General features: G+C 39.1%; 63 protein-coding genes, 2 tRNA genes, 2 pseudogenes and 1 riboswitch (2 of these 68 running past the window's edge). Of the genes and pseudogenes, 26 read left to right on the top strand and 41 right to left on the bottom strand.

Annotation, left to right across the window (positions count from 1 at the left end; all coding sequences use genetic code 11):
• The 4 genes from fsa to zwf form a co-directional block, all read right to left on the bottom strand.
• Positions 1-257 carry the beginning of a fructose-6-phosphate aldolase gene (gene fsa / locus ACOT8F_RS04815; protein ID WP_421650414.1) on the bottom strand. Its footprint begins 412 nt before the window's first position, so the window shows 257 of its 669 coding nt (coding positions 1-257); its start codon is at positions 255-257; its stop codon lies off the left edge, out of view.
• A 228-nt stretch (positions 258-485) separates the two neighbouring features.
• The gene (gnd, locus tag ACOT8F_RS04810; protein WP_421650413.1) at positions 486-1,379 is read right to left on the bottom strand and encodes a phosphogluconate dehydrogenase (NAD(+)-dependent, decarboxylating); all 894 of its coding nucleotides are present in this window, start codon (positions 1,377-1,379) and stop codon (positions 486-488) included.
• Positions 1,380-1,474: 95 nt separating this feature from the next.
• A complete protein-coding gene (gene tkt / locus ACOT8F_RS04805; RefSeq protein ID WP_421650412.1) occupies positions 1,475-3,484 on the bottom strand; it encodes a transketolase in 2,010 nt (669 codons plus the stop codon).
• Between the two features lie 32 nt (positions 3,485-3,516).
• Positions 3,517-5,019, bottom strand: coding sequence for a glucose-6-phosphate dehydrogenase (gene zwf / locus ACOT8F_RS04800; protein ID WP_421650411.1), 1,503 nt, complete (start codon positions 5,017-5,019; stop codon positions 3,517-3,519).
• Between the two features lie 492 nt (positions 5,020-5,511).
• Here zwf and ACOT8F_RS04795 point away from each other — a divergent pair, with 492 nt between their 5' ends.
• Positions 5,512-5,832, top strand: coding sequence for a winged helix-turn-helix transcriptional regulator (locus ACOT8F_RS04795; RefSeq protein ID WP_421650410.1), 321 nt, complete (start codon positions 5,512-5,514; stop codon positions 5,830-5,832).
• 140 nt (positions 5,833-5,972) lie between these two features.
• Here the strand turns inward: ACOT8F_RS04795 and rpiA are convergent, their stop codons facing one another.
• The 5 genes from rpiA to ACOT8F_RS04770 all read right to left on the bottom strand — a co-directional run bounded on the left by rpiA (position 5,973) and on the right by ACOT8F_RS04770 (position 9,580).
• Complete coding sequence (gene rpiA / locus ACOT8F_RS04790) at positions 5,973-6,641, bottom strand: ribose-5-phosphate isomerase RpiA (protein ID WP_421650409.1); 669 nt, start codon at positions 6,639-6,641, stop codon at positions 5,973-5,975.
• A gap of 60 nt (positions 6,642-6,701) precedes the next feature.
• Positions 6,702-7,211, bottom strand: a complete 510-nt coding sequence (locus tag ACOT8F_RS04785) for a hypothetical protein (protein ID WP_421650408.1) — start codon at positions 7,209-7,211, stop codon at positions 6,702-6,704.
• Between the two features lie 40 nt (positions 7,212-7,251).
• Positions 7,252-7,905, bottom strand: coding sequence for a ribulose-phosphate 3-epimerase (rpe, locus tag ACOT8F_RS04780; protein WP_421650407.1), 654 nt, complete (start codon positions 7,903-7,905; stop codon positions 7,252-7,254).
• Positions 7,906-8,304: 399 nt separating this feature from the next.
• On the bottom strand, positions 8,305-8,772 hold the full coding sequence (locus ACOT8F_RS04775) for a hypothetical protein (RefSeq protein ID WP_421650406.1): 468 nt from the start codon (positions 8,770-8,772) through the stop codon (positions 8,305-8,307).
• Positions 8,773-8,893: 121 nt separating this feature from the next.
• Positions 8,894-9,580 carry a hypothetical protein gene (locus ACOT8F_RS04770; protein WP_421650405.1) on the bottom strand — a complete coding sequence of 229 codons (687 nt, stop codon included), beginning with the start codon at positions 9,578-9,580 and terminating at the stop codon, positions 8,894-8,896.
• Positions 9,581-9,789: 209 nt separating this feature from the next.
• Between ACOT8F_RS04770 and ACOT8F_RS04765 the strand changes: the two genes are divergently transcribed.
• Positions 9,790-9,863 (top strand) — tRNA-Arg (locus ACOT8F_RS04765).
• A 419-nt stretch (positions 9,864-10,282) separates the two neighbouring features.
• Here ACOT8F_RS04765 and ACOT8F_RS04760 read toward each other — a convergent pair.
• Together ACOT8F_RS04760 and ACOT8F_RS04755 are read right to left on the bottom strand one after the other, a co-directional pair.
• A complete protein-coding gene (locus ACOT8F_RS04760) occupies positions 10,283-10,516 on the bottom strand; it encodes a hypothetical protein (RefSeq protein WP_421650404.1) in 234 nt (77 codons plus the stop codon).
• Positions 10,517-10,597: 81 nt separating this feature from the next.
• Positions 10,598-11,578: pseudogene (locus ACOT8F_RS04755) on the bottom strand (quinone oxidoreductase family protein).
• Positions 11,579-11,770: 192 nt separating this feature from the next.
• Between ACOT8F_RS04755 and ACOT8F_RS04750 the strand changes: the two are divergent.
• Both ACOT8F_RS04750 and ACOT8F_RS04745 read left to right on the top strand, forming a co-directional pair.
• Positions 11,771-13,228, top strand: a complete 1,458-nt coding sequence (locus ACOT8F_RS04750; RefSeq protein WP_421650403.1) for an MFS transporter — start codon at positions 11,771-11,773, stop codon at positions 13,226-13,228.
• A 312-nt stretch (positions 13,229-13,540) separates the two neighbouring features.
• Entirely contained in the window at positions 13,541-13,978 is a 438-nt protein-coding gene (locus ACOT8F_RS04745) for a C40 family peptidase (protein ID WP_421650402.1), read from the top strand.
• A 456-nt stretch (positions 13,979-14,434) separates the two neighbouring features.
• Here ACOT8F_RS04745 and ACOT8F_RS04740 read toward each other — a convergent pair whose 3' ends face one another.
• From ACOT8F_RS04740 to ACOT8F_RS04730, 3 genes are all read right to left on the bottom strand, one after another.
• A complete protein-coding gene (locus ACOT8F_RS04740) occupies positions 14,435-15,553 on the bottom strand; it encodes a histidine kinase N-terminal domain-containing protein (RefSeq protein ID WP_421650401.1) in 1,119 nt (372 codons plus the stop codon).
• 268 nt (positions 15,554-15,821) lie between these two features.
• Entirely contained in the window at positions 15,822-15,953 is a 132-nt protein-coding gene (locus ACOT8F_RS04735; RefSeq protein WP_421650492.1) for a hypothetical protein, read from the bottom strand.
• A gap of 7 nt (positions 15,954-15,960) precedes the next feature.
• Positions 15,961-16,722, bottom strand: a complete 762-nt coding sequence (locus tag ACOT8F_RS04730; RefSeq protein WP_421650400.1) for a diguanylate cyclase — start codon at positions 16,720-16,722, stop codon at positions 15,961-15,963.
• A 322-nt stretch (positions 16,723-17,044) separates the two neighbouring features.
• On the opposite strand from ACOT8F_RS04730, the gene ACOT8F_RS04725 reads away from it, so the two are divergent.
• From ACOT8F_RS04725 to ACOT8F_RS04695, 7 genes and pseudogenes are all read left to right on the top strand, one after another.
• On the top strand, positions 17,045-17,197 hold the full coding sequence (locus ACOT8F_RS04725; RefSeq protein ID WP_421650399.1) for a teichoic acid D-Ala incorporation-associated protein DltX: 153 nt from the start codon (positions 17,045-17,047) through the stop codon (positions 17,195-17,197).
• 11 nt (positions 17,198-17,208) lie between these two features.
• On the top strand, positions 17,209-18,723 hold the full coding sequence (dltA, locus tag ACOT8F_RS04720) for a D-alanine--poly(phosphoribitol) ligase subunit DltA (RefSeq protein ID WP_421650398.1): 1,515 nt from the start codon (positions 17,209-17,211) through the stop codon (positions 18,721-18,723).
• Positions 18,720-19,871, top strand: coding sequence for a D-alanyl-lipoteichoic acid biosynthesis protein DltB (dltB, locus tag ACOT8F_RS04715; RefSeq protein ID WP_421650397.1), 1,152 nt, complete (start codon positions 18,720-18,722; stop codon positions 19,869-19,871). Before dltA ends, dltB begins: the two co-directional genes overlap by 4 nt.
• Positions 19,872-19,889: 18 nt before the next feature.
• Positions 19,890-20,126 carry a D-alanine--poly(phosphoribitol) ligase subunit DltC gene (dltC, locus tag ACOT8F_RS04710; protein WP_421650396.1) on the top strand — a complete coding sequence of 79 codons (237 nt, stop codon included), beginning with the start codon at positions 19,890-19,892 and terminating at the stop codon, positions 20,124-20,126.
• Complete coding sequence (dltD, locus tag ACOT8F_RS04705) at positions 20,123-21,316, top strand: D-alanyl-lipoteichoic acid biosynthesis protein DltD (protein ID WP_421650395.1); 1,194 nt, start codon at positions 20,123-20,125, stop codon at positions 21,314-21,316. The genes dltC and dltD overlap by 4 nt, the downstream gene beginning before the upstream one ends.
• A gap of 272 nt (positions 21,317-21,588) precedes the next feature.
• Positions 21,589-21,984 carry a hypothetical protein gene (locus tag ACOT8F_RS04700; RefSeq protein ID WP_421650394.1) on the top strand — a complete coding sequence of 132 codons (396 nt, stop codon included), beginning with the start codon at positions 21,589-21,591 and terminating at the stop codon, positions 21,982-21,984.
• 223 nt (positions 21,985-22,207) lie between these two features.
• Positions 22,208-23,304: pseudogene (locus ACOT8F_RS04695) on the top strand (L-dopachrome tautomerase-related protein).
• Positions 23,305-23,518: 214 nt separating this feature from the next.
• Here the strand turns inward: ACOT8F_RS04695 and ACOT8F_RS04690 are convergent.
• The 5 genes from ACOT8F_RS04690 to ACOT8F_RS04670 are packed head-to-tail and all read right to left on the bottom strand — an operon-like array spanning position 23,519 to position 25,835.
• Complete coding sequence (locus tag ACOT8F_RS04690; RefSeq protein ID WP_421650393.1) at positions 23,519-23,818, bottom strand: spore coat protein; 300 nt, start codon at positions 23,816-23,818, stop codon at positions 23,519-23,521.
• 17 nt (positions 23,819-23,835) lie between these two features.
• Entirely contained in the window at positions 23,836-24,030 is a 195-nt protein-coding gene (locus tag ACOT8F_RS04685) for a hypothetical protein (protein WP_421650392.1), read from the bottom strand.
• 19 nt (positions 24,031-24,049) lie between these two features.
• A complete protein-coding gene (locus tag ACOT8F_RS04680; protein WP_421650391.1) occupies positions 24,050-25,186 on the bottom strand; it encodes a zinc-dependent alcohol dehydrogenase in 1,137 nt (378 codons plus the stop codon).
• 18 nt (positions 25,187-25,204) lie between these two features.
• Positions 25,205-25,573, bottom strand: a complete 369-nt coding sequence (locus tag ACOT8F_RS04675) for a spore coat protein (RefSeq protein WP_421650390.1) — start codon at positions 25,571-25,573, stop codon at positions 25,205-25,207.
• Positions 25,574-25,589: 16 nt separating this feature from the next.
• Entirely contained in the window at positions 25,590-25,835 is a 246-nt protein-coding gene (locus ACOT8F_RS04670) for a spore gernimation protein GerQ (protein WP_421650389.1), read from the bottom strand.
• A gap of 165 nt (positions 25,836-26,000) precedes the next feature.
• On the opposite strand from ACOT8F_RS04670, the gene ACOT8F_RS04665 reads away from it, so the two are divergent.
• Positions 26,001-26,420 carry an aldo/keto reductase gene (locus ACOT8F_RS04665; RefSeq protein WP_421650388.1) on the top strand — a complete coding sequence of 140 codons (420 nt, stop codon included), beginning with the start codon at positions 26,001-26,003 and terminating at the stop codon, positions 26,418-26,420.
• Between the two features lie 382 nt (positions 26,421-26,802).
• Entirely contained in the window at positions 26,803-26,925 is a 123-nt protein-coding gene (locus ACOT8F_RS04660; RefSeq protein WP_421650387.1) for an integrase, read from the top strand.
• Between the two features lie 130 nt (positions 26,926-27,055).
• Here ACOT8F_RS04660 and ACOT8F_RS04655 read toward each other — a convergent pair.
• Positions 27,056-27,127, bottom strand: a tRNA-Val gene (locus tag ACOT8F_RS04655).
• 203 nt (positions 27,128-27,330) lie between these two features.
• Between ACOT8F_RS04655 and ACOT8F_RS04650 the strand changes: the two genes are divergently transcribed.
• Both ACOT8F_RS04650 and ACOT8F_RS04645 read left to right on the top strand, forming a co-directional pair.
• The gene (locus ACOT8F_RS04650) at positions 27,331-27,966 is read left to right on the top strand and encodes a DsbA family oxidoreductase (RefSeq protein WP_421650386.1); all 636 of its coding nucleotides are present in this window, start codon (positions 27,331-27,333) and stop codon (positions 27,964-27,966) included.
• Between the two features lie 1,121 nt (positions 27,967-29,087).
• Positions 29,088-29,504: a hypothetical protein gene (locus ACOT8F_RS04645; RefSeq protein WP_421650385.1), complete on the top strand. Its 417-nt coding sequence runs from the start codon at positions 29,088-29,090 to the stop codon at positions 29,502-29,504.
• On the opposite strand, the gene ACOT8F_RS04640 is transcribed toward ACOT8F_RS04645, so the two are convergent.
• The 5 genes from ACOT8F_RS04640 to ACOT8F_RS04620 all read right to left on the bottom strand — a co-directional run bounded on the left by ACOT8F_RS04640 (position 29,434) and on the right by ACOT8F_RS04620 (position 34,511).
• Positions 29,434-29,754, bottom strand: a complete 321-nt coding sequence (locus tag ACOT8F_RS04640; protein ID WP_421650384.1) for a transposase — start codon at positions 29,752-29,754, stop codon at positions 29,434-29,436. The two genes, ACOT8F_RS04645 and ACOT8F_RS04640, sit on opposite strands and share 71 nt — an antisense overlap.
• A gap of 387 nt (positions 29,755-30,141) precedes the next feature.
• Positions 30,142-30,525, bottom strand: a complete 384-nt coding sequence (locus ACOT8F_RS04635; protein ID WP_421650383.1) for an IS110 family transposase — start codon at positions 30,523-30,525, stop codon at positions 30,142-30,144.
• A gap of 329 nt (positions 30,526-30,854) precedes the next feature.
• A complete protein-coding gene (locus ACOT8F_RS04630; protein WP_421650382.1) occupies positions 30,855-31,637 on the bottom strand; it encodes a putative protein N(5)-glutamine methyltransferase in 783 nt (260 codons plus the stop codon).
• A 572-nt stretch (positions 31,638-32,209) separates the two neighbouring features.
• A complete protein-coding gene (gene metC, locus ACOT8F_RS04625) occupies positions 32,210-33,379 on the bottom strand; it encodes a cystathionine beta-lyase (RefSeq protein WP_421650491.1) in 1,170 nt (389 codons plus the stop codon).
• 7 nt (positions 33,380-33,386) lie between these two features.
• The gene (locus ACOT8F_RS04620) at positions 33,387-34,511 is read right to left on the bottom strand and encodes a methionine biosynthesis PLP-dependent protein (RefSeq protein WP_421650381.1); all 1,125 of its coding nucleotides are present in this window, start codon (positions 34,509-34,511) and stop codon (positions 33,387-33,389) included.
• Positions 34,512-34,603: 92 nt separating this feature from the next.
• A riboswitch (SAM riboswitch) is annotated at positions 34,604-34,765 on the bottom strand.
• A gap of 181 nt (positions 34,766-34,946) precedes the next feature.
• Here ACOT8F_RS04620 and ACOT8F_RS04615 point away from each other — a divergent pair.
• From ACOT8F_RS04615 to ACOT8F_RS04605, 3 genes are read left to right on the top strand one after another with little or no spacing between them, the layout of a single operon-like run.
• Complete coding sequence (locus ACOT8F_RS04615; RefSeq protein WP_421650380.1) at positions 34,947-35,669, top strand: alpha/beta hydrolase; 723 nt, start codon at positions 34,947-34,949, stop codon at positions 35,667-35,669.
• A gap of 55 nt (positions 35,670-35,724) precedes the next feature.
• A complete protein-coding gene (locus tag ACOT8F_RS04610) occupies positions 35,725-36,243 on the top strand; it encodes a YjcG family protein (protein WP_421650379.1) in 519 nt (172 codons plus the stop codon).
• Positions 36,243-36,668 carry a GNAT family N-acetyltransferase gene (locus ACOT8F_RS04605; protein ID WP_421650378.1) on the top strand — a complete coding sequence of 142 codons (426 nt, stop codon included), beginning with the start codon at positions 36,243-36,245 and terminating at the stop codon, positions 36,666-36,668. Before ACOT8F_RS04610 ends, ACOT8F_RS04605 begins: the two co-directional genes overlap by 1 nt.
• Positions 36,669-36,936: 268 nt before the next feature.
• Here the strand turns inward: ACOT8F_RS04605 and ACOT8F_RS04600 are convergent, their stop codons facing one another.
• Positions 36,937-37,431, bottom strand: coding sequence for a YdbC family protein (locus ACOT8F_RS04600; RefSeq protein ID WP_421650377.1), 495 nt, complete (start codon positions 37,429-37,431; stop codon positions 36,937-36,939).
• 149 nt (positions 37,432-37,580) lie between these two features.
• Here ACOT8F_RS04600 and ACOT8F_RS04595 point away from each other — a divergent pair, with 149 nt between their 5' ends.
• On the top strand, positions 37,581-38,279 hold the full coding sequence (locus ACOT8F_RS04595) for a YetF domain-containing protein (protein WP_421650376.1): 699 nt from the start codon (positions 37,581-37,583) through the stop codon (positions 38,277-38,279).
• Positions 38,280-38,299: 20 nt separating this feature from the next.
• Here ACOT8F_RS04595 and csaA read toward each other — a convergent pair whose 3' ends face one another.
• Together csaA and ACOT8F_RS04585 are read right to left on the bottom strand one after the other, a co-directional pair.
• Complete coding sequence (gene csaA, locus ACOT8F_RS04590) at positions 38,300-38,632, bottom strand: chaperone CsaA (RefSeq protein ID WP_421650375.1); 333 nt, start codon at positions 38,630-38,632, stop codon at positions 38,300-38,302.
• Positions 38,633-38,711: 79 nt separating this feature from the next.
• Entirely contained in the window at positions 38,712-38,963 is a 252-nt protein-coding gene (locus tag ACOT8F_RS04585; protein ID WP_421650374.1) for a hypothetical protein, read from the bottom strand.
• 168 nt (positions 38,964-39,131) lie between these two features.
• Between ACOT8F_RS04585 and ACOT8F_RS04580 the strand changes: the two genes are divergently transcribed.
• Positions 39,132-41,396, top strand: a complete 2,265-nt coding sequence (locus ACOT8F_RS04580; RefSeq protein WP_421650373.1) for a UvrD-helicase domain-containing protein — start codon at positions 39,132-39,134, stop codon at positions 41,394-41,396.
• A gap of 33 nt (positions 41,397-41,429) precedes the next feature.
• On the opposite strand, the gene ACOT8F_RS04575 is transcribed toward ACOT8F_RS04580, so the two are convergent.
• The 6 genes from ACOT8F_RS04575 to ACOT8F_RS04550 all read right to left on the bottom strand — a co-directional run bounded on the left by ACOT8F_RS04575 (position 41,430) and on the right by ACOT8F_RS04550 (position 43,973).
• On the bottom strand, positions 41,430-42,107 hold the full coding sequence (locus tag ACOT8F_RS04575; protein WP_421650372.1) for a VanZ family protein: 678 nt from the start codon (positions 42,105-42,107) through the stop codon (positions 41,430-41,432).
• Positions 42,108-42,197: 90 nt separating this feature from the next.
• Complete coding sequence (gene spoVIF / locus ACOT8F_RS04570; protein WP_421650371.1) at positions 42,198-42,455, bottom strand: sporulation-specific transcription regulator SpoVIF; 258 nt, start codon at positions 42,453-42,455, stop codon at positions 42,198-42,200.
• Positions 42,456-42,761: 306 nt separating this feature from the next.
• Positions 42,762-42,890: a YjcZ family sporulation protein gene (locus ACOT8F_RS04565; RefSeq protein WP_191562279.1), complete on the bottom strand. Its 129-nt coding sequence runs from the start codon at positions 42,888-42,890 to the stop codon at positions 42,762-42,764.
• 108 nt (positions 42,891-42,998) lie between these two features.
• A complete protein-coding gene (locus tag ACOT8F_RS04560; protein ID WP_421650370.1) occupies positions 42,999-43,220 on the bottom strand; it encodes a hypothetical protein in 222 nt (73 codons plus the stop codon).
• Between the two features lie 129 nt (positions 43,221-43,349).
• Positions 43,350-43,493 carry a hypothetical protein gene (locus tag ACOT8F_RS04555; RefSeq protein ID WP_421650369.1) on the bottom strand — a complete coding sequence of 48 codons (144 nt, stop codon included), beginning with the start codon at positions 43,491-43,493 and terminating at the stop codon, positions 43,350-43,352.
• 75 nt (positions 43,494-43,568) lie between these two features.
• Positions 43,569-43,973: a DUF1360 domain-containing protein gene (locus ACOT8F_RS04550; RefSeq protein WP_421650368.1), complete on the bottom strand. Its 405-nt coding sequence runs from the start codon at positions 43,971-43,973 to the stop codon at positions 43,569-43,571.
• A gap of 136 nt (positions 43,974-44,109) precedes the next feature.
• Between ACOT8F_RS04550 and ACOT8F_RS04545 the strand changes: the two genes are divergently transcribed.
• The 5 genes from ACOT8F_RS04545 (at position 44,110) to ACOT8F_RS04525 (ending at position 46,736) form a co-directional block, all read left to right on the top strand.
• A complete protein-coding gene (locus tag ACOT8F_RS04545) occupies positions 44,110-44,514 on the top strand; it encodes a spore coat protein (protein WP_421650367.1) in 405 nt (134 codons plus the stop codon).
• A gap of 33 nt (positions 44,515-44,547) precedes the next feature.
• Complete coding sequence (locus ACOT8F_RS04540; RefSeq protein ID WP_421650366.1) at positions 44,548-44,832, top strand: hypothetical protein; 285 nt, start codon at positions 44,548-44,550, stop codon at positions 44,830-44,832.
• Positions 44,833-44,926: 94 nt separating this feature from the next.
• A complete protein-coding gene (locus ACOT8F_RS04535) occupies positions 44,927-45,400 on the top strand; it encodes a spore coat protein (protein WP_421650365.1) in 474 nt (157 codons plus the stop codon).
• A gap of 144 nt (positions 45,401-45,544) precedes the next feature.
• On the top strand, positions 45,545-46,036 hold the full coding sequence (locus ACOT8F_RS04530) for a CotY/CotZ family spore coat protein (protein ID WP_421650364.1): 492 nt from the start codon (positions 45,545-45,547) through the stop codon (positions 46,034-46,036).
• Between the two features lie 259 nt (positions 46,037-46,295).
• On the top strand, positions 46,296-46,736 hold the full coding sequence (locus ACOT8F_RS04525; protein WP_421650363.1) for a CotY/CotZ family spore coat protein: 441 nt from the start codon (positions 46,296-46,298) through the stop codon (positions 46,734-46,736).
• Between the two features lie 255 nt (positions 46,737-46,991).
• Here the strand turns inward: ACOT8F_RS04525 and ACOT8F_RS04520 are convergent, their stop codons facing one another.
• The 4 genes from ACOT8F_RS04520 to mgtE form a co-directional block, all read right to left on the bottom strand.
• Positions 46,992-47,603, bottom strand: a complete 612-nt coding sequence (locus ACOT8F_RS04520; RefSeq protein ID WP_421650362.1) for a CotO family spore coat protein — start codon at positions 47,601-47,603, stop codon at positions 46,992-46,994.
• 337 nt (positions 47,604-47,940) lie between these two features.
• Positions 47,941-48,717 (bottom strand): enoyl-ACP reductase FabI, encoded by a 777-nt coding sequence (gene fabI / locus ACOT8F_RS04515; RefSeq protein ID WP_421650361.1) that lies wholly within the window; start codon positions 48,715-48,717, stop codon positions 47,941-47,943.
• 386 nt (positions 48,718-49,103) lie between these two features.
• A complete protein-coding gene (locus tag ACOT8F_RS04510) occupies positions 49,104-50,951 on the bottom strand; it encodes a monovalent cation:proton antiporter family protein (protein WP_421650360.1) in 1,848 nt (615 codons plus the stop codon).
• A gap of 26 nt (positions 50,952-50,977) precedes the next feature.
• A complete protein-coding gene (gene mgtE, locus ACOT8F_RS04505) occupies positions 50,978-52,342 on the bottom strand; it encodes a magnesium transporter (protein ID WP_421650359.1) in 1,365 nt (454 codons plus the stop codon).
• A 399-nt stretch (positions 52,343-52,741) separates the two neighbouring features.
• On the opposite strand from mgtE, the gene prpE reads away from it, so the two are divergent.
• Positions 52,742-53,479, top strand: coding sequence for a bis(5'-nucleosyl)-tetraphosphatase PrpE (gene prpE / locus ACOT8F_RS04500; protein ID WP_421650358.1), 738 nt, complete (start codon positions 52,742-52,744; stop codon positions 53,477-53,479).
• 573 nt (positions 53,480-54,052) lie between these two features.
• Here prpE and ACOT8F_RS04495 read toward each other — a convergent pair.
• The 3 genes in view from ACOT8F_RS04495 to yjbM are tightly spaced (at most 20 nt apart) and all read right to left on the bottom strand, a layout consistent with a single transcriptional unit that may run on beyond the window.
• The gene (locus ACOT8F_RS04495; protein WP_421650357.1) at positions 54,053-54,940 is read right to left on the bottom strand and encodes an RluA family pseudouridine synthase; all 888 of its coding nucleotides are present in this window, start codon (positions 54,938-54,940) and stop codon (positions 54,053-54,055) included.
• Positions 54,941-54,960: 20 nt separating this feature from the next.
• On the bottom strand, positions 54,961-55,755 hold the full coding sequence (locus ACOT8F_RS04490) for an NAD kinase (protein ID WP_421650356.1): 795 nt from the start codon (positions 55,753-55,755) through the stop codon (positions 54,961-54,963).
• An 18-nt stretch (positions 55,756-55,773) separates the two neighbouring features.
• On the bottom strand, positions 55,774-55,905 hold the 3' end of the coding sequence (gene yjbM / locus ACOT8F_RS04485; RefSeq protein WP_421650490.1) for a GTP diphosphokinase. Its footprint extends 495 nt past the window's final position; 132 of the gene's 627 nt are visible here — the last part of the coding sequence; its start codon lies beyond the right edge, outside the window; it ends in the stop codon at positions 55,774-55,776.

Raw genomic sequence — 55,905 nt, 5'->3', positions numbered from 1 at the left:
TTTTTGTCTCCGCCGTTGATTTTGATCAATTCTTCTGCTTCAGCGATCATGTCTTCAGCAGTTAAAGCAACTGGAGTTACTTCTGCAGATACTGATTCAATATCAGGAACAGCCTGGCAGATTTCAGCGATACGGTCTTCAAACTTAACGCCTTCTTTTGCTACAAGAGATGGGTTAGTTGTTACGCCAGAAAGAACGCCAACTTTGTATGCTTTTTTAATGTCGTCCATGTTTGCAGTATCAATAAAAAATTTCATGATAAAACCTCCAAGTTTTTTTATTAGATTTTGGCTCTATTGAACTTATCTGTTGATTTCCGCTCCAGGCGTTCGCTTTCCGCGGGCAGTCCGGGAGCCTCCTCGTCGCTATGCTCCTGCTTAGGTCTCCCTTGACTCGCACTCCCGCAGGATTCTCCGCCTTACGCTCCAATCAACAGGTGCTCAAAAATTAACACCATTCGTTGACATAGCCTAGATTTTAAAAGCTTACTTCTTTTCTACAGCATGTCCGCCGAACTCATTGCGAAGAGCGGCTACCACTTTACCTGTGAATGTATCGTCTTCCGAAGAACGGTAACGCATAAGAAGGGACATAGCGATAACAGGTGTAGCTGCTTGAAGATCAAGAGCTGTTTCAATTGTCCATTTACCTTCGCCTGAAGAGTGCATAACCCCTCTGATTTCATCCAATTTCGCATCTTTGGAGAATGCATTCTCAGTCAATTCCATTAACCAAGAACGGATAACGGAACCATTGTTCCAAACTTTCGCAACTTTTTCGTAATCATAGTCGAATTCGCTTTTTTCAAGAACTTCGAATCCTTCTCCGATAGCAGCCATCATACCGTATTCAATACCGTTGTGGACCATTTTAAGGAAATGTCCGCTTCCAGCAGGACCGGCATACAAGTAGCCATTTTCAACAGCAGTGTCACGGAAAATCGGTTCAACAATGTTCCATGCTTCCTGGTCTCCGCCGACCATGTAGCAAGCTCCGTTACGAGCGCCTTCCATGCCGCCTGAAGTACCAGCATCCATGAACATGATGCCTTGTTCTTTCATTGCATGGTAACGGCGAAGGGATTCTTTGTAATGAGAATTACCAGCTTCGATAACGATATCGCCCTTTTCAAGGAAAGGAGCAACTTCGCCGATAACAGAATCAACAACACCATGAGGAACCATGATCCAAAGAACTCTTGGAGCCTCTAAAGATTTAACTAGTTCTTCTAAAGTAAAAGCACCAGTTGCTCCGAATGATACCATTTGTTCAACTGCTTTTTCGTTCAAATCAAAAGCTGCAACCTCATGTTTATGATCAAGAAGGTTTTGGCCAATGTTTAAACCCATTTTTCCTAAACCGATTAATCCGACTTTCATGTCTTTGCCTCCTAAGTATACATCCAAAAAAATTCATCTCATGCTGCCTTTTAAAGAAACAGTTGTCCTTTAAAAAGGCAGCCCAGTTTTCTAAATTACCCGTTTAAAACTTCTTTGGCAATACGTACAACATTTTCAGTTGTGAAACCGAAGAAGTCCAGTACTTCGCTGCCTTTACCTGATGCTCCGAATGTGTTAATCGCAAGGTTTCTTCCTTCAAGGCCTGTGAATCGCTCCCAGCCTTGAGAAATACCCATTTCAAGAGATACACGCTTCGTTACATTTTTCGGAAGAACAGATTCTTGATATTCTTTGGACTGAGCGCCGAACAATTCCCAGCTCGGCATTGCAACCACACGTACAGATACATTTTCTTTTTCAAGCTCTGCTTTGGCATCGGCTGCAAGAGAAACCTCTGAACCTGTTGCAATTAGAATCATATCAGGGTTTTCATTTGTTTCAGCAAGCACATATCCGCCTTTTGAAAGGCTGTCGATGTTATTTTTCGTTTCTTCGAAAACAGGAAGGTTTTGACGGCTCAAAATTAGAGCGACAGGTCCTTCTGTTTGCTGAAGAGCATATGCCCACGCATTAGCTGTTTCATTTGCATCACTTGGACGGATGACAGTCAGGCCTGGGATCGCACGAAGAGCTGCAAGATGTTCTACAGGCTCATGTGTAGGTCCATCTTCTCCAACTGCTACGGAGTCATGTGTGAATACATAAGTAACAGGAAGTTTTTGGATAGCTGCAAGGCGAATCGATGGGCGAAGGTAGTCGTTGAATACAAAGAACGTACTTACGAATGGCTTCACGCCTCCATGAAGAGCCATACCATTTCCAGCTGCTCCCATTGCATGCTCGCGGACACCGAAGTATACGTTGCGGCCTGCATAAGATTCTACTGCGAATTTAGCTTCGCCTTTAATGTCAGTCATGGTTGAACCAGAAAGATCGGCGCTTCCTCCGAAGATGCCTGTTACTGATTTAACAAAGTGATTGATCGCTTGACCGCTTGCTACACGAGTAGAAACAGCTTTGTCAGTGTCAAAAGTTAAAATATCTTTTGCATCAATCAGTACTTTGCCTTCGATTGCCTTTTCTAGCTCTTCAGCAAGCTCAGGATTTTCTTTTTTGTATGCTGCAAATAATTCGTTCCATTCGCTTTCTTTTTTTGCACCTTTATTCTTAAGCTCTTCAAAATGAGCTTTCACTTCTTCTGGAACATAAAAGTCATCTTCAAATAGCCATTTGTAAGCTTGTTTAGTTGCTTTCGCTTCTTCAACACCAAGCGGAGCACCATGCGCTTTATTGGTACCGGCTACTTTAGGGCTGCCGAAACCAATAATGGTACGGACTTCAATAATTGTTGGCTGATCTGTATTCGCTTTTGCTTCTTCAATCGCTTTAGTAATATCCCCAAGATCATTTCCATCTTCTACCCTTAAATATTGCCAGTTTGCAGATTCTGCACGTTTTTTCATGTCATCAGAGAAAGATACGTTTAATTCTCCATCAAGAGAAATATCATTTGAATCATAAAGAACAACCAATTTGCCAAGCTTCATATGACCTGCCATTGACATCGCTTCATATGCAACGCCTTCCATCAAGTCACCATCGCCAACAAGCGCATATGTGAAGTGATCGACAACATTTTGTCCGCCTTTATTGAACTTCGCTGCAAGATGAGCTTCAGCCATTGCCATACCGACTGCAGTAGATACACCTTGTCCAAGAGGGCCTGTTGTTGCTTCTACTCCATCTGTATGGTGAACTTCAGGATGTCCTGGAGTTTTGCTGTTCAATTGACGGAAGTTTTTCAAATCATCAATTGACAAATCATAGCCGCTAAGGTGAAGCATGCTGTAAAGCAAGCTTGAACCATGTCCTGCTGAAAGAACAAAACGGTCACGGTTGAACCAGTGGGAGTTACCAGGATTATGGTTTAAATGGTTTGCCCAAAGAGCGTAAGTCATTGGAGCAGCGCCCATTGGTAGTCCTGGATGTCCGGAGTTTGCTGCGTTTACCGCATCAATAGAAAGTGTTCTGATCGTCGTTACAGCAAGTGTTTCAATATTGACTGCCTCTGCATTCTTAGTCATTCGTTACTTCCTCCTAAATTCATCATGAATTCTTATACGTTTAGAGCAATATCAAGATCTTCAGGTTCTTTTTTATCAAGCCACCACTGGAAGCCATCTTCCTTCAGCAAATCATGAGCTGCTTGAGGGCCATAAGAGCCAGCTTCATATTCATAAAGCGGGACCAAATTGCCTTCGAAAGAATCAAGAATTGGCTGAACCCATTTCCAAGCCAGTTCAACTTCATCCCAATGAGCAAAGAATGTTGAATCGCCGCGAAGCGCATCAAAAATCAAACGCTCATAAGCTTCAGGAACATCATCCTGTTTAGATGAGAAGTCAGCATGAATCGGTTCCAGCTTACCATCATTTAACGGGTTTTTACTGTTTAGCTGAAGTGAAACACTCTCATTAGGATTGATTTCAATCACTAAAAGATTTGGTTCAGTTTTCTGATCCTGCAGGTTGTAAAGTTCTTTTAGCGGGTTTTTGAATTCAATGACAATCTTGGTGGATTTCTCTTTTAGTCTTTTTCCTGTACGGATATAGAATGGAACGCCATTCCAAAATTCATTGTCAATCCAGAGTCTTGCTGCGATAAAGGTATCGTTTTGGGAAGATGCTTCAATACCAGGCTCTTCTTTATAACCAACAACCGGGTTATCAAGAATCTTTCCAGATGCATATTGTCCCCGAACTACATGTGCCTCAACCTCTTCTTTTGTAAGAGGGCGAAGAGCTTCCATAACCATTCTCTTTTCATCACGAATCTCTTTGGAATTGATTCGTTTAGGAAGATGCATAGCCGTCATCATCAGCATTTGCAGCATATGGTTTTGAACCATATCTCGAATGGCACCTGATGTATCATAATAACCTGCACGTTCTTCTACTCCCACTGTTTCGCCGGCAGTGATCTGAACGTTAGCAATGTACTTATTATTCCAAAGCGCCTGAAGAACAGGATTGGCAAATTCTAGTGCCTCAAGATTTTGAACCATCGGTTTTCCAAGATAGTGGTCAATCCGATAGATTTCATCCTCATTAAACGCTTTGCTTAATTTTTCATTTAATTCCTGAGCGCTTTTCAAATCGTGGCCAAACGGTTTTTCAATGATTAGCCTTTTCCAGCCCTCAGTAGATCCAAGACCGCTTTCCTTAATGTTTATCGCAATAACATCGAAGAATTCCGGTGCCACAGAAAGATAGAACATCCGATTCTCTGGAACACCAAGTTCTTGTTCTCTATGTTCTACTAGTGTGCGAAGCTTTTCGAAATCCTGAGGATCCCGAGCATCCACCGCACTATAGTTAAATGCTTTTAGAAATTTGTCTGTATCGGATAACTGACTGAATTCACGGCGGGAAAAAGTAATTAATGATTGCTTAACATATTCCTGAAATTCGCTGTGAGTCATGTCTCTTCTGCCAAGACCGATAATAGAAAAGGACGAAGGCAGTTTTCCTTCTAAAAACAGGTTGTACAAAGCCGGATAAATTTTTCTTTTGGCCAAGTCGCCTGTTCCGCCGAACAGCACAAAGGTCATAGATTCCATTTGTATTCCTCCCTCTTGCTGAGATCTATTCCCCTTAAATATTTAAGGTGATTTTTCTTATATAGGTTATATTACGTAACCTATCGTACTCTTCTTAATTTCATCAGTCAAGTAATTTGTGTACAAATTTTGAACCTTTTAAACCCTTGTTTTATAAGTGATAATGCCACATTCAGAAAGTCACATCTATAAAATCCATTTATTTCTAATGGGTTCTCTTTTACACTCTAAGTTACTATTAATAAGTATAACTCAATGCTAAAAAGTGTTATAAAATTTATCGATATACATATAATTCTGTTACACTTTCCTTTAATTAGGCTCACTAAATAAAATTCAATATGAAAATATATTGAAATGAAGATAATATTGTTTACCTGGTTACTTTTTTAGTTATAATATCGAATAAGATTAAAAAAGTATGATCAGCTTTCCTAAATATAGGGAAAAGCTTTAAGAAGATATCATTTTAGATCAGTAAGGGGGGTATAGATGACCGAAGATATAAGAAATAAGCCACTTTGTCAACAGGTAGAGGATTCCTATCATTTAATCGGCAAGAAATGGATGGGGCTTATTATTCACAGCCTGATGGAGGAACCAAGAAGGTTTAGTGAAATCCATGCGTCTATTCCAAGCCTTAGCAAACGAATGCTGAATGAGCGGATAAAAGAGCTTGAGGACTATGGAATTGTTATTCGGAATGTCATTACTGACAGACCGGTAAGGACAGAATATTCCTTAACAAGAAAAGGGATAGAACTTGGCAGAGCACTGCAGACGGTTGAGGATTGGGCGGTTAAATGGCTTTAGAACAAAGGAATTGACTTAGAGAGGATGATCCTTACTCCCTGATCAATGTCAGTTCCTTTTTTTAAGAGGAAAATTTAATTAAATAGACCTAAAAAAAGAAAAAAGCTGCAGATATCAACATCTGCAGTTTTTTAGCATCTTCATTTTTTCATCACTTTGATATTCTTCTCGTCATCAAGCGTTATGATAACATCTGCCATATTGACAAAAAGACCATTTTCTACAACGCCAGGAATCATATTAAGCTCGCGTTCAAGTGTTTCAGGATCCCCAATTTCCGAAAATTGACAATCAAAAATATAATTTCCGTTGTCTGTAATGAGAGGGTTTCCTGCGGTTTTACGAAGTTCAAGCGTACAACCAAGCTTCTGAATATGTCTTCCCGTCATTTCATATCCGAATACAACGACCTCAACAGGCAAAGAAAAGGATCCTAACGTTCTTACCATCTTGTTAGGATCTGCCACTACTACAAATTCCTTAGATGCCTTCGCAATAATTTTTTCACGAAGCAGAGCTCCGCCTCCGCCTTTAATTAAGTGCATATGCGGATCGGCTTCATCTGCACCGTCAATGGCAAGATCAAGGAATTCCATTTCTTCAAATCCTATAAGAGGAATACCGCATTCTTGTGCTAGTCTTTCAGTAGCTAGTGACGTTGGAATGCCCTTTATATTGAGGCCCTCCGCAACGAGCCTGCCCAGTTTTTGAATGGTATAGAATACAGTTGATCCTGTACCAAGCCCAACCGTCATTCCCTCTTTTACAAGATCTGCTGCTTTTTCCCCTACAATCTGCTTATCATTCATCTTTATTCCCCTCTTATGCTTTGCTTAGGGCTCTTTTTTACACTTTATTAAGTTACCCTCTTAAAAAACCGGTTTCAAATTGATTTCGTCATTTTCGATAATGGCGTTTTCAATATCTTCTGCTTTTAAAAGGAGCAGCTTCTCAAGGAATTTATTATTTTCAATGATGACGCGGATTTCCTCTTCAGTGGTCACATTTTCTGTTTTTTGTTTTTCAATTAGTTCGGTGATCGCCTGTTTGAAAGCATTTGTACGAATGAGCCATTCTCCAATTAGAGCTTTAGTTTCTTCACGCTCAGCTTCAGATTTAACGGCAAAAAGGCTTTCCATTTCCGTCTCACCTAACATTACACTTCTGAAGTCGGCATCCATGCGAATCCAAAAAAAGTTCTTTTCAACCGTATAATGCTTGTCTCTCAAAAGAAAATATTCGACCCCAATTTTCAGTTCGTAATCATAGGATGATTTTGATGGAATATGAAGCTCCATTGCCTCAATTTTTCCATTTTCGTCTATATAAGTTTCAAGTCCATATTGGGTTTCAAGTACTTTTGCGTTTAATAAGCTCATGATGTTACTAACTTCCTCTCAATGATTAATAAGGGTTATATTAATGCAGTGCTTCTCTGATTCTGTCTATTGCATCCTTGCGGTCAGGATTTCCGTAAATGGCAGAACCGGCAACAAGTACGTTCGCTCCAGCATCCGTGCACAATTTAGCTGTTGCTTCATTAATGCCGCCATCCACTTCAATTTCAACTGAAAGCTGGTTTTTCTTAATCATTTCAGAAACCTGCTGAATTTTCGGCAGCACGCTGCGGATAAATTTTTGTCCGCCGAAACCAGGATTTACGGTCATTAACAAAACCATGTCGATGTCTTCAAGCACGTGCTGGATGTGCTCTGCAGGGGTCGCAGGATTCAAAACAACACCTGCTTTAATACCATGGCTTTTTATTAGCTGAATCGTTCTGTGCAAGTGAGGGCTTGCTTCTGCATGGACGGTAATAATATCAGCTCCTGCTTTAGCGAATGCTGGTATATAGTGATCAGGATTTTCAATCATTAAGTGAACATCAAGCGGCAGCTTCGTTATAGGACGAATGGCTTCAACAATAAGCGGCCCGATTGTAATGTTCGGTACAAAGTGTCCGTCCATTACATCAACATGAATATAATCGGCCCCGCCTGATTCTACATCTCGGATTTCATCTGCCAGCTTGCTAAAATCAGCAGAAAGTATGGATGGTGCTATTTTTACCATATTCCTTTTCTCCCCCTCTTTTTCTTTCAGTAGAAGGATTTCTAGTTGAATCCTCATTTAATATGAAAAATTTGTTATTATTGCTCCTCTGGTTACTTAATATAACCATAATAAATCTTATCAAAATGACCGTCAATCAAAAAGACTGTTTATGGAAAGATTGTTGCTGTCCGTTTGATTTTGGATGAAAAAATGCTTCGTGGCATCTTTTCTTAAAATTCGCAGTTGTATTATTATTTGGAATTCATTTTTTCGTTGTAAAAACAACAAAGTTTAAGAAAAGAGCCATCAAAAAACACTAATTGTTTCTTATTTTGCTTCTTTAAAGGAACTATATTACCGAAAAAAAGTCAATTATAAAAGAAAGGATCCCCCAATGGGATCCTCTCCGTAAAGTAGTTAAGGTATATATTGTTCAGAAATACTTGTTATCACTCCATTTTTAATCGTAATTTTATACGGTACATAATACTTCGTTTTTACAAATTGCAGAAACTGCTTTTTTGTAACTTTTTCATTCCACTTAATTTCCCCGCTTCTCGTTTGCAGGAAGTACGATGCTGACTTGGAAACTGGAAAGCTTCTAAGCTTTTTGCTGGCATCCCTGATGTAATAACCATCAGGAGCTCCATCCATTTCTTTTCGGCAGCCGCAGTCTTTTAAAAATTCCCTATCCGCATCTTTCCCAAAGTACCATTGGATATAATTAAATGTTCCAGTTAATTTCCCGTGAACCTCTTTTAAGGAAGTAATATAAGTCATTGTCTTTCCTGAAGAGGATAAAGGCTGTGCATAAGCACCAGCAGTTACAAACAAACTAAGAACAGCAACCGAAATAAAGAATGAGGCAAATCGCTTCTTAAACAAATCATTGATCGCTCCTTTACTGAATATCAATGCATTTTATGAAGGATATTCTCTAAACATTCAGCGTTTCCTCTATTAAAACACACGAAGGAATGATTAATTTTTTGTAAATTTTTCAGCATTATTGTTCGACTGTCATTTCTTCCTGCTGGTTTGCATCTGCTTTATATTTTAAAATTTTACCATCATCGTTTTTATGATAAATAGTAAACATCTCGAGCTTTTGATCTTTATTCCACTTCACTAAAATTTGTGCATCCAATTTATCCGCTTTTAAGCCTTCTATATCAACTTCTTTTTCTGTCGTCTTATAGCCAGGCTGCGGCATGTAATCATAGCGGAACTCAGTTGCATTTGATCCGTCTTTTACTCCAACAGGCTCACTGTTTTGAAGTATATCATCAACTTCTTTTTTCGACATCCCTATTTGAAGCTCTTCTCTTAATTCAAATGGTGACATATAAGGAGCATTATTGGTTTTAGAACTATCTGTATTTTGAGATGCTGAATCATCTTTTTTTGTATCATCAGCTGTTGTTTGATTATCCTTTTTCGCTGTATCTCCGCTTTTGCCGGAAGCTGAATCATTTGATGACTGTGCCTGTTTTTGATCCTTATTTTGATCTGCTGTTGAAGCTGGAGCTTGCTCCTGCTGCTTTGGCTCATCTTTTTTCTGTAAAGATTCCTGAGACTGTGCTTGAACGGATTCCTTTTTAGCACTGCTTTCGCTTGTTGACTGGGATTGACATCCTGCGGCAAAAAGAAGAATAAGAGCAGTGGATAGAGTAGCGATGTGTTTTAATTTCATTAATAAGACCTCCCAATTAGTTTAAATAATAGCAATAAAGGAAAAAGATTGAAATACTTCTATAAAATTTGTCGAAAGATGAGCATTAAAGTTACATACGGAGGGAGAATTTTTTCTAAGTAATATATATAAGGATGGGATTGGTAAATGCTCAACAGGGTATTCGTTGACGAATCCCTCATGCTTATACTATAATATTAAAGTTCCTTGTCTCAGTAGCTCAGCAGGATAGAGCGACAGCCTCCTAAGCTGTAGGTCGTGAGTTCGAATCTCGCCTGGGACATCAGATAAAAGAGCCGGCAGTACCTGATCATACAGGTATCTGCTGGCTCTTTTTAGTTCTGGCTGTTTTCGCAAAGATTGTTGCTATTCGTAAAGTCTTAGAACACGCATAAAGATTAGCTTCGTGGCATCTTTTCTAAAAATTCGCAAGTGTATTCTTGCTCTATAATCACTTAAATAGATAAAAAAACCACAAAGTTTAAGAAAAGAGCCTTAGTTATTGACATGAAAGCTAAGCTCTTTATTTACTTTGGAAATCTTCAGAATAATAGGAAATTATGGTAAATTATTTATAAAAAGAATTAACATATACTAAATCTTCATGTTTTGAGAAATATAATGAGAAGATTATATCAAGCTGCATAAAAAAAGACAGCTCTAATAAAAGAGCTGTCTTTTTTCTAATACTATTAGGAAGTTTTAGAAACCCGCAGGTCTCGGGCCAATCCCAACACTTTTCCTAGCGTCGTGAATCGTTACTAATTTAACATCATCCATTGAGAAAAAATGCAGCACACCTTTTTCGTCTTCAAAGGTTACATGGCTTTCAGCTTTAGCCAATTCCAACACATCTGCTTTCGTTTGGTCTGATTCAATGACCCTAGTAACTTGCAGTTCTCCGCCTAAATAATAATTTACAGTATATTTGTTCATTCAGGCACCTCCTCTAAAATTCTATATTTTGCAAATGGGAGGTGTTTTCCTGCTTTTTAAGAATGGAAGTCTTAAGAATAATTATAGTGCTGCATCCAGCAAAATCTTCCCTGCACTCATCCTGCTTTCTATTAATTCGTGAGCCTTTACTGCTCCGCTTAACGGGAAACGATGGCCTATTTGTATTACTAATTTTCCACCACTGATCAATTGCAGCACTTCATTGGCAATTGGAAACAAGGTTTCCGGCCTTTTTTTTCTTGTCGTCCCAAGACTGAATCCCAATATGGAACGACAGCTTGAATGCACGTCACTGGTTTTAAAAGTTCCTGCTTTTCCGCTTGAGTTTCCGAATTGAACAAGGCGTCTATATGGGGCTAGACAGGATAAGCTTTGTTCTGTAAAGGCTCCGGCAATAGAGTCTAATACAATATTTACTCCCTTGCGATCTGTCAGATCATTCACATTCTCTGCAAAATTCTCTTTTTCATAGCATATGGCATGGTCAGCACCAGCATTAAGTACTGCAGAAATTTTCCTCTCCCTGCCTACAGTTCCAATAATTTTGTTTGCACCTAATAGCCTTGCCAATTGAATGGCTGTTGTTCCAACTCCTCCAGCCGCGGAATGGATGAGGATGCTCTCTCCTTTCTCGATCCTTGCGATATCTGCAAGCAGCTTATAAGAAAGGAAGGAAACGGTCGGGCATGCTGCAGCCACTTCAAATGAGATATTATCAGGTATAGGGAAAGTGAGATTAGCATTTGCGGCTGCATATTCTGCATATGACCCGCTCGCCGGAAAAGCGATCACCCTCTAGCCAATTTCAAATCCCTCAACTTCTGCCCCAATCTCTGCTATAACACCTGCTGTATCAAGCCCCGGCACAAAAGGTTTAAGAAACTCCCCCTTTTTTCCGTATCTCGCTTTGACATCAGCAAAATTTACACTGCTTTTTTCCACTTTAATTAAAACTTGTTTAGGGCTTATAACCGGAATCTCAATATCTATGTATTTCATTACCTCAGGAGATCCAAATTCACTGACTATAATTGCCTTCATCTGTACTCCCCCTAGTCCATCATACCTTTACTTTACTCCTATCCTGAAAATTGGGAAAGATGATTATTAAGCAAGATAAGAATATCTTATAATGATAGATTTCAATAATAAAAATGTTTGTTGATGTTTGATTGTAAAAGAAAAGGGTACAGGCTGAATAAACTGCCTATTAAATTCAAGGAGGAGAAAAAGTTGGATAAGAATAGGAGAAAGGCTAACACCTCTGAATTGAGAGCTGGAAATCAATTAAATAAAGATAACATAACGATTGTTGATACTAACACTGCCAAAAAAGCTATAGCAGCCACAAGTCTTGGCAATGCAATGGAGTGGTTTGACTTTGGAATTTATTCCTATTTGGCTGTAACTCTCGGGAAGGTTTTCTTTCCTGAAATGCAGGGAAGCGTGCAATTAATCTATACTTTTGGTACTTTTGCTGCTGCTTTTCTTGTACGTCCTATTGGCGGAGTATTTTTTGGTATGCTGGGAGATCGGTTTGGGCGAAAAAAAATATTGGCTGTCACATTAGTTCTAATGGCGCTCGCGACTTTAAGCATCGGCTTAATCCCAAGTTATGCCTCAATTGGTGCAGCAGCCTCTGTTTTGCTTCTAATAGCAAGGCTTGTGCAAGGTTTTTCAACAGGCGGTGAATATTCCGGTGCAATGACATTTATAGCCGAATCAACTCCAGATAAAAAGCGGGGAGTTATGGCAAGCTGGCTGGAGGTTGGCACTCTAATTGGATATATTGCAGGAGCAGGCCTTGTTACTCTCCTTACGTTTCTGTTAGGAGAGGAAAAAATGGCAGAATGGGGATGGCGTATTCCTTTCTTTATAGCCGGGCCTATCGGAATTGTTGGTCTTTATTTACGGAGTCATTTAGAAGAAACTCCTGCTTTTGAAGCGATGGAAAATGAACAAGTAAATAAAAAAGACCGAGGATCCTTTAAAAACATTCTGGTCTCCCATAAAAAAACACTTATGATCGGAATTGTCATTGTATTCTTTTACAACATTGTAAATTACATTGTTCTATCCTATATGCCTTCTCATTTAGACGCAGTACTTGGCTATGGGGAAACAAAAGGTTTGCTTTTAATATTAATTGTCATGTTTATCATGATTCCAATTGTCCTTTGCATAGGGTATCTTAGTGATCGGGTTGGAGGCAAAAAAATTATTCAAGCAGGCCTAATTGGCTTAATTTTTTCATCAATTCCGGCATTCCTGATGATTGGAAGCGGCAATAGCTGGCTTGTCTTTTTCGGTATTATGATTCTCGCTATCTTTTTAGCTTCCTTTCAAGGAACCATGCCGTCACTTTTGCCTTCTTTGTTTTACACAGACGTCAGATATGGGGCTCTTTCGGTTACGTATAATGTATCCACTTCTTTATTTGGCGGTACAGCGCCTTTAGTTGTGGCCTGGCTTGTTAGTATTACCAGCAACAATAATGTTCCAGCATATTATCTCATTGCATCTTCCATTATCGGGATTCTAATCGTCACCTATTTTGTAAAAGACACCTCAGGTAAACCTCTTCGCGGATCAGCACCTGCCGTTGAGGAGAAAAATGAAATACCAGCTATTATGAATAACCCTGAAGAAGCTTTATGGTGGAAAGAGGAAAAAAAACAACTGGAAAGATAGCCAAAGGAGCTGGAAGATCCAGCTTCTTTTTTCTGTTTAACCAAGTCCATGCTCAAACCTTTCCAATCCAAAATTTCTTTATTCCTGGATCATTTGACCCTTTCTAAACACCATCTTTATTATATGACATACTATTTTTTTGTCGTAAAAAAGCCTCTTTTACCCACTGTTATAAGCGAAAATAGTCAAATGTTGTCTAATAAAAAAAGAATGAAGGAAATTTTGTAACATAAATGTAACACTGCTGTTATCTCCCTTTAATGGAAATCTAGTAAATTAGGTTTAGAAAATAACAGCAAGGGGAATTACATTATGATTAAGAAGACTTTGTCACTACTGTTTGTTCTTACGATGATAATTACTGTTTCACCTACTGTGAGTGAAGCCGCAAGCTACCACAAAAAAGCGATCTCCATTGCGAAATCAAACCTTGGAGTTAGATATTCTTGGGGTGGTATGACACCTAGCGGTTTTGATTGTTCCGGATTAGTAAGATATTCATATGCAAAAGCAGGCAAAACACTGCCTCGTACTGCTGCAGAAATGTATTCAAAAGGCACTAAGGTTCGAAGCCTTTCTCTTGGAGATTTAATGTTTTTTGCTCCAAATAAAGCCTCCAGACCTACACATGTTGCCATATACATAGGAAAAGGACAAATGATACAAGCAGCAACTTCTAAAGGTGTTTCAATCGCCTCTACTAACAATCTTTATTGGCATCCGCTTTTTATAGGTGCAAAACGAATCTGACAATTTTTAAGAAGACTATATGTCTTCTTTTTTTATTTCCATAAAACTCTCAAATCAAAAAAAGAAGGCATCCGCCCTCTTCTAATATCTAGTCTATTATTTTTGTGTACTGAATTTTTTACGAAGCCCTAATACTGCTGCTAGTGAAAGAAGAGACCCGCCAGTAGCTTTATTTAGGAATGTTCCAAATTCTTATTGCTGCATTTGGATCTTTTTCTTTAACTGCTTTTATATATTCTTCAGTGTAATCATTATGAGGAGCAAATATGCTGTTTAATTGTTCTGCAGCTTGATCACCGTATAGTATTTGCCTTGTTTGATAATTTCATTAAGATAACGGAAGAAATAAAAAGATGGATCATCAATTTATTAAATATTTTTCAAGTAATGATTTTCTTGTTTTCTATCCTTTCTAAAAGCAAACAAAAAAGCCTGATATACCAGGCTTTTGAACGTTCATTTATTTTTTGGAAGGTGAATGCTGAAGGTCGTCAGCTCATCAGCTGATTCGCATTTAATGTGTCCGCCCTGTTTTTCAATCAGTTTTTTGCACACAAATAACCCAATCCCGGTTCCTAATTCTTTTGTCGTGTAAAAAGGTTCGAAAATGGTTTTAATATTTTCAGGAGGAATGGCTGGCCCATTGTTGGAAATGGCTATAACAGCTTCATTTTCATCTTCAAATGCTTTTATGATCAAATTCCTCGGCTTTTCTTTTTGTTTCAATGCTTCAATAGAATTGATAAAGAGATTCAGCAAAACCTGTTTTAATTCATCTTTATAAGTAGCGATCGACATTACCGGAGATATTTGAGTGCCAACGTTCACATCGGTATCCACAATACTCGGATACGAAAGCTGCTGAATATCGTCTAAAATGCTTTTTACTAACAATTCTTCTTTTTGATCTGCGTTGATTTCAGCTTTGGAAGTATGCAGAAATTGGGTAATTCTAAAATTCAGCTGATTCAATTCATGTTCTATAATATCAAGGTATTGCAGGTCAGGATATTCCTTTTGAAGCAGCTTGTTGAACCCCATAATGGATGTCAAAGGATTCCTGAATTCATGAACAAAACTTGAAGACATCTGCCCTAAAATTGCAAGTTTATCTTTATGGTTTTCATTAATATAGCTGTTTTTAAATTGCAGTTCTTCGTTTTTCAAGTTGGTATATTTCATGACAGCATAATAAGAAAACAGGTCAAACTGAAGGTTAATATGGTTTATAATTCCCTGAAGATCCTTCACCGGAATTTCAGATTGAAGAATATACTTGATGATAATGCTTCTGCCCAAATTAACGTTAAATACAAAATCCCCGATATTAATGTCAGCTTCCAGCCGTTCCTTTGCCACTTTAAAAGAAAGCTTCTTGAGCATATCTTCTGACATGGAACCATCAATTGTATTTTTAACAATGGAATACATCAGCTGGGCATTCTCTATTACCTTTTCTTTGTGAGGATCAATTTCATCTATTAGTACTCGCTCATGCCATTCATTCAAAAAAGCTGACCTCTGCTCATCCAAAAAATCGATCAAAAATGTTTTATGAGATTCAAGGATTGACATTATTTTCTTCTCCTTATTTCCAAGGATTGTTTTCCCGATATGTATAGATTTAATTATTCGACAAGGATTGCCAAGTTCCTTTTAACCGGTTCCATAGAAGGAGAAAAATTTTTATTATTCTGATAGGAAAATTATATCAGTTTTTGTTCGCACAAGAACACATTTATTGAAAAAAGACTTAAAAGCCTGCACTGCAGTGTGAAAAATTTTATTTTTTCACACAAAAAAACTGCCAGAATTTTGGCAGCGTGTATATTTATAGTTAATTTTATATACTCGAGCAGGCGTTTCTGTAACATATTGTATATCTGCCCAAATCCTTCGCATTATATAAAGCTTTATCTGCTTCATGCAGCAATTCTTTGTAGCAGGTCGTCTGATTAACGAATCCTGTTACGATTCCGATACTAATGGTGACTTTTGGGTCGAATCTCCTCTGCTAATTCTATTACCTGCTTTTCATCCCGATTTTCAATTACCATGATGAATTCTTCTCCGCCGTAACGGGCTGTCAAACCGTTTACCTTTTTACCGGATTCATCAATTGACTTTGCAGCAAGCTGCAGACATTGATCCCCTTTTAGATGACCATACGTATCCTTGAATGCTTTAAACGCATCTATATCAGCCATTAAAAGTGAAACTTTTTTCTCTGAAAAAGGAGCGCAGCTGTCTATTTTTGAAATCAGAAAATATAAAAACCTTCGATTGTAAACCCCTTTAAGAGGAGTTAAACTCTTAAGCTGTTCGTTCGCTTTTTCTAGGTGCTGAGTGGCTGTCAGCAATTCTTTCTCTCGTTCAATGCTTTTCCTTTGAAGACCCAATTGCTTCATTTTGAATAAAAGCTTAGATTCTGATATTGGATCTAGTACATAATCATAAGCCCCTGCTAAAAAAAGCTTATCAGCCTTATATGCAGATTCAGTTTCAAGAATAGCCATAACCTGTCCATCTTCCATCAATAGAGTGTTTTTTACCCTCTTTATCACTTCAGTTGGATCTTGACACCAGATCCGCTCTGATAGAAAAACGAGATCAAAAGAATGTGCTTTTTCCCCTTTTTTAACCAATGCTTCTTCAATGGAGGTTATCGTTTCTAAATTCGCAAGCCGCTCTATATTCATTAGATTTGCACCATTTTCTTCATTATCAATATGTAGCACTTTCATTTGATTTCTCCCTTGAAGCTAAGACAAGCTGCAATCATTCCCTATATACATTACGAACGAAACGTTAATTCTGATCACACTTTTTTTATAAATATTGACAAGAAAATCGGTCAGTTCCAGACGGTCAGATACGAATTTTTGCAATAAAACAATTTATTAGTTTAATTACTTATTTACCTTAAAGCTAAAAAGAAAACCCGTTAAGTTAAAAAACATGAATAGCTTTTAAGGAAAAATTTCCTTTTATGAGAAACAGATTACATTTTTTATAAAATAATTTAATTCACCTTACCTTTAAACTCGTTTTCTTAGGTATTAAGATATGTATGGGAGGGCTATAATGAAAAATCTTTTTACAAATAGAAAAACAATTTGGGTCTTTAAATTGTTATTCTACTTCTTTATTTTATTAGGTGTATATCTGCTTTATGGATTTAAAAGCGGTGATAGTACATTTATATATAATGAATTCTAGGGGAATGAGCTATGGATCTGTATAATCAAATAACTTATTGGGCTGAAACAAAGCCAACATTACCTGTTTTTATAAATGAAACAGGTACTTTAACTTATGAAGAATTATTTAAGCAATCAGCCGCCTTGTCCGTTTTTCTGGAGGAAATGTTAGGTGATGATCCATCACCTGTTTTGATATATGGTCATATGCAGCTTGCCATGCTGCCATGCTTCATTGGGACAGTTAAATCAGGCAGAGCTTATATACCTGTTGATTCGTCGATACCATTAGAGAGGGTTCAAAAAATAATTGAAGACTCGGATACAAAAGCAATTCTTGCTCTATCTTCACTTCCATTTGAAATAACAGCACAAAAATTTGTAATAACCAGCACCAATTTAGAGGAACGATTCCGTCAGTATGAGGGAAGAAGTTTGCCTCATCATAAAGAAGTGCGAGGAGATGATACCTTTTATATTATTTATACGTCAGGAAGCACAGGCAATCCAAAAGGCGTACAAATCTCATACGATAATTTAATCTATTTTTCTGAATGGCTGATAAAGGATTTTCACTTAGAAAATAATCAAAGATTTTTAAATCAAGCTCCTTTTTCGTTTGATTTATCTGTAATGGATTTGTATCCTGGAATATTGACTGGCGGAACTTTATGGGCCATTTCAAAAGATCTTGTAGGGAATCCAAAAGCCCTGTTCCACCAATTATCCCAATCTTGTTTGGATGTCTGGACTTCAACTCCTTCGTTCGTAGAGATGTGTTTGGCTTTTGAAGGCTTTTCCGCAGAACTATTGCCTAACCTAAACGTATTTTTATTTTGCGGTGAAACCTTGTCTGCAGAAACAGTAAAAAAATTATATGCCCGCTTTCCTGAATCCATTGTCTATAACACTTATGGGCCAACTGAAACGACCGTTGCTGTTACTCAATTACGTGTAACTGACGAGATTTTAAACGAATATAAAACATTACCAATTGGAGAGCAGAAAAACAGCAAAGTAATGATTTTGAATGACCAGCTGAAAGAACTAGAGAACGGGGAAAAAGGTCAGATTATCATCCTTGGATCTAGTGTAAGCAAAGGCTATTACAAGCAAAAAGAGCTTACGGATAAAGCCTTCTTTTTTTATAAAGGAAAACCTGCTTATAAAACAGGTGATTTAGGATACTTCAAGGATGGGTACCTATTTTATGCTGGCCGTATGGATTTTCAGATAAAACTGAACGGATACAGAATAGAAATCGAAGATATTGAAGTGCATCTTCGGAATTTGGATTTAGTAGATCAAGCCATAGTTGTTCCTGTTTTCAAAGAAGGAAAATGCCAGCAAATAATAGCAGCTGCAGTGGTTAAGAACCATGATTTCGAAAAAGAATATCAGCTCACATCATTTTTAAGGAAAGAACTCGTTAAAAAAATTCCTTCTTATATGATTCCAAGAAAATTTATATATGTTGAATCAATTCCTATGACCAATAACGGAAAAATCGACAGGAAGAAAATAAGCAGTGAGGTTCTTTTATGACGCCATATTCATCCCTTTACTTTTTTGTGATAATGGGCGTCTTGCTATTGCCAGTGGCAGTGCTTGGACTTAGAGGAAAAAGAAACAACTATTATAATATGGCAGTCACTGTCGTATTATTAGTGCTCATATTTTCAGATGATTTCCAGCATCTGTATGCCTTTATTGGCTATCTCGTCTGGCAAATCCTATTGTTTCAAGTCTATTTCCGTTACCGCAAAGTAAAAAATCAAGCTTTTATTTTTACTATTTTCATGCTGCTGGCACTCTTGCCGCTGCTATTGGATAAAATTCTGCCGTTTTTCCATTCCAATAGTTTAATCGGTTTTCTTGGAATTTCTTATATTACATTCAAAAGTTTACAAATGATTATGGACACAAGAGATGGAACTATAAAAGAATTATCCATTAAAGACCAAATCGCTTTTTTAGTCTTTTTTCCAACCATCTCTTCAGGGCCTATTGACCGGTACAAGAGATTTACAAAAGATTGCAAAAATGTTCCGCCAAAAGAAGAATACAAAGAGCTGCTGCACGATGGAATCCATCAGGTGTTTATAGGCCTGTTGTATAAATTTATCATTGGCCATTTAATCTTTACCCATGTTATTTCGACCCCATATATACAATATAAGCATCTGCGAACCGATTTTATTTATATGTATGCTTATAGTTTATATTTATTTTTTGATTTTGCTGGATACAGTGCCTTTGCCATTGGGATTAGCAAAATTATGGGTGTTAAAACTCCTGAAAATTTCAACTTGCCGTTTATAAGCCGGAACATCAAAGATTTTTGGAATAGATGGCATATGACTCTTTCCTTTTGGTTTAGAGATTATGTATACATGAGATTCGTCATGTGGATGACCAAAAAGAAGTGGATCAAGAACAGGTATACCATTTCATATTTAGGATTTACTTTGCTTTTTCTTTTAATGGGGATATGGCACGGGCTGGAACTTCACTATATCGTTTATGGACTCTACCATGCTTTCTTAATCATTTCGTTTGATTTGTTTGAAAGAAAAAATAAAAAATATCGATTTTGGAAGAAGAACAAATTTACTCATGCAATGGCAGTTATCATTACTTTTAATGCCGTTTGCTTTGGATTATTAATCTTTTCAGGGCGTTTGTTTATTTAATTTATTGGGGGAACAGTGATGAATATAAAAGAAGAAGTATTAAATATATTAGAAGAAATTTGTGAGACTGATGCTGTGAAAGAGGATATGAATATCCCATTATTTGATGAAGGGTTGCTCGATTCACTTGGAACTGTCACTTTATTGGTTGATATTGAGGAAAAATTAGGAATAATGGTCAGCATTTCTGAATTTGATAGAGAGAAATGGTCAACTCCTAATAAAATTGTTTCCGTATTGGAGAATTTGGAATGAAAAGAAAAAGTCTTGGCCCCTTTATTGGGGCTGTTGTTTTATTTTTTTTAGTAGTGTTTGTTCCAAAAACATTTTTCCTCCATTTCATAACCGAAAATAAACTGACACAGCAAGCTGCTGACTTAAACCCAGACATGTTTGATGGGATAGAAATTCAAAAACAAATGTTAAAAAGCAACAAATTCCTTCCTATATATGGATCGTCTGAGCTATCAAGAATGGATGCCTTTCATCCTTCCAATTATTTTCAGGAAAACTATAAAGGATATACACCTTTTCTTATCGGTACAGGCGGTACAGAATCTACGTTTCACTATCTGAACTTTGCCGTCCACCATAATGAACTGAAAGGAAAAAAAATCATCTTCATTTTGTCACCGCAATGGTTTACAAAAAAAGGTGAAAATGAAGTTCGTTTTTCAAGTACTTTTTCTATTTTAAAAGCGTACCAATTTGCGCTTGATGACACATTTGATAAAGGGCTGGCAAGTAAACTGGCAAAAAATCTTCTATCCTATCAAACGGTAAAAAAAGATCCTTTATTAACCGCGTTATTAGAAGCGAAAGTGCATCGTGCAAATGAGAACACCTTCTATTATAAAGCTGACAGATTTCTGGCTGATGGATATTTCGATTTGATGCAAAGACGGGATTTACTCATTTCAATACTAGATTCCAAGCATCGAAAGTTAGTTGGAAATTCCTATTTAACGAAAGATAAAACTTGGGATGAATTAAATAAAAATGCTGCATGGGCAGCAAAAAAGAAAATGACGAACAATCCCTTTTATATCCAAAACAAAACCTTTAATAAATTGATTAAACATAGATTAAAATCGCTAAAAGGGTCTATGAGACAAAGCAGTTATGAAAAATCCCCAGAATATAAAGATTTTCAACTGGTTCTCGATGTGTTAAAGACATCAGGAGCCAAACCTTTATTTGTCTCCATACCTGTTAATGGATATTGGTATGATTATATAGGATTTAAAAACGAGGGCCGTAATGGGTATTATGCAAAAATTAAAAAACAGATTCACACCGAAGGTTTCCCAGTGCTGGATTTAAGCGGCCATGAATACGATAAATATTTCATGACGGATACGATCCATCTGGGCTATAAAGGCTGGGTCCAAATTGATAAAGGAATAGAGGAGTTTATGAATGGCAAAATAAAAAACTCATTTTAAAGGGATAGCCTGGGCTATCCCTTTTACATTAAGCTATGTTAAATTTGACTGTTGATTTCCGTTTCAGGCACTCAGCTAAAGCGGGCGGTCCGGGAGCCTTCTCGGCGCTTCTTCCCGTAACCCGCTTTTCCGAGGGAGTCTCGCGTCTTCCGCTCCAATTAACATATTGCCAAAAAATCAACATTTAGCTTGGTTCTTACGCAAACATTGTGATAGTATTAAAAACTTCTTTTCGGTATAGCAATAATAATACTCAAAAGGTGGTGGATACGATGAACAATCCAAGCACTGACCAGCTTTTTAAGTTCGACCAGAATGTTGATGTCCTTCACACCTTGGTGGAGCCAGAGGACATAAATGTCGTGTTAAAAGTTTGTTCAACACATGCTAAAGTGTCAAAATGTAAACATGTATCTCCGCGTCACCATAGTCGTTACTCTAGAAAAGTAGATGACCTTCCGGTATTCAATCATTCGGTTCACCTAACCATTCTTCTTCACAAATGGTTTTGTGTGAACACAAAATGTGAGATGAAAATTTTTACAGAACGTTTGAATTGGTTAAGTCCTTCTGGAGAAAAACAACCAGACTGGAAAAGCTGTTATGCTTGCTGCGCTAATGGACAGTTTTGTTTAAGTATAATGATTCACAAATTAATAACAGCGTAACGTTGATTCGGAAATATTTGCTTCGCTGCCTGCTAACTGAATTCTACTTCATCTGGAGACCTTTAAATTATAATTTTTCCTTTCTACTGACAGACTTAATAAAATTCGAAAACAATCAATTCAATCATTTTTTTGTATAGAAAAACTTATTAAGATACATGCACTAGAAAAAATATAAATCATATATATTTGATATCCCGTTTTAATGGTTGAGGAGGATATCATGATCCCTAAGCTACCTATTGAAAAATATTTCGGTAAGTTTGAACTAGTTTATGCATTTTATGGCGCTATGCCTACAGGTGTTAGTGTTTCGGAAACTAATCGTATCTTCATTTGCTTTCCGAAATGGGGAGACGATATTAAATTTACAGTTGCGGAAATTATTGAGGATAAATTGCAGCCTTATCCTAGTTTAGAAACCAATTTGGTAAACCAAGGCAACGTCACAATGTCATTCATTAGTGTCCAAAGTGTAGTTGCTGATGGAAGGGGTACACTTTGGGTATTAGATACTGCTGCACCAAATTTTTCTGAACCTATTAAAGGGGGGGCAAAATTAGTCGCTGTTGATTTAAAAACCAATACAATAAGAAAAGTATATACCTTTACAGAAGATGTTGTCCTGCCCACAACTTATCTCAATGATGTCCGATTTGATTTTCGTGTTGGAAAATCAGGTTATGCATTTATCACGGATTCTTCTTCTAAAGGACCAGGAGCAATTATTGTCGTCGATTTAGAAAATGGAAACGCGTTTAGGAGGTTAAATGGAGCATATTCAACTTCACCGGATCCCTATATTTTACCGAAAATAGAAGGTGAAGTTTTGATGAATCGAAACAAAGATGGCTCAACTTCTCCCTTTAGATTGGCGTCTGATGGTATTGCAATTTCTCCCGATGGAATGATTTTATTTTATTGTCCACTAACCAGTCGCCATTTGTTCTCGATTTCAACAGAAGCCCTAAGAGACAGGACTATACTGGATATGGATCTACTTTATCATGTGGAGTATTGGGGAGAAAAAGGTGCGTCTGATGGAATGATCACCGATGCAAAAGGAAACCTTTATGCTGGAGACTATGAAAACAATAGTATTCGAAAGATATTGCCGAATGGCACAATGGAAACCATCGCCCATGATCCGAGAATTTTATGGCCGGATACTTTTTCGATTGGTCCGGATCAATACTTATATGTCATTGTGAACCAATTACATCGGCAGGCAAGATTTCATTATGAAAAAACCTGCGACAAAAGCCTTATAGTTTACTTCGTATGAAAATTGACGAATTTCCTGCTCCTACCTTTTCATAATAAAGTATAGTTGAATAATTTTTACCTTACAAAGAATTTCAAAGGTAATAATCTTAGCGCTTATTCCCATGAAAGTGGCTTACACAATAATTATTTGAAAGGGTCGCATGCAGCCAACCGGTGATTATTGGCTTAAATTGGCTCACTTCATTAAAAATAAAAGGATAAAAATTGGAACAGTTTTTTGTAAATATAAACTGTTCCAAAAAATTTTCTATAAAGTAGGCAATTTTAATGCGGTATCGATATTTTTTAAATCCAAATTGATTTGTTCGTTTGTATCCCAAGCATGGTACCAACCTTTTTCTGCCATATAAGCGGAGGTTTTCTCGTGCATGTCAAGCGCTTCCACTAAATGGCGAGTTAGTATTTCTTTAATTTCAGGGGTTCCTGCTTCTGTAACTGCAAACGCATAATTTCTAACTCCACTTTTTGCTGAAATTAATAAATCCATTGCAACCACTTGATCCGATAGTGCATTCATTCCAGTTAAATTTTCAATTATTGGATTCATGTTATTCATCTCCTCATTTATTCCTTTGCAGTGGATAGGATAGAAGCGTATTCCTGTAATTGTCTCGTAGATAAGTCAATGTCTTGCAGCATAAGATCTTTTAACTGCTGATCGGAAACCAATGCTTTCATTGTTTTAGACTTCGTCAAACAAGTGGTTTTAAATGAAGCCAATTCGTGAACTTCGAGTACTTCATGCAAGGCAAAATTCATTTTTTAAAACCTCCTTTTCTTATGGTTTTAGTACGACTTTTATACAATTATCCGTTTTTGTGTCAAAAATTTCATAGCCACGTTTGGCTTCACTAAGCGGAAGCACATGGCTCACTACATCTCCCGGATCTATTTTTCCACTTGAAACCAATTCAAACATGTATGGCATATAATGAATAACTGGCGCTTGACCGGTGCGGATATTGACGTTACGGTTCATAATATCACCCATCGGAAATCCATTATATTTTCCTCCATAAACTCCTGTAACCTGGATATTTCCTCCTTTTCGAACTGCCTGGGAAGCCATGATAAACGCGTTAAATGCTCCGCCTTGAAGTTTCATTCCACTCGCGAGGAATTCTAATTCAGTCATTTTACCATCCATCCCCACAGCGTCAATGACAACATCTGCACCGCCTTTGGTGACTTCCTTCAAATAACTTCCTACATTCTCATGATCTTCAAAGTTAACAATTTCTACTTTGTTGGTGCGCTTAGCGTGCAGCAGGCGATAATTGACATAATCAACTGCAATGACTCGCTTTGCCCCTTTTAGCCAACAGAATTTTTGAGCAAAAAGACCGACTGGACCACATCCAAGGACAATAACTGTATCTCCGTCCTTTACACCCGCATTGTCAACACTCCAAAAACCAGTAGTCATTGCATCCGCAATCACTGCTAACTTTTCATCTGGTTCTTCACATGTCTCTGGGATTTTGAAATGAGTAAAGTTAGCAAACGGCACTCTCAAATATTCTGCTTGTCCGCCTGGATAACCACCAGTCGTACCAGAATATCCAAAATAGGCACCCATATCACCATTATCATTTGAATTATCACATTGGCTTTCCAAATGGTTTTTGCAGAAATAGCATTCACCACATGCAATATTAAAGGGGATAATGACGCGGTCTCCCTTTTTTAAATTGGTAACACCTGGTCCTACTTCTTCGACGATTCCCATTGGTTCGTGACCGATAACATAATTTTCTTGCAGATTAGGAATCATACCATGTATTAAATGTAAATCAGAACCACATATAGCGGAACTGGTTACTTTAACGATCATGTCATCCGGTTTTTGAATTTTTGGGTCTTCAACTTCCTTTACTTCCACATTTTTAATGCCTTGATACGTTACCGCCTTCATGCTAAACAACCTCCATCGTTAGTGTTCATCAGGTGTCCGATCAAAGAGACCTTTTCTATTGGTCTCAACGGGAAATAAATTCATTTTGCCAATCATCAATGTATTGTTGGCAGAGAGTTGATCTAGTTTATACTGTTCACTTAGTTCATAGGGATGGAACCATTTTTTATCAATCATAAGTTCTGTAATTTCTTGGTGCATGGCAATCCCTTGCATTAACTGGTTTCGTAAGAGTTCTCTAACTTCAGGTGATGCAGATTCGGTTAATGCAACAGCGATATTTCGAACACCTTCTTTGGCGCGAAGGAGGAAATCCATGGCAAATGTGGTATCAGCTAGCTCAGGTACATGTAGCGAGTTAATAGGGTCTAAATAGTCATGATTCAATGAATTTTCCTTCCTTTCAATTTATTATTGGTGTTGGGCGGCTTTGAGGAACAGGAGCTTCAAAAGGTGCACGGTTATAGATTGCCTGTAATTCTCCAAGCGCTTGAATCGATTGTTCAACATCCTTTTGCATTAATGCCCTCAAATCTTGATCAAAAACAAGTCCTTGCATCAGTTTTGATTTTGCTAAGCACAGGGTTTTAAAATTAATAACTTCATGTAGATCCAAGGACTCATGATCGGCTAATTTTTGATTGTCCATTTTTGGTTCCCTCCTTATTGACTAAATACAAAGGTATTGTTCCAATTTTACGATGAATCATTCATTAATAGTTTTTTAAGATAGGAAAAATGCTCATTAAATGGCTGGATTTATATAATGTAGAGAAAATTTCATCATAAGGTATCGCTTGGTTAAATAGGTGTCTTGTCCGGCAAATATAAAGGAGGCAGACCCGAGGACTCGAAACCGGTTGATTTTATTGAGGAAAGTCTTTTGGAAAGAAACCGCTCCATACTGGAAACGGTTGAAAGCATTGCTCAAGAGATCGGCAGAACTCCTGCCCAAGTAGCCCTCAACTGGATCAGGCAGCAGGAAGGAACGCTGATCCCGATTATCGGAGCAAGAACGGAAAAGCAGATCAAAGATAATTTAAACTGCCTAACCTTCGAGTTGACACCTGAACAGATGGATTTGTTAACCAAAGCCAGTAGCATCCCTCTGGGATTCCCGCATGATTTTCTGGAAATGGATCATTTGAAACATGCCCTTCATGGTCAATTCGCGCAAAATCACCAAGCGCAACTAGTAACGAGTGAATGTATCCAGATAAGAGCTTTCAATTAGCATGTTAGACTCTGGGTTCGACACCAAATTAACTTTCTGCTCCTCAGGAAGTGGGGGCTGTCCATCTCCTCAAACTAAGTGCTATGAGCGTTAAAATGTAACGGAAACGATAGTTAAATCAAAACAGCGGTAGCCTAAGACATTATTTTCTAGTCTAAGACTGCCGCTGTGCCTCTGTGTGGATCAGTCTAATACTTATTTTTGAAATGCTGAAGATTTTTCATCTCCAAAACCACGTCAAATCAATAAACCAAGTCTAATACTTTATTTTCTTCTGACAGCTCGATGAACATTCTTATATTCAATGAACGTTTGTATATGCGGATGAAGCAACCTGCACTTTTATCGGGAGGCTACTCTTATGCTAAAAGAAGGAGTGCGGATGAAAGTAGTTTCAGAAAGACTAGGACATAGTTCGATTAAAATCACTATGGACACTTATGCTCATTTATTGCCTTCCATGGAGACAGAAGCCATTGAAAAATTCGAACGTTTCTTTGAATAAAAGTGGGGTTTGAGAAACATCCCGCCAAAATCAACCGCGTAAAAAACCCACCGAAAAAACAACAAAAATTGAACTGAATTTTATCATAAAAAAGCCACTTTCTAGGTACCTAGAAAGTGGCTTAAACCTATGAGCCGTACAGGATTTGAACCTGTGACCCCGTCCCTGTCAAGGACGTATTCTCCCGCTGAACTAACGGCTCGCAATACAAAAGATTGTTTCCCTGTCAAGGCAGCGCTCTCCCAGCTGAGCTAAGGAATCACGATGTGATATTAACCGCTTCGTGCCCGGTGACTTTCTCTATTATAAAAGCACACCTTTTAATAGTCAATATAAATTAAAATAATCGTTTGATTGCGCTATGTCTGATACAATGACTTCATAACCATAAGGGGGAAATCGACCGTGACTGTTAAAATTCAAGTATTTTCAGACTTTGTATGTCCGTTTTGCTTTATTGGCGAGAGTCCTTTAAAGCAAGCGATTGAAGGAAAAGATGTAGAAGTGGAGTTTATGCCTTTTGAGCTTCGTCCATATCCTTCTGAGCAGATGCATCCTAACAGTTCTTATATAAAACAGACCTGGGAGAGGTCCGTACAGCCTTTAGCACAGCGGTTCCAGGTTGAAATGGACATGCCGTTTCATTTGGATCCTGTTCCTCATACTCACCTCGCCCATCAAGGCTATCAATTTGCAAAAGAAAATGGGAAAGCTTCTGAATATGTGGATGCTGTTTTTAAGGCTTACTGGCAAAAAGGAATCAATATCGGCGATGCTGTTGAGCTGACTGAGATCGCTAAGGAAGTCGGCTTAAATGAAAAGGCATTTAATGAAGCACTTGCTGAAGGAACTTATAAAGAAGATCATAAAGAAGCACTCCGAATTGCATATGAGGAAGCAGATGTTCATGCTGTCCCAACTTTTATCGTAGGCGGCCAAAAGCTTGAAGGGCTTCATTCAAAAGAAGCAATTGCTGAAGCTATTGAAGAAGAAGAAGGCGGTTTTAGCCAGGGAGCAAGCTGCGGACCAGAAGGCTGCTAGCATTTATTTCCCGGACAATATTTGACAGTTAAAAAGGAGAATTCCGTTATGGAATTCTCTTTTTAATTTCTTGGCACACTTCTAAAGAGGGTATTGAATCAGAAGACAATCAATAGGATAAATGTAAAACCCCTGTAAAAATAAGGAATTATGATATGGGTTTTTACATGATTTTGGTTCATTTCAATTTTTTGGCGATTCATTTCTTCTAGTATAAGAGGCAAACTTACTGAGTTCATCTTCTTCAACTTTGTCCGTAACATCTAAATATATGTCTGCTGTCGTTTATATCGTCTGATGTCCAAGGCTCTGCGATACACCCGAGAGATACTCTCATAAGAATGTTGAAAAGGTTCTAATGGGAAAGAGAATAATGAATTTCCAGCATTTTAAAGAAATACCTGATTTAGTTGTGGAATTTAAAGGAAGCATTGATCTTGGTTCCACGACAGTATTTATTTTGAGGGATAGCAGTTCCGAGGAGACAATGAAAGGAACAAAAATTTGTTCAATTTTTCTGTTTAGAACATTTTCAATCGTATCAAAACAATAACAATAGACAAACCAGTTTTATATGACCAGCTAGAGAATAGAAATAGCAAGCATTATGAAAAACAATTTATGTTCATGCAGCCTTTAAAATGCAATGTGAAATATCGAAATCCTACTTCTAAAGGAAAATTGCGTATTCCTTCAGTAGAAAGGTGGTTAAAGTTGGAGAAATCATTCAGGATTGCTCTTTTATTTTTTTGGTTCCAAAAAAATAACCCGTGAACGCTTTTTCTATTTGCTTATGTTTGTAGGCAAATATAGATTGCCTGAAAGTATGAAAGACTATTAATACAATCATCCAAGGGTAATTCCAGACGGCTCATTTTGTAAGCTAAAAAAAAGAGTCATTAAACCTACAAAAGTCTTAGTGGTAATTTAAGGGAAAATATCCATGTTATTTTTTTCCACTTTGATATACTTACTTATGAGCAAATACAAAGGGCTCGGTAATTTCGGTGTAACCTTAATAAATGTAACTGAAGTCGAAAACTCCAAGTTAAGAAGCAGCTAATCGTGGATGGACAAGTTCATTAGATTATGCAAAACAAAAGAGGAGAGGAAGACGGATCATGAAAAAATTTCAAATGATTGTCGTTGCAATGGTGGTGGCGTTGTTAGTACCTTCTTCAACATTTGCAAGCAGCGGTCCTGGGGAATGGGATTATCAAGGGAGTGATGTATTTACAATACAAAGCAAAAACTTTAAATCAGGTGGTGGCGCTTTTAAAATTTGTCTAAGTTCTAATAGTCAGCCAGGTTATTATCAGTTATATGAAGAAGATCCGTTTAATCCAGACGATGAAGTAAAGAATAATGATGGTACTGTTGGTCTCTACTTTAAAACAGCAGGTAGTCATGATTTCGATTCAAATAACTGTCATGTCTGGACAAATGTAAATGGCTATGTCGATGGCACTAATGATCAAGCCGAATTTTATTTAGCAAAATACTCTGGTGGAAACTCAACTGTATATGCCTGGGATTGATTCGGATAACCATTAAAATTCCTGCACCCAATAAAGAGTTGGAAAGTAACTCATTTGTGAACTTACCTGAAGAATGGATACTTGGATCTATTCCTGCGTAAGCCACAAGTTTTTTTGGATGATTAAACCGGTCAATTTCCCCGATTTCGGAAATAATCGTTGCAGCGATTTTTCCTCCTATACCGGGAATTGATTGGATTATCTTACATTCTTCAATTTCTTCTGCCAGGACATCTATCTGCCTCTCCAAGCTGGATAGGTGTTCTTGGTATTGAAGAAGTATAGTGATGTACAAATCCAAACTGAACAACTGGCTTTCAACACACCTTGTTGAAAAGGATTCCGCTTATCCGAACCCATTAATTTGGCTGCCTTCTCCATCATCCAACTTGTGGATCGTTTAATACGCATTTCCTCAATATGTTCCATTATCTTTGCTTTACCTGCCATTAGAACATCTTCGGAGGTTGGAAACTCCTTTAATACTTGAAGTGAAACTTTCGAAAATAAATCCCCAAAGCTCCCCTGTATTCAGGAAATACCTGATCAAGAATAGTATGGAACTGAAGCTTTGCCTGAATGTAAAGGTTCGTAACGGTTTCGTATTGCCTTGATAAGGTTCTCAGGTTTAGAAGTTTTAGTCCCCTTTTCTTATAAGGCTCAAATTCTTCCTTGTAATAAAGAACACAAAGATGATATGATCAACGGCATCCGTCTTTACCTTCCTCAAGCTTGTTTTCTTTGCTTGATATGAAATAATCGGATTTACCAAGATATAAAGAAATTGGCTGTCCTCCAGACATTGAATAATTGGTGTATGGTAATGTCCTGTAGATTCAAGAATAACTACTGGCCGAACCCCAGTATCTCTCTCTAATCCTCTCAAGAAAGAAACAAATGAATCTAAATCTTCCTTAGTATGCTTCACACTGAAGCTTTTCCTAAAAGGCTGATCTTTATCTAAAAAGGCTTGAGCTTCACTTTCCCCCTTGGCCACATCTAGGCCAACTACTGGATTCAATAATTATCTCTCCCTTTGATGTACTCACCAGTAACCCCTATACCTTCTTGTAGTTCCACAGCTTCGCTTGTTATACGAGATCATATGTCCCAACCAGCCTCAAACATCGTTCTACAAGTAGGGGGCGAACAGTTTAGTTGACGAGATCTAACTCCCACGCACCCGTACGTTCTACCCTGGCTACTGAAATAATAGATCCTATAAAAAAAAGAGCAACCAGTAAAAACTGGTTAACTCTATAATACGAAAGCATCTTTTTGAAATGTGTTTTTAGGTAGCATAATGCCAACCATTTATCATTGGAAGTTAGGACTAGCTGAAAGATTATTTTAGTAGTTAGGTTTGGTTCCGATAACAACGGTTGCGTCCAATTCATTGTCTCTGGCTATTTTCGTGATAAGCCCATTACTAGAAAAAATTTCAATAGTTTCGGATGATTGCCGTTCGCTCGTCTCTACCAGCAGATGCCCACCCGGTGCTAGCCAAAGAGGTGCTTCTTTCGCCACTCTGCGTTGAAGGTCAAGTCCGTCTTTCCCTCCGTCCAGGGCAAGCCTCGGTTCATACAGTCTTGCCTCCCTAGGAAGCAGCTTGATCGCATCGGCTGGTACGTAAGGAGTATTAGCAACCACGATGTTCACACGGCCTTTAAGGGAGTGGGGTAGAGCTTTATACAGATCCCCTTGAAAAACGCGGCCATTGAAAGCAGCTGTGTTGCGGGCGGCACAGCGTACTGCAGCAGGGTCGATGTCAACAGAGTACAAAACGGCCCCTCCTAAAACTCCTGCAAGAGCTGCACCCACAGCTCCTGACCCGCAGCACTGGTCAATAACGATATCCCCTATACAAGTCAGGGATTTTGCCTGGCGGACAAGAAACTCGGTTCGTTTGCGAGGTATAAAGACTTCAGGGTCTATCTCTATCCTCAAACCGCAGAACTCTGTGTACCCAATGACGTGTTCCAGAGGTAAACCCTCTGCGCGGATTTCAACCATTTTTTTAAGTTCCTCTAATGTCCGTGATTCAGAAATAAGCAGCCGAGCCTCTTCTTCTGCAAAAACACAACCAGAGCTTCGAAGCCTATAGATTATACTTTTTCCCGTTTGTTCATCCATATAAAATTTATTTTGCTCTCCTATAACTACCACCTAATCGTTAATTGTTGATTGTATATTAGATCATTCGCGAAAAATTTGAACGTTCCTTCTTAATTATGCTTTAAAATCAACAACGTCCATTAACAGAGCTAATTGCATGACTGCAATTAGCACAAATAGGCAGCTTCCATTCCCCCTGCTTCCCTTATTTCTAAAGGCTCTTTTCTTAAACTTTGTTGCTCATGACCCTATATTTAGTACTCGAAACCATTGGTATGGCAAAAACTCTAAGAAATGATGACCCAATGCTAGTCTAAATGCGTGATAAGAGCATGTACGAAAAACAACAATCTCTGCGAAAACAGCCTTTCTAAAAAAAACTGTTAGACTTGGCTGCTGATTCAGCTAGCAGGCACTCAAGCTTTAGAGGGCTTACCTTAGAGCCTCCTCGTTGCTTTGCTCCTGCTGTGTGTCTCCCTTGACACGCTATTCTAAGCAGGAGTCTCAGCAACCGCTCCAATCAACAATAAGGTGTAAAAATCACCCTTAAGCTTTAACTGAGCCAAAAAAAAAAGCGGACAACCAATTGGTCATCTGCTTTTTGCGAGATAATGAGCCTTTTTCGCCGGAACTTTTTCTAATGCTTCTTCAAAATCTTTTATGAGATCCTCAGCTTTTTCCAAACCGACACTCAGTCTAAGCAGGCCATCTGTGATTCCTCTTGCATCCCGCTCTGCTTTCGGCATGGCTGCATGTGACATTTTAGCCGGGTAGGAAAGAATCGTTTCAACTGCACCAAGGCTAACTGCAAAAACAGGAAGCTTTACATTTTGAACAAGAGTTCTTACGGCAGCTTCATTTTCAAGGCGGAATGACAGCACAGCTCCCGGCCCATCAGCCTGATAACGCTGAATGGAATATCCGGGATGATACGTTAATCCTGGATAATAAACCTCTTCAACTGCAGGTTGCTTTGACAGGTACTCCGCTACCTTCCTTGCTGATGCCGTTGATTGTTCCAGTCTCACATGCAATGTTTTCAATCCTCTTAAGACAAGCCAGCAGTCCTGTACCCCTAGAATTGCTCCAAAAGAGTTCTGCAGCTTATACAGCTTGTTGCCCAGTTCGGCGTCTCGTGCAACAGCAAGCCCTGCCACCACATCACTGTGCCCGGATAAAAACTTTGTAGCGCTATGAAGGACAACATCGACACCAAGCTCAAGCGGCCGCTGCAGCGCTGGTGTTAAAAACGTATTATCCAAAAAAGTTAAGCAGTTATTTGCTTTTGCAAGCTTCACGATGCCTCTTATATCTGTAACCTTTAACAGAGGGTTAGATGGTGTTTCAATGTAGATGATTTTCGTATTCGGACGGATTTTAGATGCCACATCATGCAAATTCGTCATATCCGTGAACGTATACTCAATGCCAAAGCGGCTTAGCACCTCTGACACAATCCGGAATGTCCCTCCATAAACATCTTCTGATACTAAAACGTGATCCCCTTGCGAAAGCAGCAGAAATGAAGTGGAAATAGCACTCATTCCTGAGGAAAAAGCAAGACCGCGTGCCCCCCCTTCCAATTCTGCAATCGCCTGCTCCAGCGCTTCCCTTGTTGGATTTCCTGAACGGCTGTAGTCATACTTCCCGAAAGAATCAAAGTCCATTTGGTGAAAGGTTGAGGCATGCTGAATCGGTACACTTACAGCCCCTGTCTCACTGTCAAATTTATGTTTGTTGTGCAATAGCTTGGTTTGCATAGACCAATCAGTATTGCTCAATTTTTTCAGCCTCCTTTATGTTCTCAAATGCCTGCTGTAAATCTGCTTTCAAATCTTCAATATGTTCAATTCCTACTGAAAACCTGAGCAGCCTGTTACAGACTCCGTTTGCAATGCGTACTTCTTCTGGAATATCCATATGGGTTTGCGTTGCAGGATAAGTAATAAGACTTTCAACACCGCCAAGACTTTCCGCAAAGGTAATGGTTTTCAAGCTTTTCAGAAAAGGATTTACCCACTTTTCATGCTGAACCCTGAACGAAAGCATTCCGCCTTTTCCTGGATAAAGAACATCTGCAATTTCCGGCAAGCTTTCAAGAAACGCTGCAAGCTCCTTGGCATTCCGGTTATGCTGCTCCATTCTCAAGGACAATGTTTTCAACCCTCTGATTAATAACCAGGAATCAAAAGGAGACAGAACAGCTCCAATAGCATTTTGATGAACATACATTTCGTCAGACAGCTCTGCGCCCTTTGTAACTACAAGTCCTGCCAGAACATCGTTATGGCCGCCAAGGTATTTTGTTGCACTGTGAATAACAATGTCGGCGCCTTGATCAATTGGTTTTTGCAGGACTGGTGTATAAAATGTGTTATCGACAATCACCAGAAGATCATGCTCTTTCGCAAGACGTGAAATTTTTTCTATATTAACTTCCTGCATAAGCGGATTTGTTGGTGTTTCCAGGAAAATGGCTTTTGTGTCAGCTGTGATCTTTTTTTCGGTTTCATCAAGATCGAAAAAGTCATCATACTGAAAGGATAAACCGTATTTTCGCCATTCCTGTTCAAACAAACGATAAGTGCCGCCGTAAAGATCAGAAGAAACGATCAGGTCATCACCGCTCTTAAACAAGGCCATAATCGTTTGAATAGCAGCCATCCCCGAACTGAAGGCAAATCCTCTATCTCCATTTTCAAGCTCTGCAATCGCCTTTTCCACTACATTTCTTGTCGGATTGCCTGTTCTTACATAGTCATACCCTGTGGATTCTCCAATACCTGTATGGCGATATGCGGTTGTTAAATAGATGGGAGGATTCACAGCACCTGTTACCTGATCACTTCTGTTTCCGATTTGTGCAAGAATAGTTTCAATACGCTGGTTCATATAAATATCCCTCTTCCTTTTCATTGTTTTCATTCAAAAATCAAAAAAGCCTTCTTCGATTAAGAAGAAGGCTTTATTTACAAGGCGGCTTCCTCTTATCTTCCAAGCATCTGCTTGCTGGATTTAGCACCTTGGCAAATGAAGTGAGATCTATACTCTGACGCATTGCGCGTGCAAAATAAGCAAATCTTTACTTCATTTGACCGGTTGCTGAGGCTTCACAGGGCCAGTCCCTCTGCCTCTCTTGATAAGATGTAACATTTAGAAAAATATGAATTTTGTATAACTCTACAGGAAATCTATGTTTTTTTCAAGTGTTTCATGAAAAGATTCTTTATTTTCTATTATGATGATGGTGCAAAAAGCATTTTTTATTATTTCATGTTAAAATGTTGAAAGCGTTTCATACTATATTTGCAGCTTGGAGGATTTGGAATGGAGAAGCAGACAGGAATTGTAAAAGAGACTTCATTATTTTCGCGAGCATTAAACGAAGAGATGACGATATTAACCTATTTGCCGAAAACCTTCTCCCCGCTTTATAAATATACCCTCCTGATTGCCCAGGATGGCCAGGATTATTTCAGGCTTGGAAGGGTTCCCCGGCTGATTGAAAAGTTGATGGAAAGCAAAGAAATTGATAATGTGATTGTCGTAGGTGTACCTTACATCGACAGGAACAACCGGTGGGAAAAATATCATCCCGATGGTTCCCAGTTTGCCGCTTACAAAAGATTTCTTGCACATGAACTTGTTCCATTTCTGGATAAGGAGTTTCCTACTTATCAAGTTGGTCAAGGCAGGGCACTTATTGGTGATTCCCTCGCAGCTACTATTGGCTTAATGACGGGACTTGATTATCCGAATATTTTCGGTAAAGTGATCCTGCAGTCCCCTCTAGTAAACGCCGAAGTGCTTGAAGCCGTTTCTTCTTTTAAAGGGGAACCGAAATTATCGATCTATCACCAAATAGGGGAAAGGGAAACCAATGTGCCAACAACAAAGGGAACTCATGAAGATTTTGTGACTCCTAACCGGGAATTGCAAAAATTACTCGAAAAAAGAGGATTTTCGTATACTTATGAAGAATTTGAAGGGGATCACACCTGGACTTACTGGCAGCCGCTTTTGGAAAAAACGTTAAAAGCGATGCTATAAAAAAGACAGGCTAAATTTTACATTACATGAATTTCTACATTAGGAGGGAACACGTATGAAGTACGGGATAGCCTTATTCCCATCAAAAAAATTACAAGACTTGGCGAATTCTTATCGAAAACGCTATGACCCTCATTATGCTTTGATTCCGCCGCATTTAACTCTAAGAGCCCCTTTTGAAGCGCATGACGAGGACATTAATGCTATTTCAAAAGAGCTCCGTGAAGTTGGGAAACAGATAGACCCTGTTGAAATCACCATTAAAAAGTTCAGCTCCTTTGAACCTGTTAACCGTGTGATTTATTTTAAGGTTGAACCGACCGAAGAACTCGAAAAACTGCGTCAGCTTCTTCATCAGGGAACCCTTGAAGGCGAAGAAGAATATTCTTTCGTTCCTCATATAACCATTGGCCAAAATCTTTCTGAACAGGAGCATTCAGATGTTTTGGGCAGCTTGAAAATGACTGAGGTTCATTACGAAGAAACAATTGACCGCTTCCATCTTCTTTATCAGCTGGATAACGGGTCTTGGACAGTATACGAGACTTATATTCTTGGTAAAGGAGAAGCTTAATGCGCGTTTCAGTTGTACAAAATGAAAAAGAGTTAAGAGATGCATTTGATGTACGCTTCAAGGTATTTGTAGAGGAACAGAATGTGCCAAGAGAAGAAGAATTGGATGAACATGATGAGAGGGCCGTTCATGTAGTCCTTTATGATGAAAATATGCCGGTAGGCACAGGGAGAATTCGGGAAGCAGACGGCTATGGCAAGCTTGAACGCATCTGTATTCTTGAAGAGTACAGAGGAAAAGGCGCCGGTAAAATGATCATGAACGAACTCGAAAATATTGCCGCACCGAATCTCCCAGCCTTCAAGCTCAATGCACAAACGCAGGCTGTTCCATTTTATGAACGGCTTGGCTACACGGTCGTCTCAGATGAATTCATGGATGCCGGCATTCCTCATGTAACAATGACAAAAAAGCGCCTCAATTAAACTGTAAAGACAGCATTGTGCTGTCTTTTGTTTTTTAGGATCTTTTCTTAAACTTTTTTATCATCCAAATAAGCAAATTCAGTGCAAGATTATTTCTGCAAATTTTAATAAAAGGTGCCACGAAGCTACTCTTTGCTAGCGCTCTTTACTACATATGGGATACCCTTCCATCTGCACCAGAAATTCTGTTTCATCATGCCAGACTTTCGAACACTTCTCAAAAAAATATTGAGAAGAATTTGGCTGAAAGCTACACTAAAAAACTTTATTAGTGCATTTTAAGAACGGTCCATCTTTTTTCGATTTCAACTGACGTTCCCTTTTCAATTGGATTGATGGGAAACTCGCTGATCGAAATATAGATATTTCTTCCGTTCTTTTTATTTTTTCCGTTTAAACAGAGGGTTGTCTCATCTAAATCAGTCTTTTCCTCTGATAGGAATAAAAAATTCAAATGTTCAAAGGAGCTCAATTGGGTGAAGGATGGTCCTTCAAATAGAGACACTGAGATCCTTTTATAGGTTGATTTCTGGCCGCTATTCAGGAAGATTTCATCATGCTCTTGCTTCATAAAATATTCATAGGACTCCTGGCTCTGCCATAATGAAACGATACAAGCCTCATCAGGAGATGTCAGACTCCATCCGCCAGCTTGTCCAATAAACCCCTTTACTTTTTCTAATGCTGCCCATTCCTCCTGAGCTTTTGAAAAAAGCTGTTTTTGCCCGCTGCTAACTTTGCACTGTATCCACTTGATCAGCATATAGGTTCTCTCCCTTCCCTTTCAAAAATACTCCCTCTTTTCCAGTAGTTAAACACTTATTTAAACAATGCTTCATTTATTTTTCCATCCTGTTTAAAAAACTGGTTTAAATATCCTGTTATCGTACACGCTATGGATAGGTGATATGAATGGATTTCTTTCGAATAGCATTAGAACTGGTTCTCGGCTTTATTTGTTTGTTCATTATATCCAGGATACTTGGAAAAACTCAGATAACCCAGATAACAACCTTTGACTTTATTTCAGCCCTAGTATTAGGAGAACTCGTCGGAAATGCGGTTTTTGATAAAGATATCGGAATTTCAGAAATCATTTTCGCGATTGTTATTTGGGGATTACTCATCTACATGGTGGAATTTCTTACCCAGAAATTTAATGCAACGAGAAGTGTTCTGGAAGGATGTCCGACCATTATTATTAAAGATGGCAAACTTGTAAAAGAAAATCTAAAAAAAGAAAAGATAGATATTAACCAGGTGCAGCATATGGTCCGGTCAAAAGGTGTTTTTTCCTTGAGAGAAATTCAACATGCCATTCTTGAAACTGACGGAAGCATCAGCATTATGAAAAAAGCACAGTATGATTATCCTGTCCGAAAAGATTTTTCTTTTCATCCTGCAGAGCCTTCTCTTCCCTATACACTGATTCTGGATGGCGAGCTTCAAGAAGATAATCTTGATGAAGCGAACTTGACAAAAGAGTGGCTCATGGCTGAATTAGCTAAGAAAAAGATCTTTTCCTCAAAAGATGTCTTTTTTGCTGAATGGCGGCAGGACGGAGGTCTTCATGTTCAGGAATCCGATGAAAAAGGAGCGCCCGGTAACTAGGGGCACTCCTTTTCTATGTATCATGCAATAGGTGTTCCATTCGGCACCTTTTCATCTGGAGACAGCAAAACAACATCCCCCTTATTAGGCACACCGCCAAGAACAAGCACTTCCGATTTAAATCCAGCGATTCTTCTTGGAGGAAAATTAACAATCGCCGTTATTTGTTTCCCTACAACATTTTCAGGTGTATACCGCTCTGTAATTTGAGCGCTTGTTTGTTTTGTCCCCATCTCAGGTCCGAAATCGATCGTCATTTTGATCGCAGGTACTTTAGCTTCTGGAAAAAATTCAGCTTTTAATACAGTACCAATCCTGACATCCAATTTTAAAAAATCTTTAATTTCTGCCACAGGTCAACTGCATCCTTTCTCCCGCTGCATCCGAACTAATAATCCTAATATTCTGACATTTTTAGGTATAAAGAACTGGTTAAATGATCTCGTGAATCACAAAGCCCTTTCCTGTTACAGTTGAAGGAACTTTTTTAAAGGGTTCTCTTTTTATTTTCTCTAGAATATGGGCAAATTTTCTTGTTTCTTCTTTCCGGTCTTCCTCAATGTGTCTTCCGTTTAACTGAATCCTGGAAACTTTAGAAATTGAGGCATAATCTGCTTTATCATTTACGGTCCGGTTCGCATATTGAATGTACTGATCCATTTGAATTGGCGCTACAAAACTCATCCTGATCACACTCCTTAAAGATTCTTACCCTTTTCCGCTCTCTCCAAAACTTGCTTTTCCTTTTCGAATCCTTTTGATAAGATTATCTTTGTCTGTTTTTAATTTTACATATATCTATTTTTTAAATTAATACGATGCGCATAGGCAATTTATGGGAGTGAACTCCAAATGTTTTTTGCTAAAAACGATGAAAAACTGATTCGCTTGTCCTCTCTTCCTAGAGAAGAGTATCAGCGTATATATGAATTGGGACAAACAGGAAGATTATCATGTCCCTCTTGCGGGAAAGCTTTAAGGCTTCAAATGGAAATCCATCAGTCGCCCTCCTTTTATCACCCAGGGGTTCAGAAGGATTCGGCATGTATAGAAGAATGCCGCCATTTAGAGAAAGAACATGCTCCTGTTAATGAAGAACGCTCAGGGGGCTTCCGCATTCCTAAAGGAAGAGCTATAACAGCGGATACACTCCCCTCTCCAGCATGGAAATCTCCTCAAGCAGCAAAGGTAATCGAAAGCTTCCAAAAAATCCTTGAACCTGCCCTTGAAGTGATGCCGGGAATTACGATGAACCAAGCACAATACAATGCCGTTACCTCGGAAGAAAAATCCCTCCTTGTACTCGCTGGTGCAGGGAGCGGCAAAACAAGAGTGTTAACAGCCAGGGCTGCTCATCTGATAAAAGAAAGAGGTGTACGGCCAAAGTCGATTATGCTCGTTACCTTTACTGTTAAAGCAGCAAAGGAAATGAAAGAGCGGATGACTGCACTTTACGGATTAGATCCTAAAGACATTAGTCAAATCGTGATCGGCACCTTTCATGGTATTTTTTATAAAATTCTTCTTCACCATGACAGGGAAAAATGGGATGGAAAGAATCTGATAAAGTGGGATTGGCAAAAGGAACAATTTGTAAAGCACGCTGGAAGAGAACGGCATCTGGATGAAAAGGAATTTCCGTACGACCAGGCATTGCAGCAAATTTCCTTCTGGAAAAACTCCATGCTGTCTCCGAAAAATATTAAATGCGAAGACAAATTTGAAGAAGATGCTCTCTTTTTATACAAGCGATATGAAGAAATGAAGTCAGAGAACGGCCAATTTGATTTCGATGATATGCTGCTTCAATGCTTGCATTTACTTGAGGAAAACGAGTCACTGCTCTCGCAGTACCAGAACCGCTTTCGGCACATTCTGATTGATGAGTTTCAGGATATCAACAAAGTGCAATACGAAATGATTAAAAATCTTGCTGGTGATGCGGCAAACGTTTTTGCTGTAGGAGATGACGATCAATCCATCTATGCCTTCAGGGGCAGCGACCCTTCTTATCTGCTGCAGTTTGAAAAGGATTTTCCGGGCACCGCATCCATTCACCTTTCAACTAACTATCGTTCAAGCCATGCCATTGTGGCAGCTGCCAACAAAGTCATTGATAAAAACAAAACCAGATATGAGAAAAAAATGAATCCGCATTTCGACAACGGTAAAAAACCTATTTTTTTCTATCCATATGACGAAGAAGAAGAAGCAACGCTAATTGTGAATGATATGAAGGAAAAAATCAAAAATGGCGAAAACCCTTCAGATTTTGCCATTTTATATAGAACTCATTCATCAGGAAGGGCAATTTTTGAACGGCTATCCCAATCCAGCCTTCCTTTTACTGTTGAAAAAGAAAGTGTCTCGTTCTATGACAGAAGAATGGTAAAAAGCTTGCTTGCTTACCTCAAACTTTCCCTTGACCCGGATGATGCAGCTGCCCTTCATGATTTGCTTTTCTCTCTCTTTTTAAAACAAAGCATATTGAACGAAGTAAAAGGGCTTTCCATTTTGGAAGATTGTTCCCTTCTTGAAGCCCTTTTGAAAATTGAACACATTCATGCTTTTCAAAAAAAGAAATTGCAAGAAATCATACCTATTTTCAAACGGCTGAAAAATCTCCCTCCACTCGAGGCGATCGCATCCGTTGAAAAAAAGATGGGCTTTGCAGACTACATGAAAAAACGCGGCAATGAAGGCAATTCCATTGAAAAAGGATCAGATGATATTAAAGATTTAAAGGTCATCGCTAAAAAATTCACAACCGTCTCAGACCTTCTTGATCATGCTGAACATATGAAGGCACTTGCTGCAGCTGTTAAAAAGGATGGAAAGATGGACGGTGAAGGCGTCCGCTTGATGACCATCCACAGAGCCAAAGGTCTTGAATTCAGATATGTTTATGTTTTAGAAACAGTCGATGGCAGCATTCCGCACGATTACTCGCTAGAGGCTGCAAGAAACGGAGATTTTTCCGTGCTGGAAGAAGAACGCCGCCTTCTATACGTGGCGATGACGAGGGCGAAGGAAGAGCTGTTTTTATCTGTACCGCTATTCAGGCGCGGAAGAAAAGCCGCACCATCCCGATTGCTTTCTCCTGTCAGTCCTGGCTAAAAAAGAGTATAAATACCCAAAAACCGGTCAGACTTATCTGTCAGACCGGTTTTTTTCATTCATAAAATAGGGCTCTAAAAGCTTGTATAGCCACACACCTATTAACCCGCTTAAGGAATTCAGGATCACATCATCAATATCAGAAGTTCTTAAATCTTTTATGTAGAAAAAAGAAGAAATGAGCATCTCGATAAATTGAACTGTCTCTACAGCGAAGCTGAGAAGTATCATTGCGATTATGACAGCTTTACTGCTTTTTATCCATCCAAAATAGAGGCAGCTGAAGGCAAGCGGGGTGAGCATTAAAGCATTTCCAATAAGCAAAGTCAGTGCTCCCTCTTCTCCAATTGTCCGGATCGTTAAGACAAATGGAGCAAGGTTTATGGCCATTGGATATCCTTCACTAAACAGGCTGCTTCCCCTGAATGGGTGATCGAGCAAAGAGGTAAGCGGAAAGCTCAGCGCATTTCCGAATAGCTGTACAATATAAAAACTGAAAAAGAAAAAGATGAACCCATCTAAAGGCCTTTTCACGGATGTTTTCTTTATTAAAAAGAAAAGGAGTCCTTCAATAAGAAAGGAATTTAACATGGCTCCAATTAAATAATGGCTGTTTTCATAATTCGGATTGCCAAATTTGTTTCTGAAATCTACAATAGCCCCTGGAATAAAATAGATCAGGGGAACAATCAAAAACCAGTACTTTTTCACACGGATACTCCTCTTGCAATTTGAAATCTATTCATTAATTTACCACTTTTTTATTCAAAAAGAAAACGGGGGGGCAGGATGCCCCGCACCTTATTTGCCTTTGTTCATCATTTTCGAAATAGTATTAAAATCAAGCTTTTCTTTGCCGCTTACAATTGAGTTGACAATTTTATCTTCCATTTCCTTCGGCACTTGTTTGTTAGCAATTTGCGAAACTCTCCGGATAACACCACGAACCGTTTTTTCATCTTTAAAATTAGCATTTTGAAGGGAGTTTGCCAGTTCAATAACTTCTTTCATGTTAACGCCGGTTTTCTTTTCAAGGCTTTTAAAGAACCCATTATCCATGATTATAAAACCTCCTAACTTGATGGTATATCATATGAGGCCGCCTAGAATGTGTGCAGCCTTGCCTCCTGATGTCTTGAATAAAGGCTGTTTCCGTAAAGATTGTTGCAATTCGTATGGGTTTAGAACACGCTTAAAGATTAGCTCCGTGGCATCTTTTCTTATAATTTCTAATGTCCTATTGCTCTAATTTCACATAAATGAAAGAAATAACAACAAAGTTTAAGAAAAGAGCCTTAAGTAAAGAAAGTACGGGCCGCTTGCCCGTACTTTCATATTTCACAAACATTGAAGGAGGGAAAATCATTAGTTGTAGAAAGAAGCACCAACAATAATCAACAAAATGAACAATACAACGATCAATACGAAAGTTGAACCATAGTAGCCGCCGCCGTAACCGCCGCCGTAACCACCACATCCATATCCATAACCCATGTGCGAAGCACCTCCCTTTCGTTCTTCCCTAACAATATATGTGAGGGGTTTATAAAAGGTATGGACAAACACATAGGGCATAAGCGGAATTTATCCTGCAATTTCCCTTCAAAATCCTTTTCCATCAGGATGATTTTTTAAAATCCATCCTTCAATGCTTGATGCGAGACGGTCCATTTCCTTTTCAAAACCTGCTCCGTTTTGTTCGAGCTCCTTCATCTCTTTTTCAGTTTTTTGTATCCAGTCTTCATTCTTATCTGTTACACCTTCATGTCTTCCTATAAATTTACCAAACATTTTTTCGAATTCTTCATCAAGCTTTGCCATCATCTTCACTCCTTTACGGGCTAAAATAATATATGCAGGTTCTGAATAATACTTGAGCCTGCGAGAATGTCCGTTACATGAAAAATGACCATGAAGCTAATTTTTTTCATGGTCTTTTTACTCCCTATGGATTTAACGATTCCACGAATTTGCTGATTTATTCTTCCCGCACCCGCAGCCTTTTTTTTTCACAGCTGATGCTTGTTTCTTAAATGAAGTCGTTCCCTGATTGGATTGAACTTGATTTGAGGCAGGATTCATTTTTGGTCTGTCCATACTATTCCCCACCTTCCTGCTTATGGATATGAAATAGTTTATGAAAATTGCTCACTCCCGCTCTACACGAATGTCCTAATCTAATAACTTTGAAACAACAGTTTCCAGAATGCCTCCAAGCCCTGCAATGGCAAGAATGATAATAACAGGCTCAAACCCTCCTGGCCATAGTCTGCAGCCGATATATAAAATCAGCGAACACCATACCCCTGTGCACCAGTAACAGCTCAATAGCTCACCGATAAATGCCTGAATTCCTTTCCCCTTTATTTCTATGTAGACCGCTTCTTCTCCTGATTCATCCTTCATCATGACTTCCCGATGAAAAGGCTCCCGGATAAAGGCTGTAATTTTGTCATAAACAAATAGTCTTGTAAGCCGAAACACAGCAATTGAAAAGGCAATCAGCATAAACCATTGGTTTTCCATCAGCTTCACCATCCATTTTGTCTCTTTATAACGGTATGAAAAGACCTTCAAAATATGTTGCCTTCCTTCTGTTTGTGCTCAAATTCCATATTTGCCTCAAAAATGGGTGCTAAGAATGTATGTATTTCCCATTCCAAATGCACTGTCCCTGCATTAAATAACTATATAAGGGAAAGGAGTGAATCATTTGCCTACTAATAGGTCAGCACATGAAGATGAGGATCAGATAGCTGAAACAGCTGTACAGGCTGAAGAAACCATCCAGGTCTCTGAAGAATATATTCATATAAAGGATTCCAGCAATATAACCGTTATCACCACAAATAATGAAGTGGCAGTATCTCTCCAGGCAGCCATACAAGTTGCTATAACACTTTCAATCAATCTTTCTATCGCAGATAGTATAAAAGCTGAAAAGGTTACAGAACAGCTGCTGCAAAATACGTTTACTAAGCAAATTCAGCATCAGAAACTGATTATTATCAACTCTAACAACGTAACGGTTCAAACATTAGATACAGATGCTGCCTTGTCTCTGCAGCTGCTGATTCAAATCTTGCTGGCACTTCTAGTTCAAATTGGAATCCTTTGACCCTTTTAAACTTATAAAAAGGAGTGAATTAACATGTCTGAGAACAAGGATAAACTGACTGAGATTTCTTCAACTCTTATGCAGCTTTTCGTCTCTGATGTATTATCTAAGAACAATGTTGACGGAGAATCCCGCCGCAAGCTTTCTGATGAACAGAAGGAAAAGCTGAAAAGTGTTGTTTTGGATCTTCAAACAAAAGTGGAAAGTTTTCTGGCCAGCCCAACCAAAAAAGTGACTGAAGATACGAAGGAAGTGTCCGAAGCCCCTAAGAACAAAACCTTAAGAGAAATGCTTCAGGACAAGAAGGATGACAAATAAACTAAAAATGGGTTTTCAAATTTAGTTGTTTGTCTCATACCAAAGACGGCAGACCATCATTTAATGTAGTAAATTGAAAGGAGGAAATAAATAAATGGAAACTAGATCCTATTCTTGGGTAGCTCTTGATAAAGGTTCATGTCATCCGACTGAAAGTGCAGAATATTCCCCAAACAAATGGTGCAACGAATTCAATAGAGGAGTTGAGCAGGAAGCAGACCAAGTGTCTACCACAGATCAATCTTCTAACGAAGTCATCATCATCAGAGATTCTTGCGACATCTTAGTATCTACAACTGAAACTCAAGTAGCTACATCTTTGCAGGCTGCTCTTCAAGTGGGAATTGCCCTTGTTATCAACTTGACAATTGCTGACGCTCAGCGTGCTGAAACTGTAACACAGGAGCTTCTTCAAAGAGCTTCAATCAGACAATCGCAAAACCAAAAATTGGTTATCGAAAATTCACGCAATGTCGAAGTAATCACAACAGACACAGAAGTTGCCCTTTCCCTTCAAGCTTTGCTTCAAATCCTTTTGGCGCTTGTTGTCTCAGTTGGCATTTTGTAAGAACTCCGAAGAAGCAGGGAATTTACCCTGCTTTTTCTTTTTTGCCCATACATAACCGTGACGTTGACCCACACCAATCAAGGCATAAACACATATGTTGTTAAAGACCAAGGTCAATTATCTATAGTTGAGGAGTTGAAAAGCATGAGCTGCGGACACAAATCTCATGAACGTTTTGAAAACTGCGTTTGCGAAGCCGTTGAAAATATTAAAGCTGAACAGGATGCTGTTGAGGAATCATGCCCTACCAGCTGTTTCAGCAATCTGCTTAGCCCGGCTAGCGCACCAGGAAGAGATACAATTCCTTTCTTGCTGTTTGACAAAAAAGGAAATTTGTTCAGCGCTTTCGGTAATGTAGGCGGATTTACAGATGACATGAACTGCTTCCAAACCATTTTTTTCCGCGTGGAAAACTTAAAAGGATGCTGTGCAACACTATCCCTTTTAAGACCGGTTAACGTTGAAGGAGAAACAATCAGCGTTTGCGATCCTTGTGACCCTGATTTCTTCGGACTCGAAAAAACAGACTTCTGCATCGAAGTAGACCTTAACTGCTTCTGTGCGATCCAATGTTTGTCACCCGAGTTGGTGAACCGGGTTTCACCGCAAATGAAAAAACATCATCATCATGGTTAAAAAAAAACAGACTGCCGGCACCGGTAGTCTTTTTTTCTCTTTTCATGTGGCTTTTTTCTTAAACATTCATGCAATGCCTTTCATATATATGAAGTAAATTCTTTAAATTAATAAATTGATGCTATGCTCTTTATTCTTTATTTGTCCAAAGACCATATGAAAAAAGTCTTTTTTATAAGATAGGCATTCTTCCTAGCACCTTTAATCTTGTACCTGCCTATTCTATTAGGGATAAATTACTTAAATGGGAGGGAAATAAATGAGCTCAAAAACACATTTTACTTGCGTATGCGAAGCAGTGGAAAACATTAATGATCTTCAAAATGCTGTAGAAGAAAATTGCCCGACTAGCTGTTTTTCAAACCTGCTTTCTCCTTCAAATACATTGGGTGATACCATTCCGTTCATTCTTTTTACTCAAAAAGGAAAACCCTTCAAAGCTTTCGGAAACGTAGGAGGCCTTCAAGCCGGCGATTGTTTTACTACAATTTTCTTTCGTGTTGAAAAAATTAGAGGCTGCTGCGCAACCCTTCGCTTGCTGATTGCATTTGACGAACACCGTCATGTACTTGATTTTAGCGAAGATGATGCCTGCCAGGTATTCCGCCTTGAAAAATCAGATTTCTGCATTGAAGCTGACCTGAACTGCTTCAGTGCTATCCAATGCTTGAATCCTCGCTTAATCAACAGAACACATTAATGCAAAATGGTTCCTGGAAGTCAGGAACCATTTTTTTTAATTTAGGCTCTTTTCTTACACTTTGTTGTTTTTTCAACCATTTAAGTGAATATAGAGCAAGAATTACAGTTGCGAATTTTAAGAAAAGATGCCAATAAGCTAATCTTTATTCGTGTTCCAAGACTATACGAATAGCAACAAGCTTTGCGAAAACAGCCTTAATTTAATCATGCTGAATGAATAAAAAAGCAGGAAAGTCGTCAAAAAAGTGCCTAATTAAAATCCAAGAAGATGGATGGCCTTAATTTCTTCCATCCTGACTTTAATCGGCTGTGAGCTGGTTGTAGCCTGGATTGTTACAATGCCGTCTTCTTCTGAGAGAATAATACCTCTCCGTGCCCCGTCTGAAAATTCCACATGGCAGAGTGTTCTTGGAATATTGACAGGGAGGTTTGTGACAAATTCCACTTTTTCAGCGATATTCATCTGGCTGACCGGTTTTCGGGGTCTTCTTTCCACCATTTGCTCTTGTTCTTCTAAGGCCTCTTCAACTAATTCAGCCTTAAGCACACCGTCTGCTTTGTTATAAGCTTGCTCTATCCCCTTTTTCACCGGTTCAGCGGATTCTGTGATCTGATATGCAGCTTCCGTTACAATCGGTGTTTCAGCTTCTGCAGCAGCTTCAGGAAGCTTTTCAGCGGCTTCAGAAGGCTTACTTTCCAGTTCCCTTTCAGCTGCAGCTTTAATTTCCGGAGTTTTTTCTGCGGCTTTGTACTTTGCGGATTTTTTAATCACAAGTGTCTGCATCTCTGCTTTTACTTGAACATTTTCTGGCTGAACGATATACATAAGAGGCTTACCCTCATACCCTTTAGTTGACTTTATCATGCTTCCACCCCCGTAGCCTTTTCTCCGAACCATTTTATGCCCGAAACAGCCTGAACATGACCAATAAGAAATCGGAAGGCTCTTTTCTTATGGCTCTTTTCATAAACTTTGTTGTTTTTTGATTGATTTAAGTGAATTTAGAGCTATCATACACATTGCGAATTTTAAGAAAAGATGCCCCGAAGCTAATCTTTTTGCGATTAACAACAATCTTTGCGAAAACAGCCAATAGGAAAGAGTCTGTTTTAGCCTAAACAAGCGCTTTGCAGGAATGGGGCAAAGTTTCTGCAATAAAAAGCCCCATGCCAATGCAGGCATGAGGCTATTTAGCAAATGGTCAGCGCCCGATAATGTGGAAGCCGGAATCAACATGAAGGTTTTCACCTGTCATGCCGCGGGATAAATCACTGAATAAGAATAGGGCAGTATCCCCAACTTCTTCAGGAGTTGTCGTACGGCGAAGAGGAGCACGTTCCTCAATTTCTTTTAGAATAGAGTTGAAATCGCTAATTCCCTTCGCGGAAAGGGTGCGAATCGGTCCTGCAGAAATAGAGTTGACACGAATGCCTTCTTTTCCAAGATCTGCAGCAAGATATTTCACGCTCGCATCAAGGGATGCTTTCGCAACGCCCATTACATTGTAATTTGAAACGACACGTTCACCGCCAAGGTAAGTAAGGGTAACGATGCTTCCTCCTTCTGTCATTAAAGGACGAACAGCTTTCGCCACTGCTGTTAAGGAAAAAGAGCTGATGTTATGGGAAAGCAGGAAGCCTTCTCTTGACGTATCAACAAACTCGCCGGCAAGGTCTTCTTTATTGGCAAATGCGATGCAATGTGCCAAACCATGAACAACGCCCACTTGATTTTTAATATCAATGAAGCATTTACTGATTTCTTCATCATTTGTGATGTCGCATGGAAGAATAATGGAATCCTTGCGGTCAAGTGAGTCAGCCAATTCTCGGACTGACTTCTCTAGTCTCTCCCCCGCGTATGTAAAAATAAGTTTAGCGCCCGCATCATGCAAAGAACGAGCAATTCCCCAAGCTATACTTCTCTTGTTCGCAACACCCATAACAATGATATTACGGCCCTCAAGTGAAAATTTCATTTTAAAAGCCTCCTATGTTTAATACAAGTTATTAGTACCTGGTTATAATTATAACATGATCAGCAGTAAATAAGGCTCTTTTCTTAACTTTGAATTTTTTTATCTGCATAAGTGAATTAAGAGCAAGAATACATCTGCGAATTTTAAGAAAAGTTCCCGCGAAGCTAATCTTTGTCCGTGCTCTAAGCGCATACGAATAGCAACAATATTTGCTAAAAACAGTCTTTCTTAAACTTAGTTTCTGCTTTATAATATTTAGGCTCTGTTAACTTTGGCTGTTGATTGCAGCAAGCAGGCGTCTCGATCCTTCCGCTCCAATCAAAATGGTGACAAAATCAACCTTCAGCTTTAACAGAGCTAACATTTAAGAAAAGAGCCAGTATCCTTTACCACTGCAATTCCCTTTTCAGCTCATTCACATATTCCCTCGAGCCTGAAACGAGCAGGCGGTCACCCAGCTTTAGCTCGGTATCGCCATGCGGTATGATCGAATCTTTCCCTCTGAAAATGCGGACAAACACTACATCTCCTGTAAATGGAAAGTAACGGAGCATCATATTATGATATCTTGACTTTCTCATCTCGATTTCATACAGAGCTGAATCATGATTTGACAGGATATTCATCGCGTTCGGTGACTCAATCAAAACCCGAAGCAAGGTTTTTGTAGATAAAAAGACGGAAAAAATTTCGACTCCTGCTCCCTTTGCCTTTTCTTCCAGCTCAGGAGATGTGATTAAAGCAATAACTCTTGAAATGCCAGCTTTTTTCGCATTCAGGGCAATAGCTGTATTCTTTTCTTCATCACCTGTCGCGACAACAAGAATATCCGCTTCAAAAACCCCGTTCTCTTTTAAATTCTCAATCGAATAATCTTCCAATTCTTCGATTTGAAAAAGGGATTCTGCGATTTGTTTCTCAATTTTATCCTGCTGAGTATGATAAACCGTTGCTTCGTATAAACTGTTTTCAAGCTCCCTTGTGACCGGAAGCGTCATCTGATTGGCCCCAATAAAAGCTACGCTTTGCTTAACTGATTGTATTTTATGCGAAGGGAAAAGCTTCTTAAAACCAATCGGTGCAATAATACTTGATAAAACAGCTACAAGAACGAGAGCCCCTGACATATTGGAGTCAATAGCCTTTGCTTTTTCACCAATTGTTGCAGCAGCAATAACAAGTGACAAAGTAGACGTAAGCAAGAATCCGGCTGCCAATGTTGTCCTCTTATCATACCATCTGTTCAGCAAGTAAACAGGAATAATTTTCGACAGAAATAATGCCACTAATAGCAGCGGAATTAATAGTAAAATTTTCGGTTCCTTAAACAGTTCCCAAATCTCAAGCTTTACCCCTACCATGACGAAAAAGATCGGAATAAGAAATCCATAGCCAAAGGAATCAAGCTTTTGCACAAGTTCTTTATTCGGAGATAGCAGAGAAACGAGCACCCCTGCTAAAAAGGCGCCAAGAATACTTTCTGCCCCGATTGTCTCAGATACTGCCACAAGAAGCATAATCAAAGTAAACACAGCTCTTGTGCCAAGTTGGACGGTCCCTTTTGACATCGTATCAACAAACGGCCTGCTTTGAAAAATTCTGCCGATAAAGTACAGAGCAACACCTGCAGCAAACAATACAAGCAGCAGCCAAATATTACTGTTATTGTCCCCATAGATGCTTGCAAAAACAGCGAGCAAAATCATGGTAACGAGATCTGCAATAACAGCTGAAAGCAGGATAATCTGGCCGATATTGGTTTTCATGATATTGGCTTCTTTCAAAGTCGGCACAACCACTCCAAGAGAAATCGTCGAAATAATAAGCGTCATCAGAAAGGCATTTTTAATAAAGCCTGTTAGAACAAATATATAGGAAAGCGCTAGTGATAGAACAAAAATCCCTGCAAAAATTGTAAGGGAAACAGCAAATGTGGATGGCGCTTCCTTGCCTGATGGCAGAATTTCTTTCTTCTTTCCGCTGGAAAAAGCGCTAAAATCAATTTCCAGACCGCTTAAAAACATAAGAAAAATAAAGCCAAGTGTTGATAAAGTGGTCAGCCACGTATCTTCATGAACCAAATTAAATCCGCTTTTTCCTATTACCAATCCCATAAGAATTTCCGCAACCACGATTGGCATGAAATTCAGCCTGAAACGATGCATAAAAATGGGGGTTAAAAAGGCGACAACAATGACAATGACGAGTGAGGCAACAGATGCTTGATGTTCCATTTTTATACCTCCTTTTGCATAACGCCTTAAAGCAGCTTACCTGTAAATAATACGGCCAAAGCCAGATAAATCAAAATGCTGATAAAATCATTCAATGCCGTAATAAAAGGGCCTGAAGCGAAAGCCGGGTCAAGCTTCAGCCGATTCATTACAGAAGGAATTAGCGCCCCGGAAATAGTGGAAACAAGAAGCGCTAAAAGAATCGAGAGACCAACAAGGATCCCCAGTATAAAGCTTCCTTTCCATATAAAAATGATCAGACAGGCAATAAGGCCAGTAGCCGTTCCGGTAAAAACAGCAGTTCCCGCTTCTTTCATTACATTTTTCAGAATGGCGTCTTCTTCTTTGCCTGCTGCAATTTTTCGTACAGCTACTGCAAGCGACTGTATCCCTGAATTCCCTGCCATACCGGCAACAAGCGGGACAAATATAAACAATAGGGTTATTTGCTTTAGCGACTGTTCAAACAAACTGACCATTGCTGCTGTTGCCATCCCAAGCAAGAGAAGAACAAAAAGCCAGGGAAGACGCCTTCTCGCGGAAGAGAAAAAGCCTGATTCAGTCCATTCTTCGTCAGAAACGGCTGCAAACTTTGAATAGTCATCTGTAGCTTCTTCATGAATTACATCCACAATGTCATCGATCGTTATAATCCCTACCAGATGATCATCATGGTCAATAACAGGAACAGCCATAAAATTATAGTTTTTCATTTTTCTTGCCACTTCTTCCTGATCCTCATCAACAGTAACAGAATAAACCCTTTTGTTCATAACCTCTGCAATCAAATCGTGGTCATCGCTGACAATCAGATCTCTTAAGGTAATGACGCCAGCAAGCCTTCTTTGTTCGTCTACCACGTACGTGTAATAAATCGTCTCAGCATTCGGCGCCTCTTTTTTCAGCAGCTGAAGAACCTTTTTCACTGTCTGGTGAGGATAAACAGCTACAAGCTCAGTCGTCATAATGCTCCCTGCCGTATATGCTTCGTAATTCAGCAGGTTTCGAATCTCTTTAGCCGCTTGATCCTCCATTAAGTTCAAGTAGCCTTGTGCTTCTTGCTGATCGAGCTCATTTAAAACGTCAACAGCATCATCTGCGTACATTTGCTCAAGCATTTGAGCTGCGTAAACCTGATCCATTTCGGAAAGAAACTCTTTATAATCTTCACTGTCTTCTTCTATATTTTCAAAAACAGCTGCCATTTCTTCTGGTGAAAGATATTCATACAGCCTCAATCTATCTTCCTTCTCAAGCTTGATAAACCACTTTGCCTGATCGAAAGGGTAAAGATTTGTAAAAACCTTCCTGAAGGAATCAATATCTTCAGCTTTTAAAAATTCAAAAAGCAGCTCTTCTTCATACTCTACAGCCTGTTGATATTCCCTCATCGTAAGCCGCCTTTCATAAAGGACTATTTATGCCTCTTTTCTAAGGGTTCTTATCTTAAACTTTGTTGTTTTCCAATCTCTGTAACTTGAATATATCTGCCAGTAAGATGGAAATTTTAAGAAAAGATGCACCGAGCTAATCTTCATGCGTTTTCAATACTCATACGAATAGCAACAATTTGCGAAAACAGCATTTCTAAAAGCAAAAAGAGAACAAACAGGTAAAATACACAGTGCCTAGAATACCTTAATTAAAGAGTTAGTTCCACTGATAACTTTTTAATACCCAAAATTACCTTTTTTAGGCTGAAGAGCCGGATCCTATGGTTATAGTTTAGGTTAAGAAATGGGAAATTATCTTAAAAAGGGTAATGAAATAAAAAAAAAGGATGAGAAAGAATGAAAGCAGATATTATCGGTGATATACATGGATGCTTCGAAGAATTTTCACAGTTAACCAAAAAGCTCGGTTATTCCTGGGAAACCGGAATTCCGCTGCACCCTGAAGGTCGAGTACTGTCCTTTGTCGGAGACCTTACTGACAGGGGTCCCCAATCATTAAAGGTTATTGAAACTGTAGCCAAACTCGTTCAGAAGAAAAGAGGAATCTATTCTCCTGGAAACCATTGTGATAAACTTTATCGCTATTTTAGGGGGAACAAAGTTCACGTAACTCATGGCCTTGAAACAACTGCAGCCGAATACGAGTCCCTCTCATCAGACGAACAGACAACCATCAGAGAGAAATTCATGAAACTAGTTGATCAAGCTCCTCTATATCATGTCCTTGATGAGGGGAGAGTTATCGTTGCTCATGCCGGCATAAAAGAAAGCGACATAGGTAAAGATTCGAAAAAAGTGAAAGAATTCGTTTTATATGGAGATATAACAGGAAATACCTTGGATGACGGACGGCCGGAACGAAGGGATTGGGCGAAGCATTATAAAGGGGAAGCGTGGATTGTATACGGCCATACACCTGTGAAGGAACCCCGAATCATTCATCATACAATTAACATTGATACAGGAGCTGTTTTCGGCGGCAAGCTAACCGCCTTCCGCTATCCTGAAATGGAAACAGTCAGTGTTCCATCGTCTATGCCCTTTGATTCCTCGCGTTTCAAGGAATTTGAATAGAGATTTTCTGTAAGGCTCTTTTCTTAAACTTTGTTGCTCCTCACTCTAAATTTCTCCTGAACGACCCTTGATTGACAAAAACGTTAAGAAAAGATGCACCGAAGCTATTCAAAATGCGTGATGAGAACTTTTACGAATAGCAACAATCTATGCGAAAAAGCCTTCTGTAAAAAATGGCTGAAATAGCATGTTGCTGGAGTTCGCTAAAAGGGGACGCTGCGAAAAATAGATCTTAAGGTTCTATCATTCAATTTTCAAGCTTAAAACGAGGGGGCTAAGAGGCTTACTGTCCAAATTTGAGTTTTAACAAGCCGAAACCGCTCTCTAACTGGCGAATATGCCGTTTTAACTGTCCGAACTAGGACTTCCAATAGCCAAATTGCCTTTCTAACAAGCTAAGCCTATTTTTACTGGCCAGCCTTTTACCCTAACTGTCCGGGATATCAGTCTAACAAGCCTTCTGCTTACTGGCAGGCTCTTAAGCCAAACTGTCCAAACCCTCGGACTTGAACATGCCAAACCTGCAATCTAACAAGCCGGTCCCAGACTAAGAACAAGCTGCATCACTGCTTTTCATTTTAATAAAGCTTTCATATCCTCCGGCAGTCCGCTAGTAAAGAACAGTTTCTTTTCGTAAAAAGGATGCCAGAATGTCAGTATACTGCTGTGAAGGGCGTGCCGTTTAATTTCTGCAAGGCTTCCCCCGTAAAGGGTATCCCCGCACAAAGGGTGACCGATGTATTGCATATGTACCCTGATTTGATGAGTCCTGCCTGTTTCGAGCTGAAGCCGTACGCGGGTTTTATTCCCGTAAGATTGAATTTTATCAAAATGAGTGATGGCTTGCTGTCCATCCGGGCGGACTTCACGTGCAATTATACTGTCTCCTTTTCTTCCAATCGGTGCATCAATCGTTCTGTTTTCTTCTTCTATGATGCCTTCTGCTACAGCTTCATATGTACGGCTGATTTTCCGTTGCTTTTGAAGTGCAGAAAAGAGCGAGTGGCTGAACCGGTGTTTTGCAGCAAGCATTAGACCGGATGTATCCCTGTCAAGCCTGTTGACAATGTGAATAGTGGAGGATACCCCTGTGCACTGAAAATAATGAAGGAGTCCGTTCGCCAATGTTCCACCTGGATGTTCCCTAGATGGAATAGACGGAATGCCCGGCTGCTTGTTTAAAACAATACAGTGCTCGTCTTCGTATATGATTTCAAGCGGCACATCCTCCGCTTTCATCGATTCGCTTGGTGCCTCTTCAGGAAAAAGGACGGTAAGCATATCCCCTTCTTTTAATACCTGCCTGACCGTTGCATGCTTGTCATTAAGAAGAATGTCCCCGCCAGCAAACTTTATGTCTGTAAGAGCTCTTTTTGATATTTGCTTTTCTTTTAGAAAATCCCTGATCAGTCTTCCTTCTTCCTCACCCGGAATTTTCCATTGCAGTTTAAACTGTTTCAAAGCTTAAGGCCCTCTCGCTGTTATTTTCCAATGAATGATTCCTGCACCCTTTTCCAGAATGGAAACGGACGGAATCTGGCAAATCGAACATTTTCTTTTGCTACCCGGCACTGAATCGATTTGACGTCTTTATGAAGAAGGGTCAAATGATCAATGGTAATTTGAAAATCAGCGTCATTTACAGGCCTTAAGTTGCAAGTATGATGTTCCGGCAGTATCAGCGGGGAACCGATTGTGCGGAAAACCCTGTTATTGATCGATGCCATTTCTGCAAGCTGGATTGCACGCAAGGATGGATGCAGAATTGCTCCCCCAAGTGCCTTGTTATAAGCTGTGCTTCCGGTTGGAGTGGAAAGGCAAAGACCGTCACCTCTGAACGTTTCAAAGAGCTGACCTTTGATTTCGACATCCATCACAAGAGAATTTTCAACCGCTTTTACGGTACATTCGTTTAATGCTAAATACCGTGCTTCTTTGCCGCCGTCATTATGCCGTACAATGACTTCCAGGATGGGATATTCCACAACTTGAAATGGTGTTTTGGCTATGGCGATTACAAGCTTCTCTATTTCATCCGGAACCCAATCTGCATAAAATCCCAAATGTCCAGTATGAACACCAACGAATGCCGTTTTATCAAGCCTGCTGCGGTAGCGATGAAAAGCATAAAGAAGCGTTCCATCCCCTCCAACTGAAATAACAACATCAGGCTGATCTTCATCATATTCACATTTAAAATCCATTAAATAAGATCTTATCTTTTGGGAGATCGTGTTGGATGCAGTGTCCCCTTTTGACTTTATGGCAAATTTCATTTTTTATGGGCCCCTTTGTCAATCAGAATCTTTTCGTGAAAAAATGACCTGTGCTTCTTGTATTTCCCCTCTAATCAATGACATTTCTTCATCCAGCCGGTATGCAGCCTCAGCTGCCCGAAGCAGACGGAGCTGAATATCCTCAGGGAA

The organism is Chryseobacillus diguaensis, assembly GCF_049220665.1.
GTDB lineage: Bacteria > Bacillota > Bacilli > Bacillales > Bacillaceae > Metabacillus_B.
The sequence above is the reverse complement of the archived record's forward strand: the minus strand, read 5'-3'. Positions and strand labels throughout refer to the sequence as shown.

Coding starts and splice junctions, on each gene's coding strand:
- ACOT8F_RS04730 (WP_421650400.1), bottom strand. CDS start 16,722: ATGAAAGTGCTACATATTGATAATGAAGAAAATGGTGCAAATCTAATG.
- mgtE (WP_421650359.1), bottom strand. CDS start 52,342: ATGAGGGAATATCAACAGGCTGTAGAGTATGAAGAAGAGCTGCTTTTT.
- ACOT8F_RS04490 (WP_421650356.1), bottom strand. CDS start 55,755: ATGAAATTTGCCATAAAGTCAAAAGGGGACACTGCATCCAACACGATC.
- ACOT8F_RS04645 (WP_421650385.1), top strand. CDS start 29,088: ATGAAAAAATTTCAAATGATTGTCGTTGCAATGGTGGTGGCGTTGTTA.
- ACOT8F_RS04585 (WP_421650374.1), bottom strand. CDS start 38,963: ATGAGTTTTGTAGCGCCAATTCAAATGGATCAGTACATTCAATATGCG.
- ACOT8F_RS04610 (WP_421650379.1), top strand. CDS start 35,725: ATGAAGTACGGGATAGCCTTATTCCCATCAAAAAAATTACAAGACTTG.
- rpe (WP_421650407.1), bottom strand. CDS start 7,905: ATGGTAAAAATAGCACCATCCATACTTTCTGCTGATTTTAGCAAGCTG.
- rpiA (WP_421650409.1), bottom strand. CDS start 6,641: ATGAATGATAAGCAGATTGTAGGGGAAAAAGCAGCAGATCTTGTAAAA.
- ACOT8F_RS04510 (WP_421650360.1), bottom strand. CDS start 50,951: ATGGAACATCAAGCATCTGTTGCCTCACTCGTCATTGTCATTGTTGTC.
- ACOT8F_RS04630 (WP_421650382.1), bottom strand. CDS start 31,637: ATGGATGAACAAACGGGAAAAAGTATAATCTATAGGCTTCGAAGCTCT.
- zwf (WP_421650411.1), bottom strand. CDS start 5,019: ATGGAATCTATGACCTTTGTGCTGTTCGGCGGAACAGGCGACTTGGCC.
- ACOT8F_RS04670 (WP_421650389.1), bottom strand. CDS start 25,835: ATGGACAATCAAAAATTAGCCGATCATGAGTCCTTGGATCTACATGAA.
- ACOT8F_RS04565 (WP_191562279.1), bottom strand. CDS start 42,890: ATGGGTTATGGATATGGATGTGGTGGTTACGGCGGCGGTTACGGCGGC.
- ACOT8F_RS04580 (WP_421650373.1), top strand. CDS start 39,132: ATGTTTTTTGCTAAAAACGATGAAAAACTGATTCGCTTGTCCTCTCTT.
- fabI (WP_421650361.1), bottom strand. CDS start 48,717: ATGAAATTTTCACTTGAGGGCCGTAATATCATTGTTATGGGTGTTGCG.
- ACOT8F_RS04525 (WP_421650363.1), top strand. CDS start 46,296: ATGAGCTCAAAAACACATTTTACTTGCGTATGCGAAGCAGTGGAAAAC.
- ACOT8F_RS04605 (WP_421650378.1), top strand. CDS start 36,243: ATGCGCGTTTCAGTTGTACAAAATGAAAAAGAGTTAAGAGATGCATTT.
- dltA (WP_421650398.1), top strand. CDS start 17,209: ATGGATCTGTATAATCAAATAACTTATTGGGCTGAAACAAAGCCAACA.
- dltB (WP_421650397.1), top strand. CDS start 18,720: ATGACGCCATATTCATCCCTTTACTTTTTTGTGATAATGGGCGTCTTG.
- ACOT8F_RS04680 (WP_421650391.1), bottom strand. CDS start 25,186: ATGAAGGCGGTAACGTATCAAGGCATTAAAAATGTGGAAGTAAAGGAA.
- ACOT8F_RS04770 (WP_421650405.1), bottom strand. CDS start 9,580: ATGAAATTAAAACACATCGCTACTCTATCCACTGCTCTTATTCTTCTT.
- ACOT8F_RS04740 (WP_421650401.1), bottom strand. CDS start 15,553: ATGTCAATCCTTGAATCTCATAAAACATTTTTGATCGATTTTTTGGAT.
- ACOT8F_RS04595 (WP_421650376.1), top strand. CDS start 37,581: ATGGATTTCTTTCGAATAGCATTAGAACTGGTTCTCGGCTTTATTTGT.
- ACOT8F_RS04620 (WP_421650381.1), bottom strand. CDS start 34,511: ATGAACCAGCGTATTGAAACTATTCTTGCACAAATCGGAAACAGAAGT.
- ACOT8F_RS04520 (WP_421650362.1), bottom strand. CDS start 47,603: ATGATAAAGTCAACTAAAGGGTATGAGGGTAAGCCTCTTATGTATATC.
- gnd (WP_421650413.1), bottom strand. CDS start 1,379: ATGAAAGTCGGATTAATCGGTTTAGGAAAAATGGGTTTAAACATTGGC.
- ACOT8F_RS04615 (WP_421650380.1), top strand. CDS start 34,947: ATGGAGAAGCAGACAGGAATTGTAAAAGAGACTTCATTATTTTCGCGA.
- ACOT8F_RS04690 (WP_421650393.1), bottom strand. CDS start 23,818: ATGAATCCAATAATTGAAAATTTAACTGGAATGAATGCACTATCGGAT.
- ACOT8F_RS04685 (WP_421650392.1), bottom strand. CDS start 24,030: ATGAATTTTGCCTTGCATGAAGTACTCGAAGTTCACGAATTGGCTTCA.
- ACOT8F_RS04530 (WP_421650364.1), top strand. CDS start 45,545: ATGAGCTGCGGACACAAATCTCATGAACGTTTTGAAAACTGCGTTTGC.
- ACOT8F_RS04725 (WP_421650399.1), top strand. CDS start 17,045: ATGTATGGGAGGGCTATAATGAAAAATCTTTTTACAAATAGAAAAACA.
- ACOT8F_RS04660 (WP_421650387.1), top strand. CDS start 26,803: ATGAAAGTAGTTTCAGAAAGACTAGGACATAGTTCGATTAAAATCACT.
- ACOT8F_RS04760 (WP_421650404.1), bottom strand. CDS start 10,516: ATGAACAAATATACTGTAAATTATTATTTAGGCGGAGAACTGCAAGTT.
- dltC (WP_421650396.1), top strand. CDS start 19,890: ATGAATATAAAAGAAGAAGTATTAAATATATTAGAAGAAATTTGTGAG.
- ACOT8F_RS04795 (WP_421650410.1), top strand. CDS start 5,512: ATGACCGAAGATATAAGAAATAAGCCACTTTGTCAACAGGTAGAGGAT.
- ACOT8F_RS04785 (WP_421650408.1), bottom strand. CDS start 7,211: ATGAGCTTATTAAACGCAAAAGTACTTGAAACCCAATATGGACTTGAA.
- ACOT8F_RS04535 (WP_421650365.1), top strand. CDS start 44,927: ATGGAAACTAGATCCTATTCTTGGGTAGCTCTTGATAAAGGTTCATGT.
- ACOT8F_RS04555 (WP_421650369.1), bottom strand. CDS start 43,493: ATGGACAGACCAAAAATGAATCCTGCCTCAAATCAAGTTCAATCCAAT.
- ACOT8F_RS04560 (WP_421650370.1), bottom strand. CDS start 43,220: ATGATGGCAAAGCTTGATGAAGAATTCGAAAAAATGTTTGGTAAATTT.
- ACOT8F_RS04600 (WP_421650377.1), bottom strand. CDS start 37,431: ATGCTGATCAAGTGGATACAGTGCAAAGTTAGCAGCGGGCAAAAACAG.
- tkt (WP_421650412.1), bottom strand. CDS start 3,484: ATGACTAAGAATGCAGAGGCAGTCAATATTGAAACACTTGCTGTAACG.
- ACOT8F_RS04540 (WP_421650366.1), top strand. CDS start 44,548: ATGTCTGAGAACAAGGATAAACTGACTGAGATTTCTTCAACTCTTATG.
- ACOT8F_RS04700 (WP_421650394.1), top strand. CDS start 21,589: ATGAACAATCCAAGCACTGACCAGCTTTTTAAGTTCGACCAGAATGTT.
- spoVIF (WP_421650371.1), bottom strand. CDS start 42,455: ATGGATAATGGGTTCTTTAAAAGCCTTGAAAAGAAAACCGGCGTTAAC.
- ACOT8F_RS04745 (WP_421650402.1), top strand. CDS start 13,541: ATGATTAAGAAGACTTTGTCACTACTGTTTGTTCTTACGATGATAATT.
- dltD (WP_421650395.1), top strand. CDS start 20,123: ATGAAAAGAAAAAGTCTTGGCCCCTTTATTGGGGCTGTTGTTTTATTT.
- prpE (WP_421650358.1), top strand. CDS start 52,742: ATGAAAGCAGATATTATCGGTGATATACATGGATGCTTCGAAGAATTT.
- metC (WP_421650491.1), bottom strand. CDS start 33,379: ATGCAAACCAAGCTATTGCACAACAAACATAAATTTGACAGTGAGACA.